Source organism: Vibrio sp. B7 (assembly GCF_963888765.1).
GTDB lineage: Bacteria > Pseudomonadota > Gammaproteobacteria > Enterobacterales > Vibrionaceae > Vibrio > Vibrio anguillarum.
The window spans coordinates 1-57,671 of the sequence record NZ_CAWPKR010000008.1; the positions used below are offsets into that span (position 1 = coordinate 1).

Consider the following 57,671-nt stretch of genomic DNA (forward strand, 5'->3'; position numbering starts at 1 on the left):
CCAGGCTTTGAATATTGTCTAACCAGACACGCTGCGGAGCGGTAGTTCAGTTGGTTAGAATACCGGCCTGTCACGCCGGGGGTCGCGGGTTCGAGTCCCGTCCGCTCCGCCACTTATTAAGAAGCCCTGCTAGTAATAGCTGGGCTTTTTTCGTTTTAGCAAAATAGCATTTTATTTTTTATCACTCTCAGGACAGTCGTGTGGTAGCTACACTTTGTTCAATCTATTCTTATTCTTTTCGGTCTCTATGTCTTAGGTATAAAAAAACCGATGTATTAAACATCGGCTAGAGAGACATGGTTCAGGAGATTTAGCTACGCAAAGCGGCTTTAGCTGACAGTGCTTTTTTATCTGAGTCTGAAAGAAAGGCTAATTCTAATCCGTTAATTTGCGCTTGTCTGATCTGCTCTTGAGAAAGACCCGCTTGAGGTGCTGCAACTTCATATTCATATGGAAGTTCAATACCTTCAACCGCTGGGTCATCAGTATTTAAACAAGCAAGTATCCCGTGCTCTAAAAACTGTTTTATAGGATGATGAGCAAGAGAGTTTACTGTGCTCGTTTGGAAGTTTGACGTTAGGCAAGACTCAATGCCAATACGGTGTTTGGCAAGATAATCCATTAGCTTAGGGTCATGGACGGCTTTTACTCCGTGTCCAATGCGTTCTGCACCTAGCTCTTTAATTGCCTGCCACATACTTTCTGACCCCGCCGCCTCTCCAGCATGTACTGTAACTCTTAGTCCTGCATCTCGTACTTGTTTAAAGTGAGAAATAAATCGCTCGCCCGGCTGACCAAGTTCATCGCCCGCTAAGTCGACTGCAACAATGTGCTGCTTTTGAGTCAAAATAGCGTCTAGCTCCTGCTGACAAGCATCGGTGCCAAAAGTGCGGCTCATAATTCCTATTAGGTTAGCCTGAATACCGAAGTCTCGAACGCCCGCTTGTACCCCATCAACTACAGCCTCAACAACGCCAGCGATAGGCAGTTGATGTTTCATAGCCATATAGTAAGGAGAGAACCTCAGCTCGGCATAATCAATTTGAGCATTTAAGGCATCTTCGACATTTTCGTAGGCGACTCTTCGGCAAGCATCGAGATCACCCAATACGGCAACTCCCCAATCAAGTTTTGATAGAAAGGCGACCAATGATGGTTCTGCTTCGACGATTTGTACATGAGGTGTGAGCTCTTCTATGTTGCCAGCTGGCAGCGCTACACCAAATCGTTGCCCTAGTTCTAAGATAGTTTTGGTTCGAATGTTGCCGTCAAGATGGCGATGCAAATCAGTAAGCGGTAGGTTTTTAGTTATCATTATGTTTTTCCGAAAGTGTGTATGGCATCAAGTATAAAAATCAATGTGGCCAGTGTCAGCTAGCAAAGAGTATTAAATCACCCAATTCTGTTTATTTGGCTTTTATGTTTACCATATCTGTTGACCATTCGTTAAAAGGGATGGCTTTACTAAACAGAAAGCCTTGTCCCTGAGTGCAGTTAAGCATGGTTAGGAGATGGACTTGCTCTTTGGTTTCAATACCTTCTGCCACAATTTCGACATTAAACCCACGAGTCATGTTGATGATTGCCGCAACGACTGAGCTACTGAGATTTGTCTGTTCGAGCTGCGATACAAACGCCCTGTCTATTTTTAGACAATCGAATGGAAGTTGATGTAAATAAGAAAGGGAGCTGTATCCGGTACCAAAATCATCTATCGCGATATGGATGCCCAGCTCTTTGAGTTTGTTCATGTTTGCTAAAATAACTGGGTCGTTATCAACAATTCTTGATTCTGTGATCTCTAAAGCGAGGTTATTGGGTTCAAGCCCCGTTCTTTCCAAAGTCGCTTTGAGTTCATGAACAAACTGAGGTTGAGATAGCTGGTTCACTGAGAGGTTGACGTGCATTTTAAACGTCGATCCCCATTTACCCATCTTGATGCCTTGCATCGTGTCAAAACACGCTTGATACAAGATTTGCTCACCAATCAGGCCAATAAAGCCGCTTTCTTCAGCGATAGGAATGAATTCCAAGGGGGGAATGATATCACCGCTTGGTGTCACCCAGCGTGCCAAGGCTTCAGCTCCGATGATATCTCCCGTTGATAAGTTTACAATTGGTTGATAATACGGAATATATTCTTTGTTCTCTATGGCAAGCTTAATTTGAGTGAGCATTTGCGTACGTTTACGAGAAACATCGTCCATCTCTGGAGAGTAATAGCAGATCCTTGAGCGCTCTTGCTTGGCGTGGCTGAGTGCGATGCTACCATTACGTAACCATAGCGCCATAGTATGGAGTGTGTCATTAGGGAGTACGATGCCAATGGAGGCATTGACGACCACTTTTTCATTATGCATTGAGAATGGGACAGCAAACATTTGTAATATACTGTTAGCCGCGGATTGGGCTTCATTCTTTTGTTGTAAAGAGGGGATGTAAATAGCGAATTCATCACCACCTGTACGAGCAATACATGAGGTGCTTGCAAATAGTGTACGTAATTTTTCAGCAATAGTTTGTAATAGTAAGTCACCTTGCTGATGTCCCAAGCTATCATTAATATCTCTGAATTTATCGATGCCGATAAGCAATAGGCTGCCATTAATTTGATTTAATTGACTAAAATTATCAATTAAACCTTCACGGCTATAGAGCTTGGTTAGGGAATCGTAGATCAATTGGGAATGCAATGCCTTAAATGAGGCTTTTAGGTTGTTGGCCATTTCATTGAATGAATAAACAAGCAAACTCGTTTCATAAATATTGCCAGCTTTCGGCATGTTACTTTCCCAATCCCCTTTTGCTAGATGCTGAGCAGCAGCCGCGGTAGCGGTAATTGGAGTGGTGATTCGATTAAAGGCAATGAGCCCTATACCGATGCCGATAAGGCTGACAATGCTGCCAATAATCCAACTGTTTTGTTGGTTTTCTGGCAATCGACCAAGTAGATCGGTTTCTGAAATCGAGACGCCAATAAACCATTCGATGCCATGTTTATCTTTAAAGGGAGTGAGATGATTAAAATAGCGGGTGCCATCAACTACCGTTTCGAATTTGTTGAGTGTTGCTGACAGCATTTTGTCATGGTTATCAATATAATGTGCACTGGCTTGGATCACTGGGTTGGCATTTTCGATAGCCAGTAGTCGCTCTCCTTTTGCCGACAGTTCGGTCCCCCAAGAGACAACGGTGCTGGTATTGGAGTGAGCCACCAATCTTTTTTCTGGATCAATAATATACACGTTGGCATGAGTTTTCTGTTGCAGTGAGGCCAGAAACGCATTGAACGTATCGATTTTCACATCAGTCACCAAAACACCGATGAATTTGTTCATAGAGAAAACGGGTGCTAAAGCAGAGAGCGTGATCTCTTGGCGTTCATCAACATTAGTGTAGATTGGCGACCAACTTGGGCTTAAACTTTGTGCAACTGGAGTATACCAGGGGCGAGTTCTTGGATCATAATCGGCAATGGTGGAGCGAATATCTTGATTGATGGTTTTTCCTGAGTAGATCACCAAGTTTTGCTGAGTTCGATTATCTTTCACCATCAAGGTAAAACTATCACCAATCTCTTTGCGAAAGCCCACGTACTCCGCCTGTTCGCCACCAAATCCGATCACATCAATTTGTTCTAGCGGTCGATAAAGCGTTTCAAAACTGGCAAGCAGATATCCTTCTACTTTACTGACATCGTCCGCAGAATAGAACTGACTAAAGCCGATCGTGTGGCTTAAAGCGAGGCTGGCTTGAAAAGGTTCATCGAGAAAACTGTTCAGTCGCTGCTCTACATTGGCATTTAATGATGAAAGCTGCTTGCTGCTAATGTCATCAACCATCTCTTCATAACTGTATTTTTGTACACCCACAATCACTCCAATCGTTATGAGGAAAATCATAACAAATGGTAGAACAACGGCTGTTTTCAACGTTATTTGATTCGTAAATGACATGTCGTGTCTTCTGCATCCATACAAATTATCGGTAAAACACGCAAGGTGGTGGGTGATTGCATTGTGCCAGAAAGTGAATCACTGCACCTGATCATTAAAAAATTATCAGTAAAGTTCTTTTAACTTCCTTGTCAACGTATTGCGCCCCCACCCAAGCACCTTAGCTGCGTCTTGTTTGTGACCATTGGTGTGATGAAGTGCTGCTTCCAAAAGTATACGTTCAAATTCAGGAAGTGCATAAGAAAGCAGCTCTGTTTCTCCTGAAGCTAATGAAGATTTAGCCCAACTTGCGAGTTGTTGTTGCCAACTTATAGCACTATCAAAGTCACTGTTTTTCTTTTCCGACAATAATTCGGAAGGAAGATCACTGGGTAGCACCTCGCTGCCACTGGCCATTACAGTTAACCAGCGACACATATTTTCAAGTTGTCGTACGTTTCCCGGCCATTCAAGACGATTCAAAATTTCAATGCTCTTAGGATGTAGCGTTTTCATTTCTACGCCTAATTCTTTTGCTGCAGAGGCGAGAAAGTGCTTGGTCAGTTTTTCTATATCTTGGCTTCGCTCACGCAGTGCTGGGATATGAATACGAATGACATTGAGACGGTGGAAGAGATCGTCACGAAACTTTCCTTGATGAACGAGTTTTTCTAAGTTTTGGTGAGTGGCGGCGACAATGCGTACATCCACTTTGATTGCTGAATGCCCTCCTACACGGTAAAACTGACCATCGGCTAAAACACGCAGTAGCCGAGTTTGAATGTCGAGCGGCATATCGCCAATTTCATCTAAGAATAGAGTGCCCCCGTTGGCCTGCTCAAAACGCCCTTGGCGGACACTGTTTGCACCGGTGAATGCTCCTTTCTCATGACCAAACAGTTCTGACTCGATGAGATCTTTTGGAATTGCGGCCATATTGAGGGCAATAAACGGTTTTTGGGCACGTGGGCTATGGCGATGAAGCGCGTGAGCGACTAACTCCTTCCCGGTTCCTGATTCACCATTGATCAAGACTGAGATTGAGGAACGTGATAAACGGCCAATCGCCCGAAATACCTCTTGCATTGAAGGGGCTTCTCCAATGATTTCCGGTGTACTATCAACGCCAATCTGTTGATTGGATTGTTCTTTGCGCTGCTCCTGACTATGAGCAATGGCACGTTCAACCAAGGTGAGGGTTTCATCGACATCAAAAGGTTTAGGCAGATACTCAAAGGCACCTTTTTGATAGGCATTCACCGCGGCATCAAGATCTGAGTGGGCAGTCATGATGATGACGGGCAACTCAGGAGATCGTGAATGAACTTGGTTTAGCAGCTCAATACCATTCATGCCCGGCATGCGAATATCGGAAACGAGCACATCGGGCGTTTCTCTTTCTAGCGCCAGTAACACACTTTCGGCATCGGAAAACGTTTCGCATTTTATGTTGGCTGATGAGAGCGTTTTTTCCATCACCCAGCGGATCGAACTATCATCGTCCACCACCCAAACGTATCCTTTACTCATAATGTTTATTCCTTAGCAGCAAACCCAATCAGACATCGGTCAAATGGGTAAATAAATAGTAAATGTGGTTCGACCTGGCCAGCTTTCAACATCGATTTTTCCATTGTGCTGATCGATCAGGTTTTGTGAGATAGAAAGACCCAGCCCCGTTCCACCTTCACGGCCGCTGACCATGGGATAAAAAAGTGTGTCTTGTAATTCGGTAGGAATGCCTGGGCCGCTATCGCTGATTTCTATGCGTGCCACTAACTTATGGCGCTGTCCGTGAATATTGGCTTGGTGCACTGTTCTGGTGCGAAGTGTGATTTTACCATGCGGATCATGAGATAAAATCTGTGCCGCATTGCTGACGATATTCAGTAATGCCTGCTCGATTTGATCGGTATCCATCAAAATATCGGGCAAGCTGGGGTCATAATCTCGTTCAATCACCAAGTGTGTGCTGGCTTCTAGCTCAACCAATTGGCGGACTTTTTCCAAAATTACATGGAGATTTTCAGAGCACTTCTTGCCTGGTTTTTGTGGGCCGAGCAAACGGTCAACAAGAGCGCGCAGTCGATCGGCTTGTTCAATAATAATTTGGGTGTACTCAGTGAGACTGTGGTCCGGCAACATCTTTTCTAGCAGTTGCGCCGCGCCGCGTAGCCCACCTAATGGGTTTTTAATTTCATGCGCCAGCCCGCGAACTAAGAGTTTTGCCGCTTGCTGTTGGGCGTGCTGATTGAGCTCTTGTGTTAACCGTCGTTGTTGGCCAATTTTGCGCATTTCGACCAAAAGCATCAGCTCGCGTTGCCAAGATATAGGGCTCACGGTCACTTCCAGCATCAGTGGCTTACCATCGACCACAAACGTAACATCGCTATCAGTAATACTTTGGCCACTTTGCAACGGCTGAGAAAGCAGCGCTAAATCAAGAGAAGCGTGCTGGATGAGTTTTGACAGTGGTTGGTTGATAATTCGCTTAGCACTTTGGGAGAAGAGTTGTTCAGCCGCTGGATTGGCATAACGAATACAAAGAGACTCATCGAGCATCAAGGTGGCGGTAACGATATTATTTAAAATCGTTTGGCTTAGCTCACAATTCACGTTTTCATCCTTGTCCGTGTTCCCAAATGATGCAATGCACAACTTTGGTGCATTGCATGGCTAAGTATGGCGCATCGGTGTCAGAAGAAAAAGTGAAACCTGTTGTTATATCGAGCTTATTGGCGAAGAGTTCATCACTTGATGCTGGCTCGATGTAAATGCACCGTCACAGGGTTAGACGATGCAATAATCTTGCCGTTTACAACTACTTGAATTAAAAAGCGATGCGTTCCTCTGTCTAGATTTTTCAGCGTCCAAGTAGGTTGAGTGGCGGGGGCGCCATAGGCCTTGTCATTCATGACCAATTGCAACTGTTCATTGACGGTTAAGTTGCGATTGAGTTCGGCGTTGATTGAAATAACGCCCGCATTGCTGCGTAAGGTTTCATCGTCAGCCGGAGAGCGAATTGCAATGGTCAGCAGTTCCATTTTGTTGATATTGGTTGCGGATTTTTCCAGTGGCAGATTTTTGGTGAGGTTAGTGACGGGGTGAGAGGTTTCAAAGGTTGGCTCAGGCGCATCGGCCTGAAAATCAGGAATCGAAATTTGCTTTGCTCTCTTATCCTGTGGGACATCGCTAAGATGCAACACGCCGTTCGCATCCACCCACGTATAGACGTTTTGTGCAATTGAAGTCGCGGAATAAAGCATGATGAGTGTTAGGAGTAAAGTTCGGATCAGATTCACAGTCATCCCCCTATATAGAGATGTTTTCACGTTAAGGGTATCGGCTTTTGAGTGCCGTTATTGTTGTAACGCTAATGTTACGACGTCCGGAATTAACCCCAAATATGAAAAAGGCTCACCTGCGAGGCGAGCCTAATAAATCCATAACCTAAGTTACATTTTGTACTAAAGCTAAGAATTATACCGAGTAGTACAATTCAAATTCTAGTGGGTGAACGGCCATGTTGACGCGTTCTACATCTTTTGCTTTTAGCGTGATGTATGAGTTGATGAAATTATCAGAGAATACGCCGCCAGCGGTCAGGAATTCACGATCTTCATCCAGTGCTTTTAGTGCCACTTCAAGTGACTCGGCTACTTTTGGAATCTCAGCGGCTTCTTCTGCTGGTAGGTCGTACAAATCTTTATCCATCGCTTCTCCCGGATGAATCTTGTTCTTGATACCATCAAGACCAGCCATAAGAAGAGCGGCAAACGCTAGGTATGGGTTTGCTGCTGGATCTGGGAAACGAGCTTCGATACGACGTGCTTTCGGGCTTGGTACCACTGGAATACGGATAGACGCAGAACGGTTACGAGCCGAGTAAGCTAGCATTACCGGTGCTTCAAACCCAGGGACAAGGCGCTTGTACGAGTTTGTTGATGGGTTAGCAAATGCGTTGATGGCACGCGCGTGCTTGATGATACCGCCAATGTAGTAAAGCGCTAAGTCAGATAGACCGCCGTACTTGTCACCAGCAAATAGGTTTACACCATCTTTTGCAAGAGATTGGTGAACGTGCATACCTGAACCGTTGTCGCCAACCAGAGGCTTAGGCATGAAGGTCGCTGTTTTACCAAAGGCGTGCGCAACGTTGTGCACCACGTATTTGTAGATTTGGATCTCATCGGCTTTCGTGGTTAGCGTATTAAAGCGAGTGGCGATTTCGTTTTGACCTGCGGTCGCTACTTCATGGTGGTGAGCTTCAACGACGAGGCCCATCTCTTCCATGATCAAACACATGGCTGAACGGATGTCTTGTGATGAGTCAACCGGTGCAACAGGGAAATAACCACCTTTCACACCAGGGCGGTGACCTTTGTTACCACCTTCAATTTCAGCGCCAGTGTTCCAAGCCGCTTCGATATCATCAATTTTGAATGAGGCACCAGACATATTGTTGGTGTATTTCACGTCATCAAAAAGGAAGAACTCTGGCTCTGGACCGACAAGAACGGTGTCTGCGATACCTGTTGAACGCATGTAATCTTCTGCGCGTTTTGCGATAGAGCGTGGGTCACGATCGTAGCCTTGCATGGTTGCAGGCTCTAGAATGTCACAACGAATGTTAAGTGTTGCGTCTTCTGTGAACGGGTCAAGAACTGCACTTGATGCATCAGGCATCATCACCATGTCAGACTCATTGATTCCTTTCCAGCCAGCAACGGATGAACCATCGAACATCTTACCTTCTTCGAAGAAGTCTGCGTCGACTTGATGAGCAGGAATAGAGATATGTTGCTCTTTGCCTTTCGTGTCGGTAAAGCGCAGGTCAACAAACTTAACTTCGTTTTCTTGGATCAGCGATAGAACGTTTTCTACTGACATCTTGGATAACCTCCAGTGTTATTAAAGCGGTAATGGCCCGAATCGAATTGAAACTAGCATTGATTAATTTCATTCTAAACTTATTAATCGATGCTGTTTCTAACATAGCTAAATTCGTGCCAATTAAATTAATCCTTTAATTTCAAGTGCTTTGGTTGTTCTTTGTCGAATTTAAATGCTTCTCTGCACCAAAAAGATCCTTATTTGCACTATTTTGGTGCCTTGAGTTTTATGTTGCACCATTAACTACCAAAGCGCACACTATTCAGCCTAGGTTTACTAGGCTTGTCAATGCTGATTTAGTCCATTTTGATGCAATTTGTTTTAAAGCAAGTAGCGGACTAAGCTTGTGGTGAGCGAAAATCAGCGCGATAGATCACATATTTCTAGGTTTTTCGCCAAAATCTGGTACATTATTGACCGTTTTTTTAATCAAGTTCTATGCTCGTTGCGGCCTCATGCCGAAGCGAGTTACTCCCTTAATAAGTGAAGCAAAATCCATGGCTACTCCACAGATTGATAAATTAAGAAATATCGCGATCATCGCACACGTTGACCACGGTAAAACAACGTTGGTTGATAAACTGCTGCAACAGTCAGGTACGTTAGAGTCTCGCGGTAATACGGAAGAGCGGGTCATGGACTCGAACGATATCGAGAAAGAGCGCGGTATCACTATCCTTGCAAAAAATACAGCCATTAACTGGAATGATTTCCGTATCAACATCGTAGATACTCCAGGACACGCCGACTTCGGTGGTGAAGTTGAGCGTATCATGTCAATGGTTGACTCTGTTTTGCTGATTGTTGATGCGGTTGATGGCCCAATGCCACAAACTCGCTTCGTAACACAAAAAGCCTTTGCTCACGGTTTGAAACCAATCGTTGTTATTAACAAAATTGACCGTCCTGGCGCTCGCCCTGATTGGGTTATGGATCAAGTGTTCGATCTGTTCGACAACCTTGGTGCAACGGATGAGCAGCTCGACTTTAAAGTGGTTTATGCCTCTGCACTGAACGGTTGGGCGACACTTAACGAAGGTGAAGTTGGCGAAAACATGGAGCCTTTGTTCCAAGCGATCGTTGACAATGTAGAGTCACCACAAGTTGACCTTGATGGCCCACTACAAATGCAAGTTTCTCAACTTGATTACAGCTCTTACGTTGGTGTTATCGGTGTTTGTCGTGTGACTCGTGGTAGCGTAAAAGCGAACCAACAAGTAACAGTCGTCGGCGCTGATGGTAAGAAACGTAACGGTAAAGTTGGTACAGTTCTGGGCTATCTTGGCCTTGAGCGTAACGAAGTTGAACAAGCTAACGCTGGCGACATCATTGCGGTAACAGGTTTAGGTGAACTGAAAATTTCAGACACCATTTGTGACCAAAACTGTGTTGAAGCCATGGTGCCACTATCCGTTGATGAACCGACAGTGACCATGACTTTCCAAGTCAATACCTCACCGTTTGCAGGTAAAGAAGGTAAATACGTGACTTCACGTAATATCCTTGAGCGTCTGCAAAAAGAGCTTGTTCATAACGTAGCATTGCGTGTTGAAGAAACCGACAACCCAGATCGCTTCCGCGTTTCAGGTCGTGGTGAACTTCACCTATCAATCCTGATTGAGAACATGCGTCGTGAAGGCTTTGAACTTGCGGTTTCTCGTCCTGAAGTTATTTTGAAGGAAGAAGACGGCCAGAAAATGGAACCGTTCGAAACCGTAACGATCGATGTGATGGAAGAGAGCCAAGGCGGCGTGATGGAGAAAATCGGCCTACGTAAAGGTGAGCTGACGAACATGACTCCAGACGGCAAAGGCCGTGTGCGTCTTGATTTCATGATGCCTTCTCGCGGTTTGATTGGTTTCCAAACAGAATTCATGACCTTAACCTCAGGTTCAGGTTTGCTTTACCATACGTTTGATCATTACGGCCTACACAAAGGCGGTAACATTGGTCAACGTAACAACGGCGTGTTGATCTCTAACGCGACAGGTAAAGCGTTGACTTATGCTCTGTTCAACCTACAAGAGCGCGGTCGCCTATTTACTGAGCACGCAGATGAAGTGTACGAAGGCCAAGTGATCGGTATCCACAACCGTTCTAACGACCTAACAGTGAACTGCCTGAAAGGCAAGCAGCTGACAAACGTTCGTGCTTCTGGTACTGATGAAGCGCAAGTATTGTCACCTGCAATCAAGTTTACACTTGAGCAAGCACTTGAGTTTATTGACGACGATGAACTAGTGGAAGTGACCCCACAGAGCATTCGTATCCGTAAACGTCATTTGACTGAGAATGATCGTAAACGTGCAAGCCGTGGCTAATACCGTCATGGTATAAGTTAACGAGTTAATCTAAGGGCGAGGAGTGTACTTCTCGCCCTTTGCTTATCTGCAATATAGTCAGTTTTAGGTATAGAATGGTGATTGATGATAAAAATAAGCAGGGAGAAGGCATTTGAAAATCAAAAAGCTTGGCAAACAATGTTTACTGTTTACGCGTTATTTACTCAGCCGGATGGATCATGACCGCGTCAATGTTAATGCGGGCTATTTGGCTTATATCACGTTGTTGTCGATCGTACCTATGCTTACCGTGCTGTTATCAATTCTCTCCTCATTTTCTATTTTTGCCAATGTCGGTATGGTTATTCAAGATTTTGTGATCACCCATTTTGTGCCTGCCGCAGGCGATGTAGTGCGAGAGGCGTTGCTCGAATTTATCGCGAATACAGGTAAGATGACGGCCGTGGGCGGGGTATTTTTATTCGTTGCAGCTTTAATGCTGATTTCTAATATTGACAAGAATTTAAACTACATTTGGCGAGTTAAAGATAAACGGCGCATGGTGCTCTCTTTTTCAATGTATTGGATGGTTCTTACGCTCGGGCCAATTTTAGTCGGCGCGAGTATTGCGGCAACCTCGTATATTACCTCACTCAAGATTATTGACAGCGAAGCACTCTCTGGTGCTTATAATTTGTTGCTGCGCTGGCTACCTTTTATTTTGTCATTCTCTGCTTTTGTCGGTTTGTACCTGCTGGTGCCGAATAAAAAAGTGCATCTTTCACACGCCTTGGTCGGGGCAATGGTGGCGGCTATTTTATTTGAGTTCAGTAAAAAAGGGTTTGCTGCTTATATTACTCAGTTTCCCTCCTATCAACTGATTTACGGCGCACTGGCGGCGATCCCTATCCTGTTTGTGTGGGTCTACTTATGCTGGATGATTGTGCTCGTTGGGGCGGAGGTGACGGCGACTTTGGGTGAAAAAGAGCACTGGAGCAATGAGCAAGAAATGCTAAACTCATTGCCTATCTCCGAGCAAATGATAAAGGGAAATCAGAGTGATAGCGTTGATCCAGAGAGTGAGTGAAGCGGCGGTACGTGTTGATGGGGAAGTGGTTGGCGAAATCAATCAAGGCTTACTGGTGCTACTTGGGGTCGAAAGAGATGACGATGAGGCAAAGGCCAAACGTCTAGTCGAACGCGTGACTCAGTACCGCGTGTTTGAAGATGAAGAGGGAAAAATGAACTTGAACGTGCAACAAGTGAACGGTCAGGTTTTAGTGGTGTCTCAATTTACATTGCCAGCCGATACCAAAAAGGGGACGCGTGCCGGATTTTCAAAAGGTGCACACCCTGCTGATGCTGAGCGTCTGTATGATTACTTTTCGGATTTGTGTGAGCACATTTTGCCAACTCAGCGTGGCCGCTTTGCACAAGATATGAAAGTCTCGCTGATTAATGATGGCCCAGTGACATTCTGGCTTCAGGTTTAATAAAGAAATGGATAGAGCCTCCTTCGTTGGGATCATGCGGAGTATGAGAGGCTGTGATTTAGGGATAACCAAATGTTTAAACTGATTACGCCAAGTACCGACAACCAACTGAATAAATACTACCATTTTCGCTGGCAAATGCTGCGTGAGCCATGGCATCTACCGATCGGCTCGGAGCGCGATGAGTATGATGGCATGAGCCATCACAGGATGATTGTCGATGGTCGTAACCGACCGATTGCCATTGGTCGCTTGTACATTACGCCAGATTGCGAAGGGCAAATTCGCTATATGGCGGTTAAAAGTAGCCGTCGCAATAAAGGTATGGGCTCTTTGGTGCTGGTGGCGCTAGAGTCGCTGGCTCGTCAAGAAGGTGCAAAGCGCCTAGTCTGTAGCGCCCGTGAAGATGCGATTGCATTTTATGAAAAGAACGGCTTTGAACGCCGGGGCTCGCTCAATGATGAACGCGGTCCGGTTCGACATCAACAAATGGTCAAACCGCTTGATCCCATGGCCAATGTGATTCGCAAACCTGAATGGTGTACTGAACTGCAAGAACGCTGGGCCACGCACATTCCTATCAGCGAAAAAATGGGCATTAAGGTGACTCAATATACGGGCTACCAATTTGAGTGCAGCGCTCAGCTCAATCCGAATTTGAACCCACACAACACCTTATTTGCAGGCTCGGCATTTACCCTTGCCACCTTGACCGGATGGGGAATGGCATGGTTGCTGATGCGTGAGCGAAGCCTGAATGGCGATATTGTTTTGGTTGATAGCCGCATCCGCTATCGTCACCCTGTGGTGCATAACCCTTTAGCCTTCACTTCATTGGATGGCATCAGTGGCGATTTAGATCGTTTAGCCAGTGGACGTAAAGCGCGTATCGTCGTCAATGTCACTATCACCAGTGGCGGTAAACCCGCCGTTGAATTTACGGGAACCTATATGTTGATCCCCAATTACAAGGCATTGTTAGCCGCCGCATCATTGGCTGAGTAAGTATCGGTTTCTGGATCACACGAATAGATGGTGTGCTGTGTGTTGTGGAGCAGTTCGAAGTGCATCTCACGGCACATCTGTTGGAGGTTAAGGTTAAGTTGTCCTTTCTCCAACTTGACCAAATCCACGTGACCATCAAGGTTTGCCTTGAGCGTCTTTCCAACCAGCGGCGTTGTATTAATCATCATCCGCCCTCTGTCTGAGTGAATGACTAAACCTTCGAGCGTAAACGGCTCATGGCTGAGGTTTTGCTCAGGATCGCTTAGCGTTAATATGCCTTGTCGAATATTGAGCGTTGCTTCACCTGTGAGGGAGTGGGCGAAGGTGGCGTAGTCTCCGGCGAGGCCGTTGACCTGCGCTTCCAATTCACTGATACCCTCTATGGTAAAGGGAAGCTGGGTGACTTTATTGAGCACCGCTAGCGGTAGCCCATCGGCATGAATGTTGGCTTGCCAAGGCTGACTTAACGTTTGGAAATTCCAACGCGCAGTGGCATCGATATAGCCGTTTTCTAACGGCATGAATAAACGATCTAGGTACCATTGGCCTTGCTCGCTGCGCATCTCAACGACGCTTTGCGTGCTCAATAGTGAATCGTAGCTGGCGCTGTTTGCGCTGATATTGAGCGTGCCTTGCCACAATCCCAAGCGTTTTTCTTTTACGAGAGTTAACTGCTTCCCTTTGGCATGGACACCAGACAATTGCCAATAAGGTGGCGCAAATAATTGAATGAGTTGGCTATTGGCGATGGTGAGTTGCTCGATGGTGAGGTTATCAACCCACGGCCAATGCTGGCTCAGCGACGTAAAATCATCTTTGCTTTCGCTCACCCATTTTACACCGCGAATAGTGAGCTGTTGCAGCGATGCTGAGGTTGGGGTGATAACACCCGCCCATTGAATATCACCTTGCTTAAATTCACTACTAAAATCCTCAATGATCAGTTTACCCGGCTCGGTGCGCAGGCTAAAGGTCGGCTCCACCCACTGCTGACCTAGCCAAGTTGCATCGTCGGCTTGCAGCGAGAACTTACCTTGTTGCTGCTGCCAAATATTGCTGTATGGATAAATGTTCTCCAGCGAAATATCGACGTTACGCAAGCTGATATCCGCAAGCTCGATCTGACTGTTTAAAATATCTAAGCTATTGATATGGTCTATTTTGTCAAAGAGCTGAAACCAACCCGATTGGCGTAAGGAATGACTCATATCTCGGCTAAGATTGAGTTTTTCCAGTGTCACATTGATCAGCGACCAACCTTGAGGATACTGCTCGGCTTGACCTGAAATAGCCGCGCCGCGCCATGACAACGAGAGCCCATAGACGGTGCTGTTGGCAGGTTTGTAATCCATATCGAGCAGTAGGTTATTCAGCGCTTCTCCTTGCCAATAAAATTGTTCAGCTGAGAGTTGTATCTCGCCGAAAGGCAGAGCTGTTGGAGCATCCGGCCAATGTGGATTTTTAATCTGTAGGTTAACACCACGCGCTAGCCAACCTTGTTGGGCGATGTCGGCGTGATTGAGCGCGATTTGGCTCACCGAAATGGGCCATGATCGCAAATCGGTAGGAAGGCCATTTTGTAGACTGATACCACTAAGTAGCACGCTATCAACGGCGATTTTTTGGTCGCGAATGAGCTGTGGGCTGAGCCAAATATCGGCTTGCTCTATCGGGATATGCTGCTTATTTTGCCGCAGTGTTAATTGGTTGAACTGAAAATGCAAAGGATACTGGTATTGAAGAGATTGAAACGTCACGTTTCCTTTCGAAAGCCGTTCAACGAGAGTTTGAGCAACGGGAGTAGCATAAGAGGTATGTAGCAGTGCAAACATACCCAGCATGAAAGTGAGAAATAGCGCGATGATCGCAATCAGCAATGCCAAAGCCTTGTTCATGGTGTCCTTACTCGTAAATCGTTACCTGCGACAGAGTGAAACAAATTACCTCACGCAGCAACAAAAAAAGCCCCTTATCAAAGGGGCTTGCTACTGACTTATCAGTTTTAGTCGAGTTGTGGGCCTGCGGCCACTAATGCTTTACCTTCTGCGTTATCAGTATACTTGGCAAAGTTATTGATAAAGCGCGAGGCGAGATCTTCAGCTTTGCTTGTCCATTGTAGAGGATCCACGTAAGTATCGCGTGGGTCGAGAATGGTTGGGTTCACACCAGGTAGTGAGGTTGGTACTTCAAGATTGAAGATTGGAATATGCTTGGTTGCTGCCTTCTCAATCGAACCATCTAAGATAGCGTCAATGATGGCGCGGGTATCTTGAATCGAGATGCGTTTACCGCTGCCGTTCCAACCAGTGTTGACTAGATAAGCTTCAGCACCAGCTGCTTCCATACGTTTTACCAGCACTTCGGCATATTGTGTTGGGTGGAGCGTTAAAAACGCTGCGCCAAAACAGGCTGAGAAGGTTGGTGTTGGTTCGGTGATGCCACGTTCAGTACCCGCTAGTTTTGCCGTAAAGCCAGACAAGAAGTGATACTTGGTTTGTTCTGGAGTCAATTTAGAGACTGGTGGAAGCACACCAAATGCATCCGCAGATAGGAAGATCACTTTATTGGCGTGACCACCTTTCGATACAGGCTTAACGATGTTTTCGATGTGGTAGATAGGATAAGAAACACGAGTATTCTCGGTTTTAGAACCATCATCAAAGTCAATCGAACCATCGCTACGTACTGTGACGTTTTCCAGTAGCGCATCACGGCGGATCGCGTTGTAGATGTCAGGCTCGGCTTCTTTGGAGAGCTTGATGGTTTTCGCGTAGCAACCTCCTTCAAAGTTAAACACGCCATCATCATCCCAGCCGTGCTCGTCATCGCCGATTAACGCGCGTTTTGGATCGGTAGAGAGTGTGGTTTTTCCTGTGCCAGATAGGCCAAAGAAAATCGCCACATCGCCATCTTTAGCCATGTTGGCTGAACAGTGCATTGAAGCAATACCTTGCAGTGGAAGGAAGTAGTTCATCATTGCGAACATCCCTTTCTTCATTTCACCGCCGTACCAAGTACCGCCGATCAACTGCATTTTTTCCGTTAAGTTAAACACAGTGAAGTTTTCTGAGTTCAGGCCTTGCTCTTGCCATTTGTCATTGGTGCATTTGGCACCATTCATGACCACAAAATCAGGTTCGAAGTTAGCTAGCTCTTCTTCTGTTGGGCGAATGAACATGTTTTTGACGAAGTGCGCTTGCCACGCCACTTCAGTAATGAAGCGCACGCAAAGGCGCGTATCTGCGTTGGCACCACAGTAACCGTCAAGAACGAATAGACGTTTAGCGGATAGTTGACGACCCACTAGTGCTTTTAGATCATTCCATACTTCTTGGTTAATCGGCTTGTTATCGTTTTTCGCTTGTTCAGATGTCCACCATAGGGTATCGCGTGTGGTGTCATCTTTGACAATGAATTTATCTTTTGGTGAGCGGCCTGTAAAAATGCCAGTATCAACGGCAACAGCGCCAAGTTCAGTGACGACGCCTTTTTCGTAGCCTTCAAGGTCTGGGCGAGTTTCCTCGGCAAATAACAGTTCATAGCTTGGGTTGCGAACCACTTCGACTACGTTGGTTATTCCGTATTTGGTCAGGTCTAGTTGTGCAGCCTTTGTATGTTCCATAACGGTCATAGGTGCTCCTTGTAAGAGATTTTGTAGGGATTTTGTAATAATGTTTGTAATTGTTATCTGCTCACCATGCTAGCAACGGGTGGGGGATAAAACAGGGACACAGTTCAAAAATTGCCCATGACACTCCTGTGGTTTTAGGTGTCCCGTCACATATTGGCGCAACTATTTTATCGCGTACGCAAACCTTTGCGCTAGATCAATAAGATTAATACTTTTAAAAAAATAAGTACGCTATTCTGTTTGTTTAAGGCTTGATTTTGCTGGGTTTTGATCACAAAAAAAGCCAGCATAAAGCTGGCTCTGATACGTTTTCTTCGTGCTTGTTAATTCATGCAAATTAATGAATTGTGTCGCTTCCTGAGGAGGCTTGTGCGTAGAGTGTTGCGATCTCAGCCTCTTCAAATGAGTAGTTGGTGCCACAGTAATCACAATGTAAAGAAACGGATCCTTCAGACGATAAAATGTCGTAAATTTCCTCTTTGCCTATTGTGATGATGGCCGCCCCACTGCGTTCACGTGAACAACCACAATGGAATTCCACGGGTTGTGGGGTGAACAACTGAACTTTCTCTTGGTTATACAGGCGATACAACAGATCAGTGGCTTCTAAGGTGAACAGCTCTTCGTTTTTTACGGTGTTAGTTAACTGCTCTAAGTGCTCAAAATCATCGGGCGTACCCGTTCCATCTGGAATAGTTTGCAGTAACATGCCAGCGGCACAGGCTTTTCCATCTTGCGTACCAATGCGTATCCAAAGGCGTGTTTTCAACTGTTCAGAGCGGATGAAGTAACCTTCCAGCACTTCCACTAAGTTATCACCCTCTAAACCGACCACACCTTGGTAGCGCTCGCCTTTCTTGGGCTCGATAGTGATAACTAAATGACCTTTACCCATCAAAGTGTGTAGGTCGGCATCATCGGCAATATCGCCTTTCCAGCGTGCGACACCACGCACTTTCTGTTCATTATCACCATTGATAACGACTAAGGAAACTGGGCCATTGCCTTGCAATTGCATGGTAATTGAGCCTTCAAACTTCAGCGTTGCGGTTAGCAAGGTCGTTGCGACGAGCAGTTCGCCCAAAAGTTTTTGTACTGGGGCTGGATATTCCTGGCTCGAAAGGATGTGTTGATACGCGTCGTCTAATTGTACCAACTCGCCACGTACGGATAGATCTTCAAATAAGTAGCGATTTAAAATGTTATTTGCCATTTAGCTATTTCCTCGGAACATGGTCCAGCTTTTATTGATGTTTAAATTTAATGATGTCACGACGCTCTTTTTTGTCTGGTCTGCGTTCGGGGCTTGGGTTGTGTGCGTTGAGCTTACGTTGCTCGGCATGATGGGCACGTTTGGCGATGCTTGCTGCGGTTTCCGAATACAGGGTTTGTGCTTCTGGCGCGCTGCGCCTTTGCCCTAACAGATTGATCACAGTGACGATTTTCTCTTCTTGGCCTTGGCGCAAGGTAATCGTTGCCCCAAGCTCGACAATTTTACTTGGCTTGGTGCGTTGGCCATTATAATGGACTTTACCACCATCGACCATACTGCGTGCGATCGACCGCGTTTTATAAAATCGTGCTGCCCATAGCCATTTATCCAATCTTATTTGCTCTGTCGCAGAACTCATACTACAAATGTGCCTCAAAGGGAGTTAGTCTTGTACGTTTTATGGCCTTTACAATGGTGTTTTGGTTCCAGATTTTCAAGCTACCCGACAAAATAATGTCAGTAAAAATGACGAGAATGTCTCCTATGATATATTAATGTGTTTTTGTAGCGCGATCTTCGCGGTCTTATGTATCTGTTCCATTTAAATGGAAGCATAGTTTAAATGAAATGGAAGTATAGTTTGAGGCCAATCCGCCGGTTTTCGTCTGGCTAACGGCTCATGAATGTGAAATATCATGGTTGAAGTAAGAAAATATCAGTAAGGACATCTTTTGAGGCGAATCGATTTTAGCAGTATGACCTCATCTCGCTTATGGCAAGCAGGTTTGCTACAAAAAATACCGCAATGGCAGAAACAAATCAGCCAATTTCTTACCTTAGTATTGCTGGTCACGTCGGCTTGGATTCTAGGAAAAATGGTGTGGCTGATTCAGCAAAACGCGGTTGATATAACGCCTTGGTCTCCAAGAGCAATCGCATCAACGCCGAATGCGGCGCGTTCGCTTGATCTCTCTTCTTTACAACAAGGAAGTTTATTTGGTCGCTATAGCGAGCAGAAGGTCGAAGCCGCACAGCCTGTGGTCAAAGATGCACCTAAAACCAGCCTTAGCTTATTATTGGTTGGAGTGGTGGCGAGCAATGAACCGAGTAAGAGTCTAGCGGTAATCGCAAATCGTGGTAGCCAAGCGACCTATGGTGTTAACGAAGTCATTGAAGGAACCCGTGTCAAATTGAAAGCGGTGTTCAATGATCGCGTTATTATTGATAACTCAGGGCGCGATGAAACCTTGATGTTGGATGGAATTGACTATCATAAACCGAGTGTAGCAACGCCTGAGCGCGTTGTTGCATCGAATGTGCGTGGTAATAACCCAGCGTCTGCAGAAGAGAAGTTGGATGACATTCGCGCCGCTATTGCCAGCAATCCGCAAGAAATCTTTAAATATGTACGCCTGTCGCAAGTGAAACGTGATGACAAAGTGCTTGGATACAGAGTGAGCCCTGGGCAATCTCCTGAGTTGTTTGAGTCGGTAGGGCTACAAGATGGCGATGTCGCAATCGCGTTAAACGGTCAGGATTTAACGGACCCGGACGCCATGAATAAGATTTTTCAGTCAGTCTCTGAGTTAACCGAAATGAACTTAACAGTCGAAAGAGACGGGCAATCCCATGACATTTATATCCAATTTTAGACAGACTGATGCATGAGCATGAGTTTAGGGAGTAAGACGTGAAGCATTGGTTAAACAAAACGACGTGGTTATTGATGGGTGGCTTGTTGTCATCGCCGTTAGCCATGGCAAACGATTTTAGTGCCAGCTTTAAAGGCACCGATATTCAAGAATTCATCAATATCGTGGGCCGTAATCTTGAAAAAACAATCATTGTTGATCCTTCAGTTCGAGGGAAAGTCGATGTCCGCAGCTATGACACGCTTAATGAAGAGCAATACTACAGCTTCTTTTTGAATGTATTGGAAGTGTATGGTTTTGCCGTGGTGGAAATGGACAACGGCGTGCTCAAAGTGATCAAGTCGAAAGATGCCAAAACGTCTGCGATTCCTGTGGTTGGCGATGAAGGAAAAGAGAACGGTGATAGCGTGATCACGCGCGTTGTTGCGGTGCGGAATGTTTCGGTACGAGAGCTTTCACCTTTGCTGCGCCAGTTGATCGATAACGCAGGAGCGGGCAACGTAGTGCATTATGATCCGGCGAACATTATTTTGATTACAGGTCGTGCTGCGGTCGTCAACCGTTTAGCCGATATCATCAAACGAGTTGACCAAGCCGGTGACAAAGACATCGAAGTGGTGGAACTAAGTAATGCATCTGCCGCTGAAATGGTGCGTATTGTGGAGGCATTAAACAAAACTACGGATGCTAAAAATACCCCAGAGTTTTTGCAGCCTAAGCTGGTGGCCGATGATCGTACCAATTCGATTTTGATCTCAGGTGATCCTAAAGTCCGTGAACGCCTAAAGCGATTGATCACTCAGCTTGATGTCGAGATGGCAACCAGAGGTAATAACCGCGTCATTTATCTTAAGAATGCGAAAGCGGAAGATTTGGTTGATGTGTTGAAAGGGGTGTCTGACAACTTGCAGGCCGAAAAACAGTCTGGGCAAAAAACAGGGCAAAGTTCACAACGCACCGAAGTGATGATTTCAGCACATGCACCGACCAATTCCTTAATTGTTACCGCTCCGCAAGACATCATGAAAGAACTAGAAGATGTGGTTGCGCAGTTGGATATTCGTCGCGCTCAGGTATTGATTGAAGCGCTGATTGTTGAAATGGCTGAAGGGGATGGCATCAACTTAGGCGTGCAATGGGGCTCACTCGACAACGGCTCTGTGATTCAGTATGGCAACGCTGGCGCACCAATCGGTAAGGTAATGATTGGTTTAGAAGAAGCCAAAGATACCACCACCAGTAAAGCGGTTTATAATTCTGATGGTACTTTCTTGCGTAATGAAAACACTACTACCAAAGGGGATTACTCTACTTTGGCGTCAGCGCTCGGTGCGGTCAATGGTGCAGCCATGAGCTTAGTGATGGGCGACTGGACGGCCCTTATCAGTGCTGTGTCGAGTGACTCCAACTCGAACATCTTGTCATCACCGAGTATTACCGTGATGGACAATGAAGAAGCCTCCTTCATCGTGGGCGAAGAGGTACCTGTTTTGACAGGTTCGAGCGCGGGCGCAAATAACGATAATCCTTTCCAAACCGTAGAACGCAAAGAGGTCGGTATCAAGCTGAAAGTGGTACCACAAATCAACGAAGGCGACTCAGTTCAACTGAAAATTGAACAAGAGGTATCCAACGTATTAGGAGCGAATGGTGCCGTCGATGTCCGTTTTGCAAAGCGTCAATTAAACACATCGGTCATCATTCAAGACGGGCAAATGTTAGTTCTGGGGGGGTTGATTGATGAGCGCGCGGTCGAAAGTGAATCCAAAGTCCCACTATTAGGCGATATACCGGTTTTAGGCTATTTGTTCAAATCGACCAGTACCCAAGTTGAGAAGAAAAACCTGATGGTCTTTATTAAGCCGACCATCATTCGTGATGGCATGACGGCCGATGGCATCACTCAGCGTAAGTACAACTACATTCGTGCAGAGCAGCTTTATAACGCTGATCGTGGTTTGAAGTTGATGGCGAACGACAATATTCCTGTGCTGCCTAAGTTTGGCGATGAGCGCACCCATTCTGCGGAAGTACAAGCCTTTATCGAACAAATGGAAAAACAGCAATGACCGAAGTTTTGTCGCAACCTCACTACCGTCGTTTACCGTTTAGCTTTGCCAATCGTTTTAAATTGGTATTAGAGCTGGTAGAAGACAACGAGCTGCCGACGTTATTTTATGTCGCACCGCTGGCTATCGAATCATTAGTCGAAGTGAAACGAGTCGTGAAACAGCCGCTCAACTTGGTTGAAATTTCACTGGCCGAATTTGAAAGTAAGCTGACCCAAGCTTACCAACGAGACTCGTCAGAAGCGCGACAATTAATGGAAGATATCGGTGCTGACAGTGATGATTTCTTCTCATTAGCCGAAGAGCTGCCGCAAAATGAAGATTTGTTAGAGTCAGAAAACGATGCGCCCATCATCAAATTGATCAACGCCATGCTTGGCGAAGCGATCAAAGAGGGCGCGTCGGATATTCACATTGAAACCTTTGAGAAAATCTTGTCGATTCGTTTTCGTGTCGATGGGGTACTGCGTGAAGTGTTAGCGCCGAGTCGTAAATTAGCGCCGTTGCTGGTTTCACGTGTCAAAGTAATGGCTAAGCTTGATATCGCTGAAAAACGTGTACCACAAGATGGACGCATTTCATTGCGCATTGGCGGCCGAGCGGTCGATGTTCGCGTGTCAACCATGCCTTCGTCTCACGGTGAGCGTGTGGTGATGCGTTTGCTAGATAAAAACGCTACGCGCTTAGATCTGCACAGTCTAGGAATGACAGCAGCCAACCACGAAAGCTTCCGTCAATTAATCAAACGACCGCATGGCATTATTTTGGTGACGGGCCCAACCGGTTCAGGAAAATCCACCACCTTGTACGCTGGCCTGCAAGAGCTCAACAGCAACGAGCGTAATATTTTAACCGTGGAAGACCCGATTGAGTTCGATATTGATGGTATCGGCCAAACTCAAGTCAATCCTAAAGTGGACATGACTTTCGCGCGAGGATTACGTGCTATTTTGCGTCAAGACCCGGATGTGGTCATGGTTGGGGAAATTCGTGATTTAGAAACCGCGCAGATTGCGGTGCAAGCGTCTTTAACCGGACACTTGGTGATGTCGACTTTACATACCAATACCGCCATCGGTGCGATAACACGTTTGCGCGATATGGGAATTGAACCCTTTTTGATCTCATCATCGCTGCTTGGCGTATTGGCACAACGCTTAGTGCGTACCTTATGTTCCGATTGCAAAGAGGCCTACCAAGCTGATAATGAGCAGAAAAAACTGTTCAATTGTAAGAAAAAAGAGTCGCTGACACTGTATCGTCCGAAGGGCTGTGACAAATGCAATCACAAAGGGTATCGAGGCCGAACGGGTATACATGAATTGTTGCTGATTGATGATGAGGTACAAGCCTTAATTCATAGCGAAGCCGGAGAGCAAGCAATTGAAAAAGCGGTGCGGGCGAAAACACCGAGCATTCGTGATGACGGGCTCGATAAAGTGCTGAAAGGCATTACCTCACTTGAAGAAGTGATGCGAGTGACGAAGGAAGCATAATGGCGGCATTTGAATATAAAGCGCTCGACGCCAAAGGCAAACAAAAAAAGGGTGTTATTGAGGGGGACCATGCTCGGCAGGTTCGCCAGCGCTTAAAAGAGCAAGGGCTTATACCGATTGAACTCATTGAGACGCAAGCGAAAGCGGCTCAGCGTGAGCAATCGCCTTTGAGTTTTAAGCGCGGTATCAGTACACCGGATTTAGCGCTCATTACTCGCCAGTTATCCACTTTAGTGCAGTCAGGCATGCCATTGGAAGAGTGTTTGAAAGCGGTATCTGAACAATCGGAAAAGCCGCGTATTCGCACCATGTTGGCCGCTGTTCGTTCCAAAGTGACCGAGGGTTATACCTTGTCAGACAGCTTGGGTGATTATCCACATATCTTTGATGACCTGTTTCGTTCGATGGTTGAAGCGGGCGAAAAATCAGGTCATTTGGATTCGGTGCTTGAGCGTTTAGCGGACTATGCTGAAAATCGCCAAAAAATGCGTTCCAAGTTACAACAAGCGATGATTTATCCAGTGGTGTTGGTGGTGTTCGCGGTGTGTATTGTGGCTTTTTTGCTGGCGGCTGTGGTGCCTAAAATCGTCGGACAATTTGTCCAAATGGGGCAAGAATTACCGAAGTCGACTCAATTTTTACTCTCCTCAAGTGATTTTATCCAGCATTGGGGTGTCCAATTGCTGGTGCTATTGGTGATCTTGATTTATCTCGTCCGATGGTTGTTAAGCAAGCCGAATTTGCGGTTGAAGTGGGATAAAAAAATCATCGGCATGCCGTTGATTGGCAAAATCACTCGCGGTCTCAATACTGCGCGTTTTGCGCGAACTTTGTCGATTTGTACCTCCAGTGCGATTCCTATTTTGGATGGGATGCGTGTGGCGGTGGATGTGATGTCCAATAAATACGTTAAGCAACAAGTGTTGTTGGCGGCTGACAATGTTCGCGAAGGGTCGAGCTTGCGTAAAGCGCTTGAGCAAACCAAGTTATTTCCACCGATGATGCTGCATATGATCGCCAGTGGTGAACAAAGTGGTGAGCTCGAAAGTATGCTGACGCGCTCGGCCGATAACCAAGACGCGAGTTTTGAATCGACGGTCAACATCGCATTAGGTATTTTTACCCCGGCACTGATTGCATTGATGGCTGGGTTGGTACTGTTTATCGTGATGGCGACCTTGATGCCGATTTTAGAAATGAATAATTTAATGAGTCGTTGATCATGACTGAATTCTGCAATGATAACGACCAAACTATGTTGGAGGTTGGAATGAGAACAAAAACAAATAAACAGTCGGGCTTTACTTTGCTTGAAGTGATGGTGGTTGTGGTTATTTTGGGTATTTTGGCGAGTTTTGTGGTGCCTAATTTGCTCGGTAATAAAGAAAAAGCTGACCAACAAAAAGCGATTACCGATATTGTCGCACTCGAAAATGCGTTGGATATGTATAAATTAGACAACAGCGTGTACCCAACGACAGATCAAGGCTTAGAAGCGCTAGTGACCAAGCCGTCGAATCCTGAGCCACGCAACTACCGCGATAACGGTTATATTCGCCGTTTGCCAAATGATCCTTGGGGCAACCCTTATCAATACTTAAGCCCTGGTGATAACGGTACGATTGATATCTTCACGCTAGGTGCTGATGGTCAAGAAGGTGGCGAAGGCGCCAGTGCCGACATAGGCAACTGGAACATGCAAGATTTCCAATAAGAGAGAGGGCGGCCTTAGCCGCCCCATTTATCTGATGCTATCTCAACGCGGTTTTACCCTACTCGAAATACTGCTGGTGCTCGTGCTGCTCTCGCTCAGTGCTGTGGCCGTTATATCGACGCTACCTAGCACGAACAACGATGATGCGAAACAGTACGCGATGAGCCTTTATCAGCGTCTACAACTGAGTAATGAAGAAGCCATTCTCAGTGGCAAAGATTTTGGTTTGCGGGTCGATGAAAAAAAATCGCATCTGGTTTTCCTATCGATGGAGGACAAGGGATGGCAGCCGCTAGAGAGTAAGAAAATGGCTTCACAGCTCCAACTGCCTGAGGGGTTATCTCTCCAGTTTGAGCTGGGAGGAAGTGCATGGAAAAACGACGATCGACTCTTCAAACCGGGCAGTCTGTTTGATGACGATAAGTTTGCTGATGAAAACGAACAGAAAAAGCAGCTACCACCACAAGTGTTTATTTTATCGAGTGGTGAGCTGACCCCTTTTGTCCTGAGCATCCATCTTAATCAGCAAGATGCAGAGCAAGGCTGGCGAGTGGTAGTGAAAGAAAACGGGGAAATCACGCTGTTCGCTCCGGGAGATGCGATCGATGGGTAAACAAAAAGCGATGACGCTGTTAGAAGTCTTGGTGGCGCTGGCTATTTTTGCCACCGCTTCCATCAGTGTGATCCGTTCGGTCAGCCAACACATCAATACCGTGAGTTATTTGGAAGAAAAAGCGTTTGCCGCCATGGTGGTCGATAACCAGATGGCGCAAGTTATGCTTACTCCTCAAAACGTACAAGCGAAAAATGGCAGTGAGGTATTGGCGGGCCGAACCTGGTATTGGAAAGTCACTTTAGTACCCACTGCGGATAATTTATTGAAAGCTTTTGATGTCAGCGTGGCTAGTGAAAAAGAAGGATCACCTTTGGTGACAGTGAGAAGTTATGTCGCCAAATAAACAAAACAAAGGCTTTACCCTGATTGAAGTGCTGGTGGCGATTGCGATTTTCGCTAGTTTGAGCGTTGGTGCTTACCAAGTATTGAACCAAGTCCAGCGCAGTAATGAGATTTCAGCCCAACGTAGCCAACGTTTGAACGAATTGCAGCGCGCCATGGTGTTAATGGATGGCGATTTTCGGCAGATGGCAACGCGTCAATTTCGCACCAATGGTGAAGAGCCAAGTCAACAGATGCTGATTTGGAAAGAGTACTTGCTCGACTCCGATCAAAAAGGAGTGCTGTTTGCACGATTAGGTTGGCATAACCCACAGCAGCAATTTCCACGCGGGGAAGTCACTAAGGTCGGCTACCGAATTAAAGAGGGCGTGTTAGAGCGTATATGGTGGCGTTATCCTGATACTCCTGCAGGGCAAGAAGGGATCATCACGCCATTGTTACATGATGTTGAGTCACTATCGCTGCGCTTTTATAACCAAGATAAATGGAGTGAAGAGTGGACTGATGCCTTGAAAATCCCACAGGCGGTGGTCGTGAAATTGGCGCTGAAAGATTATGGCGAGATTGAGCGTATCTACCTTACTGCTGGTGGTGGCATCAATTCGACCAACAAAGAGGCTGATAATAATGGCGCACCCTAATCGAGCCCAACGCGGTGTGGCGTTAATCGTTATCTTGCTGTTGTTGGCGATTATGGTGTCGATTGCCGCAACCATGTCTGAACGTTTATTCACACAGTTTCAAAGAGCGAATAATCAAATTAGTTACCAGCAAGCCTATTGGTATAGTGTGGGTAGTGAAGCTTTAGCCAAAGTCGCTATCGAGCAGAGCTACAAAGACAACGAAACGATTAACTTAAGTCAACCTTGGGCGATGAAAGAGCAAACGTATCCATTGGATTACGGCACTTTGAAAGGGCGCATCCTTGATAAACAGGCTTGTTTTAACCTGAATGTACTCTCGAGAGCCAGACCTGCGGCAGGGAGTGTCGAAAAACCCTATTTAGTGCAAGTGTTGCAACGGTTATTGGAAGAGCTTGAGGTCGACAGCTATCAAGCCGAAGTGATTGCCGATTCGGCTTGGGAGTATATTGATGGCGATTCAGATGTGCAGTCCTCTTATGGCGTAGAAGACAGCCAGTATGAATCAATGTCTCCTGCTTATCTGGCGGCGAATAGTTTACTTGCGGATAACAGTGAGTTGCGCGCGGTTCAGCAGGTGAGCGGTGATGTAATGAATAAAATAGCGCCTTATATCTGCACTCTCCCCACTGATGATTGGCGTTTGAATATCAATACATTGGAACCCGATCATGCCAAGTTATTGGTGGCGATGTTCAGCCCGCACTTAAGTGAAGGGGATGCAAAAAACTTACTCGAGAGCCGACCATTTGATGGTTGGGCTTCGGTAGACAATTTTCTCGCAGAGGCCGCATTGGCTGCTGTGGAGAGCAAAGTGAAAGAAGAAGCGAAACAGTACCTAGCTGTCGATAGTGCTTATTTTGAACTGGATGCTCAAATCTTGGTTGATGACTCGCGAGTTCGTATTCGCAGTTTATTGTTTAGTGATAATAGAGAAACCGCAACGGTCATACGCCGTCGCTTTGGAGGGATCAGTGAGCGAGTTTCTGACCGTTCGGCTGAGTAGTCAACAAGACGCTGAAATACCTTGGCTGGTGTGGTCAACACAGCAGCAAGAAGTGATTGCCAGCGGTGAAATATCCGGATGGGAGCAGCTATCTCAGCTCTCTAGCTATGCGGCTGAACGCGCCACGATTGTGCTGCTCGCTGCCAGTGATTTAGTTCTCACTGAGGTCGCGATTCCATCAGGGGCGGCTCGTCGCTTAGAGTCAATGTTACCTTATCTAATCGAAGATGAGATCGCACAAGATGTGGATGAGCTGCATTTTTCAATTTTGCATAAAACCGCTTCCACTGCTTACGTTGTCGGGGTGGATCGTGCTTGGTTGCGTACCCGCTTAGATGAGCTCAAAGCCGCGGGTTTTGACGTGAAAAAGGTATTACCGGATGTGTTGGCTATCCCTGCATCAGAGGGGTTGTCGGCACTGCAGATCGGCCAAGAATGGTTAATCCGTAAAGGTGAGTATTTAGGGGTGAGCATTGAACCGCAGTGGTTAACGCTGTTTAGTGCTTCAGAATGGGTCAAGCAAGAGGGGCACTATTTACCTCTAGAGGCGTATACCCCGCTCCCTGAGCTGACATTGGCTGAAGGGCAACATTGGCAACAGGCCGAGCCTCATTTAGTCATGGCGTTGCTGACTCAGCAAGCAATAGCGAGCAAAGTGACTTTACTGACGGGAAGTTTTAAAACCAAGTCCTCGTTTTTGAAGCATTGGCAAGTATGGCAAAAATGCGCATTAGCGGCCGCGGTGTTGATTGTAATTTCAACCAGCCACCATCTTTTGCAAGCAGGGCACTACGAAGCGCAAGCCGATGCTTATCGAGCGGAGAGTGAACGTGTTTTTCGCGCGGTTTTCCCTGATAAACAGAAAATACCCACCATCAGTTACCTGAAAAGACTGATGAATGATGAAGCGGCTCGACTCTCTGGCGGTGAAGCCAATGGTTCGATGTTGGAGTGGTTGTCGAAGTTGCCCAGCAGTATCGGCAGCGTACCGAACATGCAGTTGCAAAGTGTTAAATATGATGGCAATCGGGGTGAAATTCGCCTTGAAGTTCAAAGTAATGATTTTGAAAGCTTTGAACAAGCGCGCCTTAAATTGGAAAAGCAGTTTGTGGTTGAGCAAGGGCAGTTAAACCGCTCGGGTTCTGTAGTTAATGGTACCTTCATACTGAAAAGCCAGTGAGGTTAGTGACATGAAAAATAGCCTGAGTGCACTTCAACAACGATGGGCGACCTTTTCCCCTCGTGAACAGAAATTACTGTTAGGTGGTGTGTCGCTGTGTGTGGTTGCGATCATTTACTGGGGCATTTTAGCGCCACTTAATCAGAAAACCGAGCTTGCGCAAGCCCGGATTATCAGTGAAAGACAATTGCTTAATTGGGTGACGGATAAGGCCGATGCCATTACTCAATTGCGCGCACAAGGTGGTGGGGTGGCAACGACGCAACCGCTCAATCAAGTCATCTCATCAAGTGTGCAGCGTTTTCAAATTGAGCTTATTCGTATTCAACCGCGTGATGAAATGATGCAGGTTTGGATACAACCACTTCCTTTCTCTAAATTGGTGGATTGGCTTGCCTTTCTAAAAGAGCAGCAAGGTGTCGATGTCGAGTTTATGGACATCAACCGTGCTCAGCAAAGTGGCGTTGTCGAAGTAAAACGCTTACAACTGAAGCGAGGTGGTGAGTGAAAAAGAAATTGCTCTATAGCGGGTTCCTTGTAATGGTTTTTCTCATCAGTGTGGTCGCGCATATTCCGGCTTCCTTGGTGATGAATCAACTCTCCTCTTCCGAAGTCATGCGTGTCACTGGTGTTGACGGTACGGTGTGGTCTGGTAGTGCTCAGCAACTCTTTTGGCAAGGGCAAAATGTCGGCGATCTCAACTGGGACATCCAAGTATCACAACTGCTGATGGCCAAGTTTGAAGTGGCGGTACGCTTTGGACGCGGTAGTGATATGGGAGTTCGTGGCAAAGGCAATCTTGGTCTGGGGTTTTCTGGCCCTTATGCAGACAAGGTTGTGGTTTCTGTCGCGGCTAATAAATTAGCGGCGCTGTTTCCGCTGCCTGTACCAGTGACTTTTCAGGGGCAAGTCGAGTTGTCCCTGAACCATTACCGCTATGATAGCCCGTGGTGTGAATCTGCCGAAGGCTCACTTGCGTGGACTCATGGCCGAGTTGACTCACCTTTAGGAGAGCTCTCGCTTGGTCCGGTAGTGGCAGATCTGCAATGTCAAAGCAATCAGATGACATTGAACGGTCAGCAAAACAGTGAGCAAATGAGCAGTGAGTTTGCCCTGCAGCTGCAACCAGACATGAGTTACAGTGCGAAAGCATGGTTTAAACCTGAAGCGCAATTCCCACCCGAAATGGCGGATCAATTACAGTGGATTGGAGCGCCAGACAACCAAGGTAAATATCAGTTTAATTATCAAGGCCAGCTTTAATTGGTTTTTTTACCGTAATCATTTCATACCCCCAATAAAAATGCTGAGTCTATTGATCAGCATTTTTATTGGTAATGGCCGTTATGGTTTGACTTGTAAAATGGTATTCCAAGGCAAATCAGCATCCCCTAACACAATAAAGTTGGGGTTTTCTAACGTTTCACGCTCATTGTAGGACAGCGGTTGTAGTTGCGTGTTGAGGATGCGTCCGCCCGCCTCTTCTACGATGCATTGCGTGGCGGCGGTATCCCATTCACCGGTTGGGCCGAGACGCAAATAGCAGTCGACAGCACCTTCTGCGACTAAACACGCTTTCAGCGCTGCCGAGCCCAGCGGCACTAGCTCATAATTCCATGCGCTGCTCATGCAACTTGTAATACGGTTAATATCTTGGCGGCGACTGATCGCAATCGCGATGGATTGCCCAACGGTTTCGTGCTTGTGTGTTTCAATACGCAAGCTTTCAGACATGTCGGGGATCTTCCATGCGCCTTTGCCTGCGTAGGCGTAGTAGGTCACTCCAGAAACGGGCCCATAGACGACGCCCATCACTGGTTGGTTTTCTTCGATCAGTGCGATAATGGTGGCAAAGTCACCACTGCGCGCAATAAACTCTTGCGTACCATCAAGCGGGTCAACCAACCAGTACCGCTGCCATTGGCTGCGTTTTTCTAGGCTAATGTCCGCCGCCTCTTCCGACAAAACAGGAATATCTGGCGTGAGTTCACTCAGTCGTTCGCAGATCAGTTTATGCGCAGCAAGATCGGCACTGGTGACAGGGGTGTGGTCACTTTTGGTGAACGCTTCGTAGTTTTTCTTTTCGTAGATATCGAGAATCAATTGCCCGGCAGAGCGAGCGATTTCAATTACGTCAGGCAGTAAGTAAGATAAATTATTGGCTGTTGGCATCATCAATCCTATAGCTCTACTTTGTTATTTTAGGCTGCGCAGAGCAAGCAGTAGTGCGGTAATGCTTCGGGCTTCACAGAAATCGAGGTGAGTCAGTAGCTCTTCTGCTTGGGCCAGAGGCCAGCGAATGACCTCTAAAGGTTCGGGTTCATCGCCTTCCATTACTTCTGAGTATAGATCTTGTGCTAAGAAGAGTGTCATTTTGCTCGAAAAGTAAGAGGGGGCAAGTACCACCTCTTTTAAGGGGGTTAAGGTGCTTGCGCCAAAACCAATTTCTTCTTTGAGTTCACGATTTGCTGCTTGTTGCGGGCTTTCTCCTTGGTCAATCAAACCCTTAGGGAATCCGAGCTCATAGCGTTCAGTGCCAGCGGCATACTCTCGAACCAGCAGTAAATCTCCTTGTGCCGTTACTGGCACCATCATGACTGCATGCCGGCCGCTCGGTTTCATTCGTTCATAGGTGCGCTGTTCGCCGTTAGAAAAGCGTAAATCTAATGATTCGATGGTAAACAGGGTCGATTGAGCTGCCGTTCTTTGGGCTAAAATTTCGGGCAGTTTTCTGGTTGGCATACACTAATTCCCGTAAGGCAAATGACTTTTCTAACTATATGAGAAAATGACCTTAATTGAAAAGGACTTGAGCGCGGCAAATGATTTTAAGTATAAAAAAGCCGAGAATCTCATCTCGGCTTCGTTTTTCTGTAATCCACGTATCTAGCGAGTCACTAGTAGTAAGAGTGCTCACCACGATCATGTTCAGTGGCATCGCGCACCGCGGTTAATTCGCCTTCAAATTGTTGAAGCAGTTCTTTTTCAATGCCTTCTTTGAGGGTGACATCGACCATTGAACAACCGTTACAGCCGCCACCAAAGGCGACAATCGCAATACCATCTTCGGTGATTTCAACCAAGCTGACATGGCCACCATGGCCAGCTAACTGCGGGTTGACTTGAGTTTGAATCGCATATTCCACACGTTCAATCAGGCTTGCGTCATCAGACACTTTACGCATCTTCGCATTCGGAGCTTTAAGTGTCAGTTGTGAACCCATTTTATCTGTGACGAAATCGATCTCTGCGTCTTCTAAAAACGGCAAGCTCAGTTCATCGACATACGCAGAAAAACCTTCAAAGGCAATTTCAGTATCAGTCGCTTCCACTGCCTCTGGTGGGCAGTAAGAGACGCCACACTCTGCATTTTGAGTGCCTGGATTGACTACAAAAACTCGGATGTTAGTACCATCAGGCTGTTGCCCAAGCAACTTGCCGAAATGGGTTTGGGCTGTTTCGGTAATAATAATAGAATTTGACACGACGAATACCTGAGTAAATTTATAGGTTATTACTTGCCATTCTACTCCTGAAACACGGCGGATCCAGTCCTTTTTACACGCTAAATAAAACAGTGTTGGTTAATCTTTAGGTTCAGGAGTGCGGCATATGCAGTAAATATCAATCCTTTCGACACCGACTTCAAGCAGTAATTGACAGATTTGCTGCACGGTGCTGCCCGTGGTCACTACATCGTCAACAAGTGCAATGTGCTTGTGCGTGGGAAGGTGCCGTAGTGTGAATGCATGTTTGAGATTTTGTTTGCGCTGTAATTTAGAAAGCCCTTGCTGCTGGGGCGTTGCGCGATTGCGTTTGATCAACTGGTTATCGCAGCTAGCCCCCAGTTGTTGACTTAATTGAGAGGCAAGTAGTGCACTTTGATTGAAGCCGCGTTTTAAGCGCCGTTGCCAGTGTAACGGAACGCTAGTGATGAGCGGGGCGGGAGTGTCGATACGTGGCGTCAGTAAGGCACTCAAATGACGAGATTGCCAAAATTGACCTTCATATTTGAGTTGATGAATGGTGTGACTGAGCGGAAAAATGTAGTCGCCGACACAGTATAGGCGTTGCCAAGGCGGAGGATTTGCTAAACATTGCCCGCATTGAGGTACGGTAATAAGCGTTGGCAGGCCGCACTGTTGGCAGCGAGGTTGCGGTGCAAAATAGGTTAGGCAGGTCTTACACCAAGCCCCAGTTTGATGAGTTTCAATCGGTAAACGACACAGTAGACACTGACGGCTTACCAAGCGAGTGATGGTTTTTTGAACCCAATGCGATAACATAACCCAACCAAAGCTGTGAAACGAAGTATGGTTATACTCTTGCAACTTGAATCAGTCTTTGTGTTGACCGTGATTTCAAGTCAGTGAGTGTATGATCGGTATTTTTTCAGCGAAGAAGTGTGAATTTAGTGGGGGAATTTGTGAGCATGGCCACAGCGTTATATTGGCAAGCCTCAGGCGAGGGCGATGATCTTGTCTTGGTGCACGGTTGGGGGATGAATGGTGCAGTATGGCAGCAAGCGGTCGATGTGCTTAAAGGACATTTTCGTGTGCACGTGGTTGATTTGCCTGGTTATGGTCACAGCGCTGCTAGCCACGCCGCTGATCTAGAAGAGATCGCGCAAGCGCTAATCATGCAAGCACCTAAACAAGCCATTTGGGTCGGTTGGTCTTTGGGTGGGTTAGTGGCGACTCATATGGCACTGCATCACCCAAGTTATGTGAGCAAATTGGTCACTGTGGCGAGTTCTCCCAAATTTGCGGCACAGAAACCGTGGCGTGGCATTCTTCCTCAAGTGCTCAGTGCCTTTACTGAACAGTTAATGGACGATTTTCAGGCTACTGTTGAGCGCTTTATGGCACTGCAAGCGATGGGCAGCCCTCAGGCAAAGCAAGATGTCAAATACCTAAAACAAGCGGTGTTATCACGGCCCGCGCCGAACCCACAATCATTGTTAGCGGGTTTGGTCATGTTGGCGGAGGTGGATTTGCGCCAGCCTTTGACAGCACTCTCGATTCCCATGCTTCGTCTATATGGTCGGCTTGATGGTTTGGTGCCGGTTAAGGTGGCGCAAGAGTTGCAAAAAACCTTGCCCAATAGCGAGCAGTACATTTTTGGCAATTCCTCCCACGCACCGTTCATCACTGAACTGGACGATTTTTGCCAGCAGCTCATCGCCTTTGCACGTTAAGGCATTGATACCCATGCAATGTCTTTCTACTTAAAGCTACAGCTGTGTTGGCTCACCTCAATCACATCGTTGCTCTCTCATGGGGATTCGCCCGTTTGCTGTCTTTATCTGTAGCGTCCTGAAACGTCAAGCCGTTGGGTGCAAATGTTAAATTAAAAATAAATTTGCTAAAAGTTTGAGCAATCTGGTCGATATAAAGTCTAACCCAGTAGTGCTGAGCGAAAGCAGGTCTATCGGGGCGGGCGATACTGAGGAGGTTTCGGCTATGATGGTGTCACCAACGAACGTAAGTGTGCCACTTATCGCCCCATCGGTTAATGTGCAAACGGAACAGGCCGCGCGTGACAATCGGATCCGCGCCCCTGTGATGCCAACCGTCGAACTGGCTAAAACCAACGCTGAGCGTAAGGTAAAGGCGGATGATAAAAGACGAAAACAGTCGTCATGGGACCCTTCAGAGCATCCAAGCTATGAGGTTGGCACCGAATACGAAACATCGACTTCTTATCAAGAGGAGCAGAAAAGCGAGCTCGAAAGGCTGTTTGACTTGCTCGCTCTCGCCACCTACAGCAAGGATCAAGGTAAAAGCTATACGATGCGGTTTAGGTTACCTAAACACATTATTGATGCTGCGATAACCGAAGGCAAAATGGCGCGCCGGCGAACTGTAATTAAGTACTATTATGGTCACGCGGTTGCACCCAATACGCCTTCTGAAGTGATTGCGGTGTTGTAGGTCGATGAATGCGACTTATCGCGATAAATAAAATCCCCACTTAGGCGTTGGCCGCAGTGGGGATTTGTGTTTTTTGCGGCTCTGATATGAGCGACGCGGTTAGGTGCTTTTCACTGTGATTCGTTTATCCAGTAAGTTACGCATCGCCGCTATTTTTTCGCTTTAGCAAAGGCGGCGGCGAAAGCTCCACCCATCGCAGCGTTTTGTTGTGGCTCTTCACGACGGCGTTGCGGTTGGCTACTATTTTGATGCGAACGCGTGTTGCCACTTGTTGCGCCAGAGCGTTGGCTGCGGTTATCTTGCCCCGGCTCATCGTTTAAGCGCATCGAGAGTGCAATGCGTTTTCGCTGCACATCGACTTCCATCACTTTGACTTTGACGATGTCGCCCGCTTTCACCACTTCACGCGGGTCGGCAATGAAACGATCAGTCAACGCAGAGATATGCACTAAGCCATCTTGGTGAACGCCAATATCAACAAAAGCACCAAAGTTGGCCACATTCGATACCACGCCTTCCAAAATCATCCCAATTTCCAGATCTTTCATTTCAGTCACGCCATCAGCAAAGGTCGCGGTCTTAAACTCAGGGCGTGGATCGCGGCCCGGTTTATCGAGCTCTTTGATGATGTCAGTGACAGTCGGCAGGCCGAAATGCTCGTCGGTATAATCGACGGCGTGTAAATTGCGCAAAAACTCACTATTGCCGATCAGTGCTTTGATCTCTTTGCTATTTTTTTCGGCGATGGCTTTCACCACTGGATAAGCTTCTGGGTGAACCGAAGAGGCATCGAGTGGATTTTTACCATCCATAATGCGTAAGAAGCCCGCACATTGCTCAAATGCTTTTGGCCCTAAGCGCGCGACTTTTTTCAGTGTAGCGCGTGAGGCGAAGCGTCCATTTTCATCCCGATAATCAACGATGTTTTGCGCCAGTGCGTTAGACAAGCCAGCCACGCGTGTTAACAGCGCGGCAGAGGCAGTATTCACATCCACGCCTACCGCGTTGACGCAGTCTTCAACAATCGCATCTAAGCGTTTGGCGAGCATCGACTGGCTGACATCGTGTTGGTATTGGCCCACACCGATCGATTTCGGATCGATTTTCACCAGCTCGGCAAGTGGGTCTTGCAGGCGGCGAGCAATCGACACCGCGCCGCGTAGCGACACATCCATATTGGGGAACTCTTTGGCTGCCAGTTCAGAGGCTGAATAGACCGAGGCCCCTGCTTCGCTGACAATGATTTTCTGCACTTTCAGGTTGCCGCGCTTAATGACATCGGCGACAAAAGTATCGGTTTCGCGCGATGCGGTACCGTTGCCAATCGCAATCAAATCGACGTTAAATTGGCGTACCAACTGCTCAACAATTTTCGCTGATTTGTCATGTTGGTTATGCGGCTGATGCGGATAAATCGTCTCGGTCGCCAGTACCTTACCCGTGGCGTCCACTACCGCAATTTTCGAACCCGTTCGCAAACCAGGATCTAAGCCGAGAGTGGCGCGTGGGCCAGCCGGTGCGGCCATCAACAAATCTTTTAAGTTGGTGGCAAACACTTCAATCGCTTCGATTTCGGCACGCTCTTTCATTGCGCCCATCAGTTCGGTTTCCATGTGCATTGACACTTTAATGCGCCACGCCCAACTGATCACTTGTTTGCGCCACCCATCGGCAGGGGCGCTGCTTAAGTGAATGCCATAGTGTTGTGCAATCAGCGTTTCGCAATACGATTGGCGCACGCCCTCTTCTTGCTCTGGGTCGGCATTCATGCTCAAACTTAAAAAGCCTTCATTGCGGCCGCGAAGCATGGCCAATGCTCGGTGTGAAGGCACTTTACTGAGCGTTTCATTATGCGCGAAGTAATCTTTAAATTTCTCCCCTGTTTGCTCTTTGCCTTCGACCACGCGAGAGACCAATTCGGCACTGCGCGTCAAATGGCGGCGCACTTTGTCCAGCAGGTTGGCATCTTCAGCAATGCGTTCCATGATAATGGCGCGTGCACCGTCCAGTGCTGCTTTGATATCACTGATCCCTTTCTCGGTGTTCACATAGTGTGCGGCCTCGGTTTCAGGGTCGGTTTGCGCTTCATTCCACAGCTTGTCTGCCAGGGGTTCAAGCCCTGCTTCAATCGCAATTTGACCTTTAGTACGACGCTTAGGTTTGTAGGGCAAATAGAGATCTTCAAGGCGAGTTTTACTATCTGCTTGGTTGATCTCTTGTGCTAGCTCAGCGCTGAGCTTGCCTTGTTCTTGAATCGATTTCAGAATGGTTTGGCGGCGATCATCGAGTTCGCGCAGATAGGATAAACGGCTGTCTAAGGTACGCAGTTGGGTGTCGTCTAGCCCACCCGTGACCTCTTTACGGTAACGGGCGATAAAAGGAACGGTGTTTCCGTCATCAATAAGTGTGACAGTCGCTGTCACTTGCTCAAGACGCACATTTAGCTCTTGTGCGATCAATTTGCAGATAGCTTGGCTCATCCGTGGTTTCTCTTTTGTAGTTCAGTAGCACCACCACTCAGGGTAGTTTGAATAGGGTAACTATTGGGGCACGTTAGACTTATTTCTAGTCTAACGGCGCGCTGTTATGAGATTAGTGAGATAACCTTCTACCCGATTGTGCCAAAGAGGTCACGTAACGCGTGTGATTTTGATGTCATTTTTCAGCGTTGGCAGCGCTAAAACCGAAGATGAGTTTGGTGGCTAAAGATAAGCTCAGTCAGTTGGTGCCGAGCGAAAATGACAGTATAGTAGCAAGCCATCGTGATGAATGTATAACCCGCGGCTACCTTGAATGTGCGGCAGTGTGTAATGGGAAAAAATCTTGAAGACCAAACTGATTACCCGTGAGGGCTACAATAAATTAAAGGCAGAGCATGACCATCTTTGGCATGAAAAACGGCCAGAAATTACCAAAATAGTCACTTGGGCTGCTGGCCTCGGGGATCGCTCTGAAAACGCAGACTACACCTTTAATAAGCGTTTACTGCGCCAAATTGATCGCCGAATTCGTTTTTTGAGAAAATTTTTACCGGAAGTGACGATAGTTGATTATTCGCCTCAACAAGAGGGGAAAGTGTTTTTCGGAGCTTGGGTGGAAATTGAAAATGAAGCGGGTGATGTAAAGCGCTTTCGCATTGTGGGCCCAGAAGAGATTTACGGTGACGCGAAAGATTACATCTCCATCGATTCACCGATGGCGCGTGCTCTGCTGAAAAAAGAGGTTGATGACGAGGTGCAAGTGCCCACGCCCACCGGTATCAAAGAGTGGTTTATTAACTCGATTGAGTATGAAAAAGGGCAGTGAACGGAGTATTCGGTTATCCAAAATATTCCTCGGTCGCTCATTTTTCTCACCTCACTTGCTTCGCAACGCCTCTAACGGCTTTTTCAACACGGCGGGTAGCGAGTAGAGCAGCAGTAGCCGTAGGGCGTGGTTGATCATCACAAACGCGGGTTCCATGCCCAGCAGTAGGGCGACGGCGGTCATCGCTTCTACACTGCCGGGGACCCAAGCTAGAAGTAATACCACCCAAGATTTATCCAGCAGTAACGCAAATAAGCCAGACACGGCGACGGCGACCAGCAGACCAATCAGTGTAACCATCACACCCGCGCGCGAATAAGCCATGGCTTCGCGCAATGTGGTATCGGCAAGGCGTGCGCCAATCAAAATGCCCAGCAGTGCGGTGGCGAATACTACCATCCATGTTGGAAGTTGTAGCGCAATGTCTGTCGAAAAACTATTGAAACTGGCCGTGACCAGCAGTGCCGCCAACATATATGGCGCGGGAATGCCGAGCAAGGTCGAGCCTTTGCCCAGCAGTAGACTAAGCAGCGCAAGCGCAAAGAAAATCAACCACGCGTAAATCGTTAAACTGCTCTCAACGGGGGCAACGTCGGGCGTGCTATTGGAGATAAAAAGAGCCAGTAAAGTGAGGATCATCAAGCGCACCGAGTGCGAATAAACCACTTTGGTTGAAGGAGTCTGGCTTGATTCGCTGATCACCAAAATCGCTGCCATCGCGCCCGGTACCGCACCGAGTAGAGATTCAAACGGTGACCAACCTTCTCTTTTGCGGAGCCAAAGAAAGCTGCTGGCGATCTGCAAGCTTAAGCAGCAAACCAAACCGATAATCACCGGTAGGGTTAAGGTTTCGCCCAATTGACTTAAACTGATGGTTGCCCCAACGCTGATGCCGAGCACAATTTGCACCGTCAACAATAACCCGTTAGGAACGCGAATGGATAAGAGGCGTTTTTTATGCAGCACAATGACTAAAGCTGCGGCAATAAACATTTCAGAAAGCGGAATGGCGAGCAGGCTTCCCACACTCGCCGCAACAGCTGCGATCACCACAATGTGAATAAACAGAGTAAAAGAAGCTCTTTCGAACATTATGCCTTTCCTTAATAAATTGTGCAGCGTAAATGCCATCGTTCCTCTAGCACTTCACGTTGTAGTGCTTGCGTTTGGCTTTCTCCCGTATCGATATGACCGTCGGGGGATGATGATTTAGGCCATCGCAGGGTTTAAACGTGTCCAGCTTACTAACAATAATGCAGCGAATGCCAACCACACCAAAGTGGCACATACCAGTGTGCTGGTGAGAGGTAGCCAATAACTGAAGTAGTATACTGCCAACAGATATGCCGCATACGGGATAAGCGAGTAAAGGCCAAACAACGCGGTGGTGCGCAGGTCTTCCATCGTGCGTTCGGTGCCTACAATGTAATGCGCAATCAGAGCGAAGGTAGGAAACAGCGGTACAAGACCAGCAATAAAAAAGCTTTTGCTTTTGGAGAGCAGGGCGATGATCAACACGGCAAGCGCACCAAGCAGGCACTTGAAAAACAGAGCTGCCATGACATTTCCTTTTGTCAGAATAGATTAAGTGTTGCTCACTATAAATCACTGACAGGTTAACTAGAAATGTTCATTGATGGGTTTGTTATTTTCTATGCAACATTTCTTCAAATCCAAGTAAAATGGCCGCCACTCTTTTTATTCGGCGGCGTGTTGTATCATGCGGCTTGGTTGGGCAAAGATGAAATTAGGAAAACGGCTCACGCAGTTAGTACAGCAGATCAACCGCCACTACGATCATATTTGGGATTGCTGCTGCGATCACGGTTTGCTTGGCGCGGCGTTACTGAAGCGCAGCCCAAATAGTGTGGTGCATTTTGTTGATATTGTGCCAGCGTTGATTGAAAAGGTGACGCTTGATTTAACGCGCTATTTCCCTGCAACGGCGGCGTTACCGCGCTGGCGTACACATTGCCTGGATGTGCGCGATTTGCCGCTTGATAGCCATTCTGGCTCGCATCTACTGATCATCGCTGGGGTTGGCGGTGATTTAATGAGTGAATTCATTGCCGCGCTGGTTGAGCGTTATCCGCATCGCTCGTTCGATTTTCTGCTTTGTCCTGTGCATCACGGCTACACCTTACGTGAACAGTTGATGACACTGGGCGCGAGATTACAACAGGAACAACTGGTGGAAGAGAATCGGCGTATCTACGAGCTGCTGAACGTGCAGATTAATCCGCCTGCAGTACGAGGCAAAGAACCAAAATTACCATCCCTTAGTTTGGTCGGCGAATCGATCTGGCAAGTGGCCAATGATGAGCAAAAAATGATTGCCCAGCGTTATCTGACGCAATTGCAACAGCATTATCAGCGTAAAGCGCAAGGCGGCGATGTTAGCGCGCAAAAGTGTTGGCAAGCCTATCAGCCGATTAATATCACTTGTCATGGAAATTTTCGCGATGGAAATAGCCCAATAGGCGGAGAATATGAAAGCACTCAATGATCTGAACTTGTTTGTCGAAACCGCACGCCAAGGCAGTTTTTCTAAGGCGGCCAACAGCGTATCGCTGACCACGGCCGCGGTCAGTGCCGCCATTCGCCGTTTAGAAGAGCAGGTGCAGTTTCCGCTCTTTGTCCGCTCGACACGTCATATGCGCTTAACCCAAGAGGGGGAGATTTTCCTCGCCAAAACTCAGACAGCCCTTGCCACGTTGCAAGAAGGGCTCGATCAGATAGCATGCGCGCGCGGTCAACTGGCGGGGAAGCTGCACCTCAGTGCCCCTTCGGATTTGGGGCGCAATTTACTGCTGGATTGGATCGATGAATTTATTGCCTTGCACCCGAACGTCATCGTTAAACTGGATCTCTCCGATCGCTTAGCGGATATGTATGCTCACCCGATGGATATTGCGATTCGTTATGGCCATCCTGCTGATTCCAATTTGGTTGCGATGCCGCTGTGTGAATCAAACGAGCGCGTGTTGTGCGCCTCGCCAGAATATTTGGCAACGCATCCACCTATCCTCCATCCTGACGATCTGCAACATCACAATTGTCTTTGTTATATGCTGGCCGACACGCTGCATAACAAGTGGGTTTTGAGCCGAGAGGGCGAAACGCAGAGTGTGGTAGTGCAAGGAAACCCCGCATGCAACGATGGTGACGTGGTACATCGATTGGCTGTTAAAGGCAAAGGCATTGCCAATAAGTCATTAATGGATATCAGTCAGGATATTATTGATGGGCGCTTAGTACGCATTTTACCGCAATGGGAAAGTGGGCCAGTGCCAATTTATATCGTGTGCGCAGATCGACGTTTGATCACCCCAACCATTCGCGCTTTTCAGGAATTTATTCGTGGAAAAGGCTGCCAGCAACGACAAGCGGTACTGACAGCCATCAAACAGCGTGAGAGTTAATCCCACATTAGCCAACAAACGTTAGCGGGCGGATTTGTAGGTATTCCAATGCCTCTTGCTCGCTAAGCTGTTGTTGAAAGTGCTGAAAATGCGTACTCTGCTGGTGTTGTTGCAAGCTCTCCTCTGAGCACCAAATCTCCTGCATCAAGAATAACCCGTCAATCGAGTTATCACGATAGAGCTCATATTGGCAGCAGCCTGTTTCGTTGCGGCTCGGTTCAAGCAGCGCTTCAAGCATAGCTTGCACTCGCTCTATTGAGTCGGGAAGGGCTTTGATTTCGGCTAATAAGTGGATCATGGCTTATAACTCAGTAAAGACGGTTTGCTCTGGCCAGCGAGATTTCGGCAACTTGGCGTTGAAATCTTCTTCGCTGTGGTAACCGAGCGGTACAATTACTAAGCTGGTGAACCCTTTTTCAGTCAGGCCAAACTCTTGGTTGAGCACCTCGGCATCAAATCCTTCAATGGGGACAGCATCAATGCCCATCGCAGCCGCTCCGAGCAGCAGTGTTCCAACATTTAAATAAACTTGTTTTTGCATCCAGTGTTCGGCGTCATTGAGCGTTTCTCGATGCAAGTTAACAAAATAGCTGCGTCCGCCGTGCATGCCTGTTTTGGCTTCTTCATTGGCAAAGCGGCCATCTTTCTCTTCGTTTTCCAGCAGCGTCAATAAGTAGTTATCATCAATATCGGTTTTGGCGCAAAACACCATCACGTGAGACGCATCCAAAATTTTGCGTTCGTTAAAGGAAAATTGACCTTGCGCCGCTTTGGCGATACGCGTTTTGCCTTCCTCGCTACCCGCCAAAATAAAATGCCAAGGCTGCGAATTGACGCTAGAGGCGCTCATGCGTACCAGTTCTTTAATATCAGCGACTTGCTGTTCAGTCAGTTTACGGTTGGTGTCAAACGCTTTGGTGGAATAGCGCGCTTGCGATGCTTGAACAATATTCATTTTTCCCTCCTAGGGAAGATAACATTCGAGATGGCGCTAAGATAACGGACTGAGTCCAAACAAGAAACCGCCTCTTGCTTAATTCATTTTCAAAAAAAATTTGATAATCCGAATTTGAAAACGCTCTAGCTTGCGGAAAAAGTTAGCACTATCTCATGATATTTCTGAATTAGCGCATACACTTAATGTGTACGGTAGATCATCATTAAGGGATATGGTCACTCACTAAGCGTTAATGATTGTCTAATATATTCAAAAGGTTGCTTTGGCCGGAGAGTATGCATGACGGAGTGTAAGTGCATTTGTTGGTTCATTCTCTTTTCTCTTCCCATCCCCTCGGCGTGGGCGGATATTGACTACGGGCCTGCGCAAAGCTATGTACAATCGCCACTGCATACCAATAGCCTTTCTGCACAACTTCGCTCCGGCTTTTCGATGCAAGAGGAAGAAGTGGAGCTCTACACCAGCGCGACTATCGCCAGCATTTGGGCGATCACTCCCCACTATAGTTTGGATTATTACCAGAATCAGCTTGCAATGGGCGGTAAATGGCAGCTCACTTCGAAGTGGCAGGTTGAGTTTAATTATCGTTGGAACTTTGCTGCCAATAATCATTTAGATGGCTTAACACTTGCTTTTCATGACTGGTTTGGCATTGATCAAAATGGGCGTGAGGATGTCGATAACGATCGCTTCATCATTCAAATGCCAGAGTACGGCATTGATCAGGAAGCGTTCCGAGGCGAGACATTGAGCCGTGCGTTGACCAGCTATTTACAGTACCAGCTGGTGGATAAGCCTCATCACGGTTTGTCATTGGGAGTTTCACTCTATTACAACGATCCACACCATGGAATATTCAACCTATCCGAGTTTGAACAAGCGGTGCAGCTTAATTATGGCTACCGAAGAGGTAAGCATGCACTTGATATGCTGTTGGCTATCACCTTTCGCAACCCGACCAATGTACCAGGCCAAACCCAGTATCATTCGAGCACTTGGTCGATGGGTACCAGTTATCGATATCAGTGGTTAGAACGCCATTATCTGATTGGGCAGGTCTCATTCTATCAAGGCCTTTCAACGGGGGAGGATGACTTTTCTAAACCATCGACCGAGTTTATTTTGGGGTATCGTTATCAAATGAGCCATTCAGCGATTGAAGTTACTGTGGTCGAAAATATGTTTAATGCCAACAACAGCACCGATATTGCCTTTGGTTTAGGCTATCGCTATCGTTTTGGCCGCTTTGATAAAGAGCCGAACTGACAAACGATGTCATCCGCTTAGTGTCTAACAACGAAGCGCGACAAAAGACATAAACGTTAACAATTCTTTGCATGATTTTAGCCGCAACGGTGTTACATTTTACTCGCTCGGTTTGATATTGGCTGAAGCTCAGAATTAGGTGGGATCTCAGATGCAAGAAAACTATAAAATTTTAGTGGTGGATGATGATGCGCGTTTACGTGCATTGCTTGAGCGTTACTTGTCAGAGCAAGGTTTTCTGGTGCGTAGTGTCGCCAATAGCGAACAGATGGATCGCCTGCTCACTCGTGAAAACTTCCACTTAATGGTGCTTGATTTGATGTTACCGGGTGAAGATGGTTTGTCTATTTGCCGCCGCTTGCGTAACGCCAATAACATGTTGCCGATTTTAATGCTGACCGCCAAAGGCGACGAAGTGGATCGTATTGTTGGCTTGGAGGTGGGTGCGGATGATTACCTGCCCAAACCGTTTAACCCGCGTGAACTACTGGCGCGAATCAAAGCCGTGCTACGCCGCCAAGTGATTGAAGCCCCCGGCGCGCCAAGTGCTGAAGAATCGGTGGTTGAGTTTGGTGAGTTTCGCCTGAATTTAGGTACCCGAGAAATGTTCCGTGGCGATGAGCCGATGCCGCTCACTTCCGGTGAATTTGCCGTATTGAAGACCCTAGTCACCAATGCGCGTGAGCCAATGTCGCGCGATAAGTTGATGAATATGGCAAGAGGGCGTGAATACTCCGCAATGGAGCGCTCGATTGATGTGCAAATCTCGCGTTTACGTCGCATGCTTGAAGTGGATCCAAGCAAACCACGCTACATACAAACGGTGTGGGGCTTAGGTTACGTCTTCGTTCCAGATGGTAAAGAGTCTTAAATTTCAATCAGCTCCTGTCGGTTAACCCACAGGAGCTTTTTTGTCGCCTTTTTGATAGTACGTTCATAGCGGGTTTTCCTATGCGCATTCGCAGTTCCTTTACTCAATCGATTTTGCTCTTCTTTTCATTGCTGATCGCCAGCCAAGTGTATTCTTATTACGCCGTATTTAACTATGCTTTGATGCCCAGTTTGCAGCAGTTCAATAAGATTTTGGGCCATGAGATCAACCTAATGCTGGACGATGCGGCGAACAATACATCGAAGCTGGGAATGGACGCCTTACAGCGCCGCCGAGTGTTAGAACAATTGGGCGTCACCATTCATAGTGAAGAGAGTGAGATGGCCCAAGAGTATCACGATGCCATCAGCATTGATTTGATGAGCGAGGAGATGAGCAATGAGCTCGGCTCGCCGACCGATGTGCGGATGATTTTGGGTAAAGAGAGTTATATTTTATGGATGAAAGTGGACTCTTTTCCGGGGTCATTAATACGCATCCCTCTCTCTGAGCTGCAAAAAGAGGATTTTGCGCCACTATTTCACAATAGTTTGGTGATGGCGTTACTGATCGTCTTAGGAGGATGGCTGTTTATTCGTCTGCAAAATCGTCCCTTAATTGCCTTAGAAAAAGCCGCCAAAGCCGTTGGCCGAGGTGAGAACCCGCCCCCATTGCCGCTCAAAGGCGCTTCTGAAATTCGTGCGGTGACGTTGGCGTTTAATCAAATGTCGAAAGGGATCCAAGCGCTTGAAGAGGATCGCTCATTATTGATGGCAGGGATCAGCCACGACTTACGTACGCCGCTGACTCGTATTCGCTTAGCCACGGAAATGATGTCTCCAGAAGAGAGTTATCTCGCCGAAGGGATCATCAGTGATACGGAAGAGTGTAACGAGATCATCAGTCAGTTTATGGACTACCTTAAACCCGTCAATAAACAGACCTTTACCGCCGTTGATCTCAATGAGATCGCCAATGATGTCGCCACTGCCGAAGGGGGCTACGAGATCAAAATCGATGTCGCGCTGCATTTACCAATGCAGCCAGCCTTTGGCAATGCGATCGCCATTAAACGCGCGGTGAGCAACTTAGTGGTGAACGCCATTCGTTATGGTAATGGTTGGGTTAAGGTGAGTACGGGCAGTACCGCAGATAACAAAATGGCTTGGGTTTGTGTGGAGGATAATGGTCCGGGTATTGATCCTAGCCAAGTGAGTAAAGTGTTTGAACCTTTTACGCGTGGTGATACCGCGCGCGGCAGTGAAGGCACAGGACTTGGTTTGGCGATAGTGAAACGGATTGTTAGCCAGCATCATGGCAGCGTTGTGGTGAGTAACCGCAGTGAAGGTGGGCTCAAAGCGCAACTGAGCTTCCCGACTAAATAGGGGCTTATTCACTAAATAACACAATGGTCTCCGTTGAGCCCATTGTGTTTGCGGTTTATGTCTTTTCGGCTGCTGACCGAAGTTTTTGGGCCCATCCATGCAATCAGTTGGTTTTGAGCTCTTCGAGTTCTTCTTCTTCGCGTGGCAATTTTTCTGGCAGTAGCAAGTTGAGCAAAATGGCGGTGATACCGCCAGCCGCTACGCCGGATGAAAAAATGCTCTTAATGAACTCGGGCATAAATTGCAGAATCTCTGGCTTTTGCGCAATGCCTAACCCCATCGAAAACGACAGCGCCATGATTAAAATCGCGCGGCGGTCGAGATCCACACGGGAAATAATACGCACACCCGCGGCGGCAATGGTGCCGAACATGACGATGGTTGCACCGCCAAGTACCGGTTCAGGAATCAATTGTACAAAGCTTGCCACGCCTGGGAACAGGCCGAGCAACACCAGCATGGCGGAAATAAAGTAACCCACATAACGGCTGGCAACCCCGGTGAGCATAATTACGCCATTGTTTTGGCTAAAGGTCGAGTTGGGAAAACTGTTAAAGACCGCCGCCAGCGCGGAGTTCAAACCATCAGCCAGCACACCACCTTTAATACGCTTCATGTAAATCGGCCCTTTGACAGGCTCGCCCGACACTTCGGAAGTGGCGGTGATATCACCAATCGCTTCCAATGCGGTGATCAAGAAAATCAGTACCAGAGGAATAAAGAGTGACCAATCAAAACCTAAACCAAACTGCATAGGTATTGGTAGGGCAATCAGGGCAGTCTCACTCAGTGAATCAGTGTTCACCATCCCCATCAAGTAGGCCATGATATAACCGACGAACATCGCAATCACAATCGATGCTACGCGAATGTATGGGTTACTTGAGCGGTTGAGCAGCACGATAAGTCCAAGCACGGTTCCCGCCAGCGCCAGTTTGTCTAAGCTGCCAAAAGTGCCATCGCTGAGCGCAGCATAGCCGCCACCCATAGAAACTAAACCAACTTGTACCAGTGTTAAGCCTATCAGGGTAACCACAATGCCCGACACCAGCGGCGTGATCACGCGGCGCGCGTATTGCAGCACTCGTGATAATAGGATTTCAGCAAAAGAGGCGACTAAAATGGTGCCAAAGATCGCCGCCATCATAGTGCTGATATCTGCACCACCTGCTTTTAATGACAAGCCTGCGCCAATAATTGGCCCAAGAAAGTTAAAACTGGTGCCTTGGATAGAAAGTAAACCGGAGCCAATTGGGCCAATGGTGCGGATCTGGATAAAGGAGGATAAGCCAGATGCAAACAGCGACATGCTGATGATGGTGTTGGTCTGTTCGGCAGAAACACCAAGTGTTTGGCAAATAATAAGCGAAGGGGTGATGACCGCAACAAACATGGCTAGCAAATGTTGTAAAGCGGCGAAAATGGTTTGGGGTAGCGGTGGCCTATCGTTGAGTTGATAAACCAAATCAGACTTACGCGAAGCGTTGTGGATAGTCATACTGTTTTCCTAATGGTGCGTTGTTGTCTTAGCGTTCGCTGAGTGGGAGCACTAAGTGGAGCAGACACGTCATCTGTGATTGCTGTTAATCAGAATCTGCTCGGACTGGATAAGTGAGTAGTTCACTAAAAAAATTGGCGAAATTATAGAGGGTTTACGCAAGAAAGCAAACGTTTGCTTTGCTGTGTAAGGGAGAGAGGAATACAGAACGAACAATCTTATGCTTTGGCGTAGATGTCCTTCTCTCCTAACCAGCGATTGATAATGGCGGTCGCGTGGCTTGGATAATGGTCGTGTAAGTAGCGAGCAATGCGCTGTACTTCAGGAATTAAACGTTGGTCACGGACTAAATCCGCAATTTTGAAATCCGCGAGGCCGGTCTGTTTGGTACCAAGCAGCTCACCCGGACCGCGAATTTCTAAGTCTCGTTGGGCAATCACAAAACCGTCATTGCTCTCACGCAGTACACCCAAGCGTTTTTGCGCGGTTTTCGATAGTGGTGCATGGTAGAGCAATACGCAGTGGCTGGCGACAGATCCTCGACCTACGCGGCCGCGTAATTGGTGCAACTGCGCTAAGCCCAACCGTTCAGGGTTTTCGATGATCATCAAGCTCGCATTCGGCACGTCAACGCCAACCTCAATCACCGTTGTGGCAACCAGCAAGTGCAGTTCATTGTTTTTAAAGGCTTGCATCACCGCTTGTTTTTCGCTCGGCTTCATTCGGCCATGCACCAAACCGATTTTGACATCGGGCAGAGTGCGTTGTAGTTCTTGCGCTGTGTCGGCGGCGGCTTGCGCTTCTAGCACCTCAGACTCATCAATCAAAGTACAGACCCAATAAGCCTGTTTTCCTTCACTCAAACAGGCATGACGTACGCGCTCGACGATATCATCACGCTTTGTATCTGGGATTGCGACAGTTTGAATGGGCGTTCGTCCCGGTGGCAGTTCATCAATAACGGAGGTTTCTAAATCAGCGTAAGCAGTCATCGCTAAAGTTCGTGGGATCGGCGTTGCGGTCATGATTAACTGGTGCGGATACGCGCCTTGCTTCGCCCCTTTCTCACGCAGTTCTAAACGCTGGTGGACGCCAAAGCGGTGTTGTTCATCAATGATGACGAGCGCAAGGTGATGAAATTCAACTTGTTCTTGGAAAAGAGCGTGAGTACCCACTATCATTTTTGCCTCACCGCTGGCAATGCGAGCTAGTTCTGTTTCTTTCGCTTTGCCTTTTAATTTACCCGCCAGCCAGCCGACTTGGATACCCATTGCTTCAAACCAGTTGGCAAAGTTAATCGCGTGCTGCTCGGCCAGCAATTCCGTCGGTGCCATTAATACTACTTGATAGCCATGTTCGATAGCACGTGCGGCGGCTAATGCAGCGACCAAGGTTTTCCCTGAGCCCACATCACCTTGTACTAAACGCATCATGGGGTGAGCTTGTGCCAGATCGGCTTCGATCTCTGTCACAACACGTGTTTGTGCTTTAGTGGGAGAGAAAGGCAGTTGTGCAAGCAGTTGTTGTTTGAGTTTGCCAGAACCAGCCAGTGGCAATGCGATATCTTGCTGGCCTTGATGGCGTACAGCCAGCATGGAGAGGTTTTGTGCCAACAGCTCTTCCATAATTAAGCGAACCTGCGCCGGGTGTTTCCCTTCATCAAACAGTTGCAGGTTAATGCCCGGTGGCGGCCGGTGAATGATGTGCAGCGCTTCAGAGAGCGTAATTTGGTGATCATATAACCCAGCAGGTAGCAGTTCTTGTACGGCGGCTTTGTCGAGTAAACTTAATGCTTGATCAGTGAGTGTGCGTAGCGTGAGTTGGCGCAGGCCATCGGTTGTTGGGTAAACGGGTGTTAAGTTAGCTTCGACATCTGGCTGTTGCTGAGGAGCATAAAATTTATAATCAGGATGAACAATTTCAAGGCCGAATCCACCACGCTTAATTTCACCGTAAGCGTGCACTAACTTACCTTCAGCAAAATTGTTTTTCATCCCAGCCGTAAAGTTAAAAAAACGCAGCGTAATGGTGCCGTTACCATCGCTTATTTTTACTGTGAGCATTTTGCGTTTGCCAAAAACCGTATCCACCGCCATGACTTTACCTTGCACAGCGGCCCAAAGCCCGGGATGCAATTTAGCGATAGGGTAGATCCGTGTTCGGTCTTCATAACGTAAAGGGAGATGGAACAGCAGATCTTGCACACTGATTAAGCCAACCTTTTCCAGTTTTTCAGCCACTTTAGCGCCCACGCCAGAGAGTGAGGTGAGAGGAATCGCGGACAGTAGCTGTGACATAACAGGGCTCATTAACAGTATCGTTATGTATTATTCAACCATCGAACTGTTTTTTTGTACAGCATAAAATCATGTAATGGTCGATAAGCGGCAGGCCATCGGCTAATTTGAATAGTGACGCCTAAAATGCAAGATGGGGGTAGGGTGTCAGAAAATAAAAAACCCCATGAGTGGTTAGCCGCAAGGGGTTTTATTTATTTGGATAGTTTAATTTTTCCGGCGTCGCACTTTCAGTGCATGAGGCATCACACGAATTTTTTTCATGATGTTTGCTAAGTGAATGCGATCTTTGGTGGTCAGCAGCACAGTGACAGTATACAAACGTCCATCACGCTCCTCGGTGGAGAGGCCATGAATGTTGGAACCTGTTTTCGAGATTACATTCGTCAGTTCCGCTAACGCACCTTGGTGGTTTTGCATGTCCACTTTCAGTTCGGTGATGAACTCTTGGTCGTAATCTTTAGACCACTCAACCGCCATGTAACGATCCGGCTCTTTTTGGTAGCCACGAACATTAGGGCAGGTTTCACGATGCACCACTAAACCACGACCCGGAGATACATGCGCAATGATGTGATCGTCTGGGATGGGGTGGCAGCAGTTAGCAAACGTGAGCAAAATACCTTCAGCGCCGCGGATCGGCAGTTTCTTTTTCGGTTTGCCATCATTGCTTTCCACTTCGGTCAGCTCATCAGCATCGCCAAGCAGACGACGCGCAATGACAATACTCATCAGTTCGCCTAAACCAATCGCGGCCAGCAGATCATCGACCGTGGCCATTTTAAGCTCACCAATCACATGCTTAATGTTCTCGTCACTGATGTCACTGAGTGAAAGATCACCCAGCGCGTGATTGAGCAAACGTCTACCAAGTGTGATCGATTCCTCACGGCGCATGGTTTTAAGCACTTGACGTATCTTAGTACGAGCGCGAGACGTGACCACATAGTTGAGCCAAGCGGCATTAGGGCGAGCCCCAGGTGCGCTGATGATTTCAATCGTTTGGCCGTTTTTCAGTGATTTACTTAACGGATAAGGGTTTCGATCAACACGAGCTCCAACACAGGTATTACCGACATCGGTGTGTACCGCGTAGGCAAAATCAACCGCAGTTGCCCCGACAGGCAGCTCAACGATGCGGCCTTTGGGGGTGAAGACGTAGATTTCATCAGGGAAAAGATCCGACTTAACGTTCTCAATAAACTCAAACGAGTTGCCAGCGCTTTGCTGTAGCTCAAGTAGGCTTTGCATCCAGCGCTGTGCTTTAATTTGCGCGGTGGTGCCAGTGCGTTCGCCATTACCTTTGTAAGACCAATGAGCAGCAACACCTTTGTCGGCCATCTGTTCCATGTCTTCAGTGCGGATCTGCACTTCAACTGGGACGCCGTGTGGGCCGACCATCGAGGTATGCAAAGATTGGTAGCCGTTCGCTTTGGGTACGGCGATGTAATCTTTCATGCGCCCCGGGCGAGGTTTGTACAAGCTATGAACTTGGCCTAATGCACGATAACAAGTATCTGCAGTGTCGACCACGACTCGAAAAGCGTAGATGTCCATAATGGTGTGAAAGCGCTGCTCTTTGGTTTTCATCTTGTTATAGATGGAGAACAGGTTCTTTTCACGGCCGACCACGCGTGCTTTCAAACCGAAATCTTGCAAGCGGCCTTCAATTTCACTGTGGATGCGTTGGATCATCTCTTTGCGGTTACCGCGAGCGGATCTTACCACTTCTTTCAATACGCGATAACGATTCGGGTACAATGCTTCAAAGCCAAGCTCTTCTAGCTCAGTCTTGATGTTATGAATCCCTAAGCGGTGAGCAAGAGGCGCGTAAATCTCTAACGTTTCACGGGCAATACGGCGCTTTTTATCCGGGCGCAATGCGCCAAGGGTACGCATATTGTGTGTGCGGTCAGCAAGTTTGATGAGAATAACGCGAATGTCTTGCACCATTGCCAGCACCATCTTACGAAAGTTCTCGGCTTGGGCTTCTTTACGATCACGAAATTTCAACTTGTCGAGTTTAGAAACCCCGTCCACCAATTCCGCCACGGCGTGACCAAATTGCGCTTCAAGATCGTCTTTAGTGACATCGCAATCTTCGATGACATCATGTAATAACGCTGCTTGTAGCGTTTCCAAATCAAGGCGCATATCAGCCAAAATTCGAGAAACTGCAACAGGGTGAATAATGTAAGGTTCGCCGCTAGAACGGGTTTGCCCTTCATGGGCTTCACGTGCGACCACATAAGATTGACGCAGAGCCTCAATTTGAGGCTCTGTTAGGTATTCTTGGACAACGTCTTTAAGGCTATCAAATAGATACAAATTATAGGCCCGGAAGGTTGTTGAATTTGAATGGCAGAATTAACGGTTGTGAGCGATGCTGCTTACGGCGGCCAATTCTGCGGCTTCTTGCTCTTTCTGCTCTTGGCGCTCACGAGCATCAAGCACATCTTTCGTGATAAGACCTTCTTCGATTTCGCGCAGAGCGATAACGGTTGGCTTATCGTTCTCTTCTGGCACCAATGAATCTTTACCGCCAGTTTGCATTTGACGAGCGCGGCGAGCCGCAATCAGAACTAGGTCGAAACGATTGCCCACTTTTTCAACAGCGTCTTGAACAGTTACGCGTGCCATGAGAACTCCAAATAGTTAACTAAAAATTTTTAAATGACGAGAAAGTATACAGTCTAATCTTTGTTTATACTAGCGATAGACTTTGCCTTGTTTGAGCGGGTGATTATTCCGCCAGTAGCGCGTTGAGCATGCTGTTATATTTAGCAGCTTGCTTGTCTTGCTTCAATCGTTCAGCACGTAAAATAGCTCTGAAATCCATTAATGCCACATCGAAATCATCATTTATGATGACATAGTCGTATTCGGTGTAATGCGAGATTTCAGCTTGAGCTTCATTCATACGTTTAGCAATGACGGCTTCGCTGTCTTGACCACGAGCATTCAAGCGGCGTTCCAATTCTTCTTTTGAAGGAGGAAGGATAAACACACTTTTTGCATCCGGCATTTTATCGCGTATTTGACGCGCGCCTTGCCAGTCAATATCAAGAAAAACGTCAATGCCTTTGTTGAGGTTATTTTCAATCCATACCTTAGAGGTGCCGTAGTAGTTGCCAAATACTTCAGCATGTTCGAGAAATTCACCTTTAGTAATCAACTCTTCAAACAGCTCTTTTTGTACAAAATGGTAATGAACGCCATCTTGTTCGCCCGGGCGCATGCCGCGTGTGGTATGTGAAACAGAGACTTTCATCGCATAGGTTGGGTTGGTTTCCAACATCGCAGAGATCAAGCTTGATTTGCCTGCACCACTGGGTGCAGAGACGATATAAAGAGTACCTTTGCCCATCTGTTCTGTTCCACGTTAGGTTAGGATTGAATGCTGATATTTGCGTCTATCAGCATGTTAAAAGATAGCACTGACCCAGAGAGTTTCATCCTAGAAAATGAAAATAAGGCCAGAAAAAATGGAGGCGAAGAGTAGCACGTTCCCATGGATGTCTACAACAAAAAGGTCGGCCTTTAGCTGTGAAAGGGGAATTTTAAAACGGTGATATTTTCTTCAATGGGTAAACGTTTGCTCTTATTTCAAGGCTTGTCGAGGGGGTTTATTGCTGTATAATCGCCCGCCGCTGAGCTCGTGATTTGAATATGAACGCGTGATAAGCCTACAAATTAATGCAAGACTAATTCTTCGATTTGGGTTCCCTCGCCCCCAAAACAAACTAAAAAGGTACACAATGAGTTACTTTACCCTTGCGCAGCAGCGCAAAGCTTTGGCACTTTTAGTGCTATTTCATTTGATCATTATCGCATCAAGCAATTATCTGGTTCAGTTGCCCTTTACTGTCTTCGGTTTACATACCACTTGGGGCGCATTTACTTTCCCATTCATTTTTCTGGCAACGGATCTCACTGTACGCATTTTTGGTGCAGCGTTGGCCCGTAAAATCATTTTCTTAGTGATGTTACCGGCTTTGATTGTTTCTTATGCACTCTCGGTACTATTTTTTGAAGGTCAATTCCAAGGGCTTGCTCAGCTTCATGAGTTTAATCTGTTTGTTGCGCGTATTGCGATTGCCAGTTTTATGGCGTATTTGCTAGGGCAAATTATGGATGTGCATGTGTTTAATCGTCTGCGCCAGATGAAGCAGTGGTGGGTTGCGCCAACATGTTCTACGTTATTTGGTAATGCATTAGACACGGTCGCTTTTTTTGCGATTGCTTTCTATCAAAGCCCCGATCCATTCATGGCTGAACATTGGACCGAAATTGCCTTGGTCGATTATGGTTTTAAACTGGTGATCAGTTTAGGCCTGTTTGTGCCGATGTACGGTGTGCTGCTCAATTACTTGATCCGGAAGCTGACAGCGGTCAACCCTGATTTTCGAACCGTTGGGATCAATGCTCAGTAGTTGAAATGTTCAGTAGTGGAGTAGCAAGCTATTATACTAGGAAGATAGAAAATCAAAGCCCGAGCAAGTGCTGCTCGGGCTTTTTTATGTGTCTGCATCTTATAACTATGATGGGTCGATAATGAGTGGCCAACCAATGTCGCTTTGACGGTTTGCTTCAATATCCAGCTCGGCGGTGGTGAGAGGATTGGCCGCTAACCATTTGGCGGATAACCGAAGAGTCAGTTGGTCACCTTGAGCTTGCAGTGTAAATTTAGGCTGTAGTGCCTCGTTACGACGATGGCTGAGCAATACGGCAAGGCGCAGTAAACGTAACACCCGCTTGGCGCTGTTGCCCGACAGAGCGTACTGCTCTGGCAATGAAGAGAGCTGCTCGCGATAACGACGAGCAATTTCGCCTAGAAAGTGTTTCTGTGCACGGGTATAGCCGGGTAAGTCGAGGTTTTGTAACAGGTAGGCGCTGTGTTCACCGCCTTTTTTTAAATCAATCGCTAACCCTATTTCATGCAATTGTGCAGCGGTAGTGAGCAGCATTTCAGCTTGCGGTTCCGCAATCCAATCTTCCCCCCCACACTGTTTGAGCAGCGATTGGGCAAGTTGAGCCACTTGATTGGCGTAGTCAACATCAATTTGATATCGCACCTGGACGCTATTGATGGTACGCGTTCGAATGTCATCTTGGCGCAGCTCTTCGACCATTTCATACACTAAGCCTTCACGCAATGCGCCGCCAGCTAAAGTCATCGATTCAATCTCGAGCAGTTCAAAGATGGCAATTAAAATCGAGAGGCCACTTGGGAAAACTAACGCTCGCTCTAAAGTTAAGCCTTCAATATCAAGCTCTTCCAAGTGATCGGCGAGCATCGCTTGTTTTTGCAAGCGTTTTAGTTTGGTATGAGTGATCACCTCATCCATCCCTTGCGCCAGCATAATCTCTTGCAACGCCTGTACTGTGCCACTGGCACCTACGCACACATCCCAACCTAACTGTGAGTATTGTTCAAGGATAGGCGCTAACGTTTGTTTTGCCGCATCAATCGCTCGATTAAAGTTAGCCGCGTTAAGCTGTCTGTCTTTAAAATGGCGCTCAAGCCAAGTGACGCAGCCCATTTTTAAACTGGTTAACGCTTTGGCATCGAACCCTTCACCAATGATGAGTTCAGTACTGGCTCCACCAATATCGACAACCAAGCGTCGTCCTAAGCCACCTGAAGTGTGCGCCACTCCTTTATAGATAGTGGCCGCCTCTTCTTCACCGGAAATAACCTGAATGGGGTGGCCGAGTATTTGGTTGGCTTGAGTTAAAAACAGCTCAACGTTGGTGGCTGTACGCAGTGTGGCAGTGCCAACAATACGGATATTGCTGGCGGGTATATCTTGTAGTCGTTCCGCAAATAAACTGAGGCAGTCCCATCCTCGCTGCATCGCTTCTTGGCTAAGAGCGTTGTTATCATCTAACCCGGCGGCCAAGCGTACTTTGCGCTTTATTTTGGCCATCGTTTGTACACTGCCATCAATATGACGCACGATGAGCATATGAAAACTGTTCGACCCAAGGTCGATGGCAGCGTAGAGCGGCGAGGAGACGGCTTTACTCATAAATGGATTACGAACCCTTATTACTTTGATGCGGTTGACGTGGGCGACGACTTTGTGGCTTACGGTTGCCAGTACGAGGGCCATTGTTATTAGTACGGCGCTGCTGAGGATTACGAGAACGCAGACGAATTGGCGGCGGTAAGTCTTCAATCAACGCCGATGCATCGTAATCAGAAACAGGAACTGCGTGCCCGGTGTACTCTTCAATCGCGGTTAGGTTAATGGCGTACTCTTCACAGGCAAAACTAATCGAGTGACCACTCTCTCCTGCGCGACCTGTACGACCAATACGGTGCACGTAGTCTTCACAGTCATCAGGTAAGTCGTAGTTGAATACGTGTGTGACTTGAGGAATGTGTAAGCCTCGCGCTGCCACATCGGTTGCAACAAGAATGTCGACATCACCGGTAGTAAATTGCTCAAGGATCTTTTCACGTTTCTTCTGCGGCACATCACCCGTTAGCAGGCCGACACGGTGCCCATCTGCAGCTAAATGACCCCAAATAGAGTCGCAGCGGTGTTTTGTGTTGGCAAAAATGATGGCGCGATCTGGCCAGTCTTGTTCTATCAGTGTCTGTAATAGCGCCATCTTATGTTCGTTAGACGGGTAGAACAGCTCTTCTTGGATGCGATGGCCAGTTTTTTGTTCTGGTTCAACAACCACGTGCTCAGGGTTATGCATGTGCTCGAACGCCAATTCTTGAACGCGATAAGAAAGCGTGGCTGAAAATAGCATGTTCAGGCGTTCTTTAGGTTCAGGCATACGGCGAAACAGAAAACGAATGTCCTTGATAAAACCAAGGTCAAACATGCGATCGGCTTCATCCAGCACTACAGCTTGAATATTATTCAAGTTAAACACGTGTTGTTTGTAGAAATCGATGATACGTCCTGTTGTACCGATCAATATGTCGACACCATCTTGCAGCTTAGACAATTGCTTATCGTAGCTTTCACCACCGTAAGCCAGCGCGGCTTTGATGCCAGTACTGGCAATCAGAGGTTCGGCGTCGTTATAAATTTGAATCGCTAACTCACGAGTCGGAGCCATAATAATGGCACGCGGCTGCGTCGGTTTTCGCCCTTCATGTTCAGGGGTTGTTAGTAAGTGGTTAAAAGTAGCAGCGAGAAACGCAAGCGTTTTACCAGTCCCTGTTTGGGCCTGGCCTGCAATGTCTTGGCCGGTGAGCAGTACCGGCAACGCCAAGGCTTGGATCGGGGTACAGTAATCGAACCCTTTTTTTTCCAATCCTTCAACAACTTGAGGATGTAATCCCAAATCGGCGAACTTTTGCTCTGTGATATGTGTCTTTTTCATCGCCATAGAATATCAGCTTAAGCTTGCAATACGAAAGTAAATACATTCCAATAGAGCATCTATTTACTGGTTAGCTTATAATCAGTGCAGAAAAACATATTGGAGTGGAAGATGAGCGATAAGATTTTGCAGCTTACAGATGATGGTTTTGAGAACGATGTAATCAAAGCTGCAGGCCCTGTTCTTGTTGATTTTTGGGCAGAATGGTGTGGTCCTT

53 protein-coding genes and 1 tRNA gene (1 of these 54 running past the window's edge) are annotated in these 57,671 nt (G+C 47.2%); 27 read left to right on the plus strand and 27 right to left on the minus strand.

Features of this window, described 5'->3' with window-relative positions:
- Positions 1-35 precede the first annotated feature (35 nt).
- Positions 36-112 (plus strand) — tRNA-Asp (locus AACV32_RS04245).
- Between the two features lie 198 nt (positions 113-310).
- Here AACV32_RS04245 and add read toward each other — a convergent pair.
- The 6 genes from add to glnA all read right to left on the minus strand — a co-directional run bounded on the left by add (position 311) and on the right by glnA (position 8,825).
- Positions 311-1,315: an adenosine deaminase gene (gene add / locus AACV32_RS04250; protein WP_017049395.1), complete on the minus strand. Its 1,005-nt coding sequence runs from the start codon at positions 1,313-1,315 to the stop codon at positions 311-313.
- A gap of 91 nt (positions 1,316-1,406) precedes the next feature.
- Entirely contained in the window at positions 1,407-3,956 is a 2,550-nt protein-coding gene (locus AACV32_RS04255) for a bifunctional diguanylate cyclase/phosphodiesterase (RefSeq protein ID WP_038171465.1), read from the minus strand.
- Positions 3,957-4,061: 105 nt separating this feature from the next.
- Positions 4,062-5,465, minus strand: coding sequence for a nitrogen regulation protein NR(I) (glnG, locus tag AACV32_RS04260; RefSeq protein WP_013855452.1), 1,404 nt, complete (start codon positions 5,463-5,465; stop codon positions 4,062-4,064).
- 39 nt (positions 5,466-5,504) lie between these two features.
- Positions 5,505-6,551 (minus strand): nitrogen regulation protein NR(II), encoded by a 1,047-nt coding sequence (glnL, locus tag AACV32_RS04265; protein ID WP_170895675.1) that lies wholly within the window; start codon positions 6,549-6,551, stop codon positions 5,505-5,507.
- Between the two features lie 134 nt (positions 6,552-6,685).
- The gene (locus AACV32_RS04270) at positions 6,686-7,267 is read right to left on the minus strand and encodes a DUF4124 domain-containing protein (protein ID WP_170895676.1); all 582 of its coding nucleotides are present in this window, start codon (positions 7,265-7,267) and stop codon (positions 6,686-6,688) included.
- 148 nt (positions 7,268-7,415) lie between these two features.
- Positions 7,416-8,825, minus strand: coding sequence for a glutamate--ammonia ligase (gene glnA / locus AACV32_RS04275; protein ID WP_170895677.1), 1,410 nt, complete (start codon positions 8,823-8,825; stop codon positions 7,416-7,418).
- A 500-nt stretch (positions 8,826-9,325) separates the two neighbouring features.
- On the opposite strand from glnA, the gene typA reads away from it, so the two are divergent.
- From typA to AACV32_RS04295, 4 genes are all read left to right on the plus strand, one after another.
- Entirely contained in the window at positions 9,326-11,149 is a 1,824-nt protein-coding gene (gene typA / locus AACV32_RS04280; RefSeq protein ID WP_010319743.1) for a translational GTPase TypA, read from the plus strand.
- Between the two features lie 133 nt (positions 11,150-11,282).
- A complete protein-coding gene (locus AACV32_RS04285; protein ID WP_017045688.1) occupies positions 11,283-12,197 on the plus strand; it encodes a virulence factor BrkB family protein in 915 nt (304 codons plus the stop codon).
- Positions 12,169-12,603 (plus strand): D-aminoacyl-tRNA deacylase, encoded by a 435-nt coding sequence (gene dtd, locus AACV32_RS04290; RefSeq protein WP_013855445.1) that lies wholly within the window; start codon positions 12,169-12,171, stop codon positions 12,601-12,603. Before AACV32_RS04285 ends, dtd begins: the two co-directional genes overlap by 29 nt.
- 72 nt (positions 12,604-12,675) lie before the next feature.
- A complete protein-coding gene (locus tag AACV32_RS04295; protein WP_017048711.1) occupies positions 12,676-13,608 on the plus strand; it encodes a bifunctional GNAT family N-acetyltransferase/hotdog fold thioesterase in 933 nt (310 codons plus the stop codon).
- Here AACV32_RS04295 and AACV32_RS04300 read toward each other — a convergent pair.
- The 4 genes from AACV32_RS04300 to hslR form a co-directional block, all read right to left on the minus strand.
- Entirely contained in the window at positions 13,569-15,503 is a 1,935-nt protein-coding gene (locus tag AACV32_RS04300; RefSeq protein WP_170895678.1) for an AsmA family protein, read from the minus strand. The genes AACV32_RS04295 and AACV32_RS04300 overlap by 40 nt on opposite strands.
- A 107-nt stretch (positions 15,504-15,610) precedes the next feature.
- Positions 15,611-17,239 carry a phosphoenolpyruvate carboxykinase (ATP) gene (pckA, locus tag AACV32_RS04305; RefSeq protein WP_013855443.1) on the minus strand — a complete coding sequence of 543 codons (1,629 nt, stop codon included), beginning with the start codon at positions 17,237-17,239 and terminating at the stop codon, positions 15,611-15,613.
- 337 nt (positions 17,240-17,576) lie between these two features.
- Entirely contained in the window at positions 17,577-18,452 is an 876-nt protein-coding gene (hslO, locus tag AACV32_RS04310; RefSeq protein ID WP_013855441.1) for an Hsp33 family molecular chaperone HslO, read from the minus strand.
- Between the two features lie 31 nt (positions 18,453-18,483).
- Positions 18,484-18,870 carry a ribosome-associated heat shock protein Hsp15 gene (gene hslR / locus AACV32_RS04315; protein ID WP_026028320.1) on the minus strand — a complete coding sequence of 129 codons (387 nt, stop codon included), beginning with the start codon at positions 18,868-18,870 and terminating at the stop codon, positions 18,484-18,486.
- A gap of 337 nt (positions 18,871-19,207) precedes the next feature.
- Between hslR and gspC the strand changes: the two genes are divergently transcribed.
- Genes gspC through AACV32_RS04375 form a run of 12 tightly spaced genes read left to right on the plus strand, consistent with a single transcriptional unit; the run spans position 19,208 to position 30,431 of the window.
- Positions 19,208-20,104 carry a type II secretion system protein GspC gene (gene gspC / locus AACV32_RS04320; RefSeq protein WP_231140402.1) on the plus strand — a complete coding sequence of 299 codons (897 nt, stop codon included), beginning with the start codon at positions 19,208-19,210 and terminating at the stop codon, positions 20,102-20,104.
- Between the two features lie 38 nt (positions 20,105-20,142).
- Entirely contained in the window at positions 20,143-22,173 is a 2,031-nt protein-coding gene (gene gspD, locus AACV32_RS04325) for a type II secretion system secretin GspD (protein ID WP_017045692.1), read from the plus strand.
- A complete protein-coding gene (gspE, locus tag AACV32_RS04330; RefSeq protein WP_017048716.1) occupies positions 22,170-23,669 on the plus strand; it encodes a type II secretion system ATPase GspE in 1,500 nt (499 codons plus the stop codon). Before gspD ends, gspE begins: the two co-directional genes overlap by 4 nt.
- Positions 23,669-24,889 carry a type II secretion system inner membrane protein GspF gene (gene gspF / locus AACV32_RS04335; RefSeq protein ID WP_017045694.1) on the plus strand — a complete coding sequence of 407 codons (1,221 nt, stop codon included), beginning with the start codon at positions 23,669-23,671 and terminating at the stop codon, positions 24,887-24,889. Before gspE ends, gspF begins: the two co-directional genes overlap by 1 nt.
- A gap of 50 nt (positions 24,890-24,939) precedes the next feature.
- The gene (gspG, locus tag AACV32_RS04340) at positions 24,940-25,383 is read left to right on the plus strand and encodes a type II secretion system major pseudopilin GspG (protein ID WP_010319321.1); all 444 of its coding nucleotides are present in this window, start codon (positions 24,940-24,942) and stop codon (positions 25,381-25,383) included.
- A 34-nt stretch (positions 25,384-25,417) separates the two neighbouring features.
- Positions 25,418-25,996 (plus strand): type II secretion system minor pseudopilin GspH, encoded by a 579-nt coding sequence (gene gspH, locus AACV32_RS04345; RefSeq protein ID WP_013855434.1) that lies wholly within the window; start codon positions 25,418-25,420, stop codon positions 25,994-25,996.
- Entirely contained in the window at positions 25,980-26,342 is a 363-nt protein-coding gene (gene gspI / locus AACV32_RS04350) for a type II secretion system minor pseudopilin GspI (RefSeq protein ID WP_017045697.1), read from the plus strand. Before gspH ends, gspI begins: the two co-directional genes overlap by 17 nt.
- Positions 26,329-26,982 carry a type II secretion system minor pseudopilin GspJ gene (gene gspJ, locus AACV32_RS04355; protein ID WP_170895679.1) on the plus strand — a complete coding sequence of 218 codons (654 nt, stop codon included), beginning with the start codon at positions 26,329-26,331 and terminating at the stop codon, positions 26,980-26,982. Before gspI ends, gspJ begins: the two co-directional genes overlap by 14 nt.
- Positions 26,969-27,988: a type II secretion system minor pseudopilin GspK gene (gene gspK / locus AACV32_RS04360; RefSeq protein WP_017048718.1), complete on the plus strand. Its 1,020-nt coding sequence runs from the start codon at positions 26,969-26,971 to the stop codon at positions 27,986-27,988. The genes gspJ and gspK overlap by 14 nt, the downstream gene beginning before the upstream one ends.
- On the plus strand, positions 27,957-29,168 hold the full coding sequence (gene gspL / locus AACV32_RS04365; RefSeq protein ID WP_017049386.1) for a type II secretion system protein GspL: 1,212 nt from the start codon (positions 27,957-27,959) through the stop codon (positions 29,166-29,168). The genes gspK and gspL overlap by 32 nt, the downstream gene beginning before the upstream one ends.
- Positions 29,169-29,178: 10 nt before the next feature.
- Positions 29,179-29,676, plus strand: a complete 498-nt coding sequence (locus tag AACV32_RS04370; protein ID WP_170895680.1) for a type II secretion system protein M — start codon at positions 29,179-29,181, stop codon at positions 29,674-29,676.
- Entirely contained in the window at positions 29,673-30,431 is a 759-nt protein-coding gene (locus tag AACV32_RS04375) for a type II secretion system protein N (protein WP_170895681.1), read from the plus strand. The genes AACV32_RS04370 and AACV32_RS04375 overlap by 4 nt, the downstream gene beginning before the upstream one ends.
- Positions 30,432-30,512: 81 nt before the next feature.
- On the opposite strand, the gene cysQ is transcribed toward AACV32_RS04375, so the two are convergent.
- The 4 genes from cysQ to AACV32_RS04395 all read right to left on the minus strand — a co-directional run bounded on the left by cysQ (position 30,513) and on the right by AACV32_RS04395 (position 33,454).
- The gene (cysQ, locus tag AACV32_RS04380) at positions 30,513-31,340 is read right to left on the minus strand and encodes a 3'(2'),5'-bisphosphate nucleotidase CysQ (protein ID WP_010319313.1); all 828 of its coding nucleotides are present in this window, start codon (positions 31,338-31,340) and stop codon (positions 30,513-30,515) included.
- A gap of 24 nt (positions 31,341-31,364) precedes the next feature.
- A complete protein-coding gene (nudE, locus tag AACV32_RS04385; protein WP_013855426.1) occupies positions 31,365-31,910 on the minus strand; it encodes an ADP compounds hydrolase NudE in 546 nt (181 codons plus the stop codon).
- A 155-nt stretch (positions 31,911-32,065) separates the two neighbouring features.
- Positions 32,066-32,653, minus strand: coding sequence for a Fe-S biogenesis protein NfuA (gene nfuA / locus AACV32_RS04390; protein WP_013855425.1), 588 nt, complete (start codon positions 32,651-32,653; stop codon positions 32,066-32,068).
- Positions 32,654-32,752: 99 nt separating this feature from the next.
- On the minus strand, positions 32,753-33,454 hold the full coding sequence (locus AACV32_RS04395; RefSeq protein ID WP_019282843.1) for an amidophosphoribosyltransferase: 702 nt from the start codon (positions 33,452-33,454) through the stop codon (positions 32,753-32,755).
- A 146-nt stretch (positions 33,455-33,600) separates the two neighbouring features.
- On the opposite strand from AACV32_RS04395, the gene bioH reads away from it, so the two are divergent.
- Both bioH and AACV32_RS04405 read left to right on the plus strand, forming a co-directional pair.
- Positions 33,601-34,365 carry a pimeloyl-ACP methyl ester esterase BioH gene (gene bioH / locus AACV32_RS04400; protein WP_038148688.1) on the plus strand — a complete coding sequence of 255 codons (765 nt, stop codon included), beginning with the start codon at positions 33,601-33,603 and terminating at the stop codon, positions 34,363-34,365.
- 265 nt (positions 34,366-34,630) lie between these two features.
- Entirely contained in the window at positions 34,631-35,101 is a 471-nt protein-coding gene (locus AACV32_RS04405; protein WP_026027513.1) for a hypothetical protein, read from the plus strand.
- 149 nt (positions 35,102-35,250) lie between these two features.
- Here AACV32_RS04405 and AACV32_RS04410 read toward each other — a convergent pair whose 3' ends face one another.
- The gene (locus AACV32_RS04410; RefSeq protein WP_170895682.1) at positions 35,251-37,581 is read right to left on the minus strand and encodes a Tex family protein; all 2,331 of its coding nucleotides are present in this window, start codon (positions 37,579-37,581) and stop codon (positions 35,251-35,253) included.
- Positions 37,582-37,924: 343 nt separating this feature from the next.
- On the opposite strand from AACV32_RS04410, the gene greB reads away from it, so the two are divergent.
- A complete protein-coding gene (gene greB, locus AACV32_RS04415) occupies positions 37,925-38,407 on the plus strand; it encodes a transcription elongation factor GreB (RefSeq protein WP_010319306.1) in 483 nt (160 codons plus the stop codon).
- A 51-nt stretch (positions 38,408-38,458) separates the two neighbouring features.
- Here the strand turns inward: greB and AACV32_RS04420 are convergent, their stop codons facing one another.
- The 3 genes from AACV32_RS04420 to AACV32_RS04425 are packed head-to-tail and all read right to left on the minus strand — an operon-like array spanning position 38,459 to position 39,967.
- Entirely contained in the window at positions 38,459-39,499 is a 1,041-nt protein-coding gene (locus AACV32_RS04420) for an AbrB family transcriptional regulator (RefSeq protein ID WP_170895683.1), read from the minus strand.
- A gap of 11 nt (positions 39,500-39,510) precedes the next feature.
- Positions 39,511-39,630, minus strand: a complete 120-nt coding sequence (locus AACV32_RS17790) for an NUDIX domain-containing protein (RefSeq protein WP_160117746.1) — start codon at positions 39,628-39,630, stop codon at positions 39,511-39,513.
- Complete coding sequence (locus AACV32_RS04425; RefSeq protein WP_017048724.1) at positions 39,617-39,967, minus strand: GlpM family protein; 351 nt, start codon at positions 39,965-39,967, stop codon at positions 39,617-39,619. Before AACV32_RS04425 ends, AACV32_RS17790 begins: the two co-directional genes overlap by 14 nt.
- A gap of 181 nt (positions 39,968-40,148) precedes the next feature.
- On the opposite strand from AACV32_RS04425, the gene AACV32_RS04430 reads away from it, so the two are divergent.
- Both AACV32_RS04430 and AACV32_RS04435 read left to right on the plus strand, forming a co-directional pair.
- Complete coding sequence (locus AACV32_RS04430) at positions 40,149-40,913, plus strand: tRNA (adenine(22)-N(1))-methyltransferase (protein WP_249339523.1); 765 nt, start codon at positions 40,149-40,151, stop codon at positions 40,911-40,913.
- Complete coding sequence (locus AACV32_RS04435) at positions 40,897-41,829, plus strand: LysR family transcriptional regulator (RefSeq protein ID WP_013855415.1); 933 nt, start codon at positions 40,897-40,899, stop codon at positions 41,827-41,829. Before AACV32_RS04430 ends, AACV32_RS04435 begins: the two co-directional genes overlap by 17 nt.
- Before the next feature lie 7 nt (positions 41,830-41,836).
- Here AACV32_RS04435 and AACV32_RS04440 read toward each other — a convergent pair whose 3' ends face one another.
- Together AACV32_RS04440 and AACV32_RS04445 are read right to left on the minus strand one after the other, a co-directional pair.
- Complete coding sequence (locus AACV32_RS04440; RefSeq protein ID WP_170895685.1) at positions 41,837-42,127, minus strand: putative quinol monooxygenase; 291 nt, start codon at positions 42,125-42,127, stop codon at positions 41,837-41,839.
- 3 nt (positions 42,128-42,130) lie between these two features.
- Positions 42,131-42,784, minus strand: coding sequence for an oxygen-insensitive NAD(P)H-dependent nitroreductase NfsB (locus tag AACV32_RS04445; RefSeq protein ID WP_013855413.1), 654 nt, complete (start codon positions 42,782-42,784; stop codon positions 42,131-42,133).
- 282 nt (positions 42,785-43,066) lie between these two features.
- Between AACV32_RS04445 and AACV32_RS04450 the strand changes: the two genes are divergently transcribed.
- From AACV32_RS04450 to envZ, 3 genes are all read left to right on the plus strand, one after another.
- The gene (locus tag AACV32_RS04450; protein ID WP_170895686.1) at positions 43,067-44,053 is read left to right on the plus strand and encodes a DUF3187 family protein; all 987 of its coding nucleotides are present in this window, start codon (positions 43,067-43,069) and stop codon (positions 44,051-44,053) included.
- A 151-nt stretch (positions 44,054-44,204) separates the two neighbouring features.
- Positions 44,205-44,924: an osmolarity response regulator transcription factor OmpR gene (gene ompR / locus AACV32_RS04455; RefSeq protein WP_010319303.1), complete on the plus strand. Its 720-nt coding sequence runs from the start codon at positions 44,205-44,207 to the stop codon at positions 44,922-44,924.
- Positions 44,925-45,004: 80 nt separating this feature from the next.
- The gene (gene envZ / locus AACV32_RS04460) at positions 45,005-46,309 is read left to right on the plus strand and encodes a two-component system sensor histidine kinase EnvZ (RefSeq protein WP_013855410.1); all 1,305 of its coding nucleotides are present in this window, start codon (positions 45,005-45,007) and stop codon (positions 46,307-46,309) included.
- 103 nt (positions 46,310-46,412) lie between these two features.
- Here envZ and AACV32_RS04465 read toward each other — a convergent pair whose 3' ends face one another.
- The 5 genes from AACV32_RS04465 to gmk all read right to left on the minus strand — a co-directional run bounded on the left by AACV32_RS04465 (position 46,413) and on the right by gmk (position 53,471).
- Positions 46,413-47,807: a uracil-xanthine permease family protein gene (locus tag AACV32_RS04465; RefSeq protein ID WP_047688004.1), complete on the minus strand. Its 1,395-nt coding sequence runs from the start codon at positions 47,805-47,807 to the stop codon at positions 46,413-46,415.
- 218 nt (positions 47,808-48,025) lie between these two features.
- A complete protein-coding gene (gene recG / locus AACV32_RS04470; RefSeq protein ID WP_170895687.1) occupies positions 48,026-50,104 on the minus strand; it encodes an ATP-dependent DNA helicase RecG in 2,079 nt (692 codons plus the stop codon).
- 207 nt (positions 50,105-50,311) lie between these two features.
- Positions 50,312-52,432, minus strand: a complete 2,121-nt coding sequence (spoT, locus tag AACV32_RS04475; RefSeq protein ID WP_017045712.1) for a bifunctional GTP diphosphokinase/guanosine-3',5'-bis pyrophosphate 3'-pyrophosphohydrolase — start codon at positions 52,430-52,432, stop codon at positions 50,312-50,314.
- A 39-nt stretch (positions 52,433-52,471) separates the two neighbouring features.
- Positions 52,472-52,744, minus strand: coding sequence for a DNA-directed RNA polymerase subunit omega (rpoZ, locus tag AACV32_RS04480; RefSeq protein WP_013855406.1), 273 nt, complete (start codon positions 52,742-52,744; stop codon positions 52,472-52,474).
- 103 nt (positions 52,745-52,847) lie between these two features.
- The gene (gmk, locus tag AACV32_RS04485; RefSeq protein ID WP_017044367.1) at positions 52,848-53,471 is read right to left on the minus strand and encodes a guanylate kinase; all 624 of its coding nucleotides are present in this window, start codon (positions 53,469-53,471) and stop codon (positions 52,848-52,850) included.
- 391 nt (positions 53,472-53,862) lie between these two features.
- Here gmk and AACV32_RS04490 point away from each other — a divergent pair, with 391 nt between their 5' ends.
- The gene (locus AACV32_RS04490) at positions 53,863-54,537 is read left to right on the plus strand and encodes a 7-cyano-7-deazaguanine/7-aminomethyl-7-deazaguanine transporter (RefSeq protein WP_026028324.1); all 675 of its coding nucleotides are present in this window, start codon (positions 53,863-53,865) and stop codon (positions 54,535-54,537) included.
- Positions 54,538-54,642: 105 nt separating this feature from the next.
- Here the strand turns inward: AACV32_RS04490 and gppA are convergent, their stop codons facing one another.
- Together gppA and rhlB are read right to left on the minus strand one after the other, a co-directional pair.
- Positions 54,643-56,136: a guanosine-5'-triphosphate,3'-diphosphate diphosphatase gene (gene gppA, locus AACV32_RS04495; RefSeq protein WP_094164203.1), complete on the minus strand. Its 1,494-nt coding sequence runs from the start codon at positions 56,134-56,136 to the stop codon at positions 54,643-54,645.
- 7 nt (positions 56,137-56,143) lie between these two features.
- Positions 56,144-57,454 (minus strand): ATP-dependent RNA helicase RhlB, encoded by a 1,311-nt coding sequence (gene rhlB, locus AACV32_RS04500; RefSeq protein WP_026027733.1) that lies wholly within the window; start codon positions 57,452-57,454, stop codon positions 56,144-56,146.
- A gap of 111 nt (positions 57,455-57,565) precedes the next feature.
- Between rhlB and trxA the strand changes: the two genes are divergently transcribed.
- Positions 57,566-57,671, plus strand: the 5' portion of a protein-coding gene (trxA, locus tag AACV32_RS04505; RefSeq protein WP_010319293.1) for a thioredoxin TrxA. Its footprint extends 221 nt past the window's final position; the window shows 106 of its 327 coding nt (coding positions 1-106); its start codon is at positions 57,566-57,568; the stop codon falls past the right edge of the window.

Bases quoted from the DNA above. Each gene is read 5' to 3' on its own strand.
- gspH (WP_013855434.1), top strand. From the start codon at position 25,418: ATGCTATCTCAACGCGGTTTTACCCTACTCGAAATACTGCTGGTGCTC.
- gmk (WP_017044367.1), bottom strand. From the start codon at position 53,471: ATGGGCAAAGGTACTCTTTATATCGTCTCTGCACCCAGTGGTGCAGGC.
- AACV32_RS04410 (WP_170895682.1), bottom strand. From the start codon at position 37,581: ATGAGCCAAGCTATCTGCAAATTGATCGCACAAGAGCTAAATGTGCGT.
- AACV32_RS04420 (WP_170895683.1), bottom strand. From the start codon at position 39,499: ATGTTCGAAAGAGCTTCTTTTACTCTGTTTATTCACATTGTGGTGATC.
- glnG (WP_013855452.1), bottom strand. From the start codon at position 5,465: ATGAGTAAAGGATACGTTTGGGTGGTGGACGATGATAGTTCGATCCGC.
- AACV32_RS04430 (WP_249339523.1), top strand. From the start codon at position 40,149: ATGAAATTAGGAAAACGGCTCACGCAGTTAGTACAGCAGATCAACCGC.
- ompR (WP_010319303.1), top strand. From the start codon at position 44,205: ATGCAAGAAAACTATAAAATTTTAGTGGTGGATGATGATGCGCGTTTA.
- AACV32_RS04465 (WP_047688004.1), bottom strand. From the start codon at position 47,807: ATGACTATCCACAACGCTTCGCGTAAGTCTGATTTGGTTTATCAACTC.
- AACV32_RS04300 (WP_170895678.1), bottom strand. From the start codon at position 15,503: ATGAACAAGGCTTTGGCATTGCTGATTGCGATCATCGCGCTATTTCTC.
- glnA (WP_170895677.1), bottom strand. From the start codon at position 8,825: ATGTCAGTAGAAAACGTTCTATCGCTGATCCAAGAAAACGAAGTTAAG.
- gspC (WP_231140402.1), top strand. From the start codon at position 19,208: ATGACCTCATCTCGCTTATGGCAAGCAGGTTTGCTACAAAAAATACCG.
- nudE (WP_013855426.1), bottom strand. From the start codon at position 31,910: ATGCCAACCAGAAAACTGCCCGAAATTTTAGCCCAAAGAACGGCAGCT.
- AACV32_RS04370 (WP_170895680.1), top strand. From the start codon at position 29,179: ATGAAAAATAGCCTGAGTGCACTTCAACAACGATGGGCGACCTTTTCC.
- recG (WP_170895687.1), bottom strand. From the start codon at position 50,104: ATGTCACAGCTACTGTCCGCGATTCCTCTCACCTCACTCTCTGGCGTG.
- AACV32_RS04425 (WP_017048724.1), bottom strand. From the start codon at position 39,967: ATGGCAGCTCTGTTTTTCAAGTGCCTGCTTGGTGCGCTTGCCGTGTTG.
- typA (WP_010319743.1), top strand. From the start codon at position 9,326: ATGGCTACTCCACAGATTGATAAATTAAGAAATATCGCGATCATCGCA.
- AACV32_RS04255 (WP_038171465.1), bottom strand. From the start codon at position 3,956: ATGTCATTTACGAATCAAATAACGTTGAAAACAGCCGTTGTTCTACCA.
- AACV32_RS04405 (WP_026027513.1), top strand. From the start codon at position 34,631: ATGATGGTGTCACCAACGAACGTAAGTGTGCCACTTATCGCCCCATCG.
- gspJ (WP_170895679.1), top strand. From the start codon at position 26,329: ATGTCGCCAAATAAACAAAACAAAGGCTTTACCCTGATTGAAGTGCTG.
- gspF (WP_017045694.1), top strand. From the start codon at position 23,669: ATGGCGGCATTTGAATATAAAGCGCTCGACGCCAAAGGCAAACAAAAA.
- pckA (WP_013855443.1), bottom strand. From the start codon at position 17,239: ATGACCGTTATGGAACATACAAAGGCTGCACAACTAGACCTGACCAAA.
- rpoZ (WP_013855406.1), bottom strand. From the start codon at position 52,744: ATGGCACGCGTAACTGTTCAAGACGCTGTTGAAAAAGTGGGCAATCGT.
- AACV32_RS04395 (WP_019282843.1), bottom strand. From the start codon at position 33,454: ATGTTATCGCATTGGGTTCAAAAAACCATCACTCGCTTGGTAAGCCGT.
- rhlB (WP_026027733.1), bottom strand. From the start codon at position 57,454: ATGAAAAAGACACATATCACAGAGCAAAAGTTCGCCGATTTGGGATTA.
- hslR (WP_026028320.1), bottom strand. From the start codon at position 18,870: ATGAGTTCTGCGACAGAGCAAATAAGATTGGATAAATGGCTATGGGCA.
- AACV32_RS04295 (WP_017048711.1), top strand. From the start codon at position 12,676: ATGTTTAAACTGATTACGCCAAGTACCGACAACCAACTGAATAAATAC.
- envZ (WP_013855410.1), top strand. From the start codon at position 45,005: ATGCGCATTCGCAGTTCCTTTACTCAATCGATTTTGCTCTTCTTTTCA.
- gppA (WP_094164203.1), bottom strand. From the start codon at position 56,136: ATGAGTAAAGCCGTCTCCTCGCCGCTCTACGCTGCCATCGACCTTGGG.
- AACV32_RS04450 (WP_170895686.1), top strand. From the start codon at position 43,067: ATGACGGAGTGTAAGTGCATTTGTTGGTTCATTCTCTTTTCTCTTCCC.
- gspK (WP_017048718.1), top strand. From the start codon at position 26,969: ATGGCGCACCCTAATCGAGCCCAACGCGGTGTGGCGTTAATCGTTATC.
- bioH (WP_038148688.1), top strand. From the start codon at position 33,601: ATGGCCACAGCGTTATATTGGCAAGCCTCAGGCGAGGGCGATGATCTT.
- add (WP_017049395.1), bottom strand. From the start codon at position 1,315: ATGATAACTAAAAACCTACCGCTTACTGATTTGCATCGCCATCTTGAC.
- gspE (WP_017048716.1), top strand. From the start codon at position 22,170: ATGACCGAAGTTTTGTCGCAACCTCACTACCGTCGTTTACCGTTTAGC.
- AACV32_RS04445 (WP_013855413.1), bottom strand. From the start codon at position 42,784: ATGAATATTGTTCAAGCATCGCAAGCGCGCTATTCCACCAAAGCGTTT.
- gspI (WP_017045697.1), top strand. From the start codon at position 25,980: ATGCGATCGATGGGTAAACAAAAAGCGATGACGCTGTTAGAAGTCTTG.
- cysQ (WP_010319313.1), bottom strand. From the start codon at position 31,340: ATGCCAACAGCCAATAATTTATCTTACTTACTGCCTGACGTAATTGAA.
- gspG (WP_010319321.1), top strand. From the start codon at position 24,940: ATGAGAACAAAAACAAATAAACAGTCGGGCTTTACTTTGCTTGAAGTG.
- AACV32_RS04440 (WP_170895685.1), bottom strand. From the start codon at position 42,127: ATGATCCACTTATTAGCCGAAATCAAAGCCCTTCCCGACTCAATAGAG.
- AACV32_RS04490 (WP_026028324.1), top strand. From the start codon at position 53,863: ATGAGTTACTTTACCCTTGCGCAGCAGCGCAAAGCTTTGGCACTTTTA.
- hslO (WP_013855441.1), bottom strand. From the start codon at position 18,452: ATGGCAAATAACATTTTAAATCGCTACTTATTTGAAGATCTATCCGTA.
- AACV32_RS04435 (WP_013855415.1), top strand. From the start codon at position 40,897: ATGAAAGCACTCAATGATCTGAACTTGTTTGTCGAAACCGCACGCCAA.